Here is a 57671-nt window from a genome sequence, read left to right as displayed (position 1 = left end):
TGAACCGTCTCTCATGGTTTTTATTTTTTATAAAAATATAAACCCATACCATAATGGACAGTTACAAAAGTTACACAATTTATGATTTCGCGATATTTATTTTTAGGTGTTTGTTTGCTGCTTTTCAACTGCAAAAACAAAGATTCTCAATCTGTTACCATAACAGATGTATCCAAAGTACCATTGTCCTATGCTGAAGGATTTGAAATAACGCATCATGAAAATTTCAGCACCTTAACCATTAACAGTCCCTGGCCAAATGCCGAAAAAACGTATCGGTATGCCTTGGTCCATAAAAACATGTTGCCCAAAATCACTTTAAACAATGATGACTTTGATGGTATTATTACTATTCCTGTAAAAAAAATAGTGGTTACTTCCACTACACACATTCCAGCCCTGGAATTATTGGGCGTTGAAAAGAGTTTGGTTGGTTTTCCTGGAACAGATTATATTTCTTCTGAAAAAACGCGCTCCAGGGTTGATAAGGGAAAAGTTAGGGAGTTGGGGAAAAACGAAGGCATCAATACTGAAGTGTTACTTGAAATACAACCAGAAGTGGTTATAGGTTTTGGCATAGATGGAAACAATAAAACTTTAGAAACCATAAAAAAATCTGGGATTCCGGTTATTTACAATGGCGATTGGATAGAACATTCCCCATTGGCAAAAGCAGAATGGATTAAGTTTTTTGGTGTTCTTTTTAACAAAAGACAGAAAGCCGATTCTATTTTCAATACCATTGAAAAAAATTATTTAGAAGCTAAATCCATAGCTTTGGATGCCAAAAGCAAACCAAGTGTGTTAAGTGGTGCCATGCACAAGGACATCTGGTATTTGCCCAATGGCACTAGTACTGAAGCAGAGATATTAAAGGATGCCAACGTTAATTATCTTTGGGCTGACACTAAAGGAAATGGAAGTTTGTCTTTAAATTTTGAGGTGGTTTTTGATAAAGCCAAAAATGCAGATATATGGATCAACCCATCCTATTACACCTCCTACGAAGCTTTGGAAAGTTCCAACCAACATTATACAAAATTCGATGCATATAAAAACAAAAGCATTTATACCTTTGCAAACACAACTGGTAGCACTGGAGGTGTGTTATATTACGAATTAGGGATTGCCAGACCAGATTTGGTTTTAAAAGATATTATTAAAATTTGTCATCCAGATTTGCTAGCAGATTATAAACCTTATTTTTATAAACCATTACATTAATTGCCAAAAACCAATACATACACCTTATCCTTTATAGCATTAATCTTTATATTGATTATTTGCTTTTTTATGAACATTGGTTTAGGGTCCGTTTCCATTCCCATACAAGCTGTTTTTAAAAGCTTTATAGGAACTTTGGACCATGAATCTTGGTCTTATATCATACAAGATTATAGGTTGCCCAAAGCCATTACAGCCATTCTGGTTGGTTCTGGATTGGGCATTTCTGGATTATTGATGCAAACCTTATTCAGAAACCCATTAGCTGGACCCTTTGTTTTGGGCATTAGTTCTGGAGCCAGCCTGGGAGTTGCTTTGGTTATTTTAGGATCAGGAATATTTGGTGGTATGTTTGCCTCGTTGTTAATCTCCAAATGGAGTGTTGTTATTGCTGCTAGTTTGGGAAGTTTTTTAGTGCTGCTTGCTGTTTTGGTGGTTTCCTCCAGAGTAAGGGACACTATGGCCATTTTAATTATAGGACTCATGTTTGGCAGCATAACAGCTGCTATTGTAAGTGTCCTCTCCTATTTTAGTTCTGCTGAACAATTACAGCAATACATTTTTTGGGGCTTTGGCAGTTTGGGCAATCTGTCCTGGAACGAGCTTTTTATTTTTTTAATTGTTTATTGTTTTGGAATGCTTTTAAGTATATTATCCATAAAAGGATTGAACACTTTATTGTTAGGTGAAAATTATGCTAAAAGTTTGGGCTTGAACATTAAAAAAAGTCGTTTCGTAATTATTTTGGCTACCAGTTTGTTGGCAGGAACCATAACGGCTTTTGCTGGACCAATTGCTTTTATTGGTTTGGCCATTCCTCATATTACCAGACAAGTATTCAATACTTCAAACCATAAAATTTTGTTGCCTGCTGTATTTTTGTTTGGAGCCATTATCATGCTTATATGCGATAGCATTGCACAATTACCAACTAGTGATTACACCTTGCCTATCAATGCCATAACCTCTTTAATTGGTGCTCCAGTGGTTATTTGGTTGTTGGTTAGAAAACGTAAAATGATTTTTTAAAAAGTATCGGAAATAGAACAAATAGGAAAGAAAAACAAATCGTGAATTCGTGGCTCATACAAATCAACATATCATTTTAAAAACCGAACAACTTTCCATAGGTTATAAGTCCAAGAAAGTTCCTACTATAATAGCTTCAAATATTCAAATCGAGCTACAAAAAGGTGAGCTAATAGGTTTGGTTGGTGCCAACGGGATTGGTAAATCCACTTTATTACGTACACTTACCAATGTTCAGGAAAGTTTAAAAGGAAACATTTACATTCACAATAAATTACTTTCAAATTATACTTCCGAAGAACTTGCAAAATCCATGAGCTTGGTATTAACAGAGCCTATTGCTTCAAAAAACCTATCTGTTTTTGAATTGGTGGCTTTGGGCAGACATCCATATACCAATTGGGTAGGAAACCTTAACACCAAAGATATGGAAAGCATTCATCAAGCTTTAAGTCTAACCAATATTGAAACCTTAAAACACAAAAAATGTTTTGAACTAAGCGATGGGCAACTTCAAAAAGTCTTGATTGCTCGTGCTTTGGCTCAAGACACAGATTTAATAATATTGGATGAACCAACCACACATCTGGACATGTACCACAAAGCATATATTTTAAAACTACTTCAAAAATTGGTAAAAGAGACCAACAAAACCATTCTCTTTTCATCCCATGAAATAGATCTAGCCATCCAACTTTGTGATAAAATGATTGTGATGACACAAGAAACGGTTATCACAGATGCACCTTGCAACCTTATTTCCAAGGGGGTTTTTAACTCGCTTTTCCCAGAAGACTTAATTGTTTTCAACAAACATACAGGAAGTTTTAGGGTGAAAAAATAACTTATTATTGAACTTTTTAATGTGCCTCATTTAAGATTCTTCGCTTCGCTCTGAATGACAAATTAACTATCTTTGATAAAATTCAATTACAATTCATGAACGACAACATCATTCTCATTATTTCCATCCTGGTTTCTGGAGGCATTGGCGCATACATTGGCCTAACCATTGCAAAACTGAAAAGCAAAGGGGAATTAAGCACTTTGGAAGAACGCCTTAAGCAATTAAATCAAATCATCGAGGACTTAAAACAGCATTCAAGTAAAATTGAAGGGGAACGCAACGACATCCGAAATGAAAAAGACCAATTAAGCTCTGAATTAACCAAACGCAATACAGAATTTGAAAATCTTCAGGAAAAAATAAAAGAACAAAAGGCCGAAGTAGAAAAACTACAGGAAAAATTTTCCAAGGAATTTGAAAATCTTGCCAATAGGATTTTGGACGAAAAATCCAAAAAGTTTACCTCACAAAACAAAGACAACCTAGATGCCATTTTAAAACCTTTGGAAGAAAAAATCAAGCATTTTGAAAAACGCGTAGAAGAAACCAACAAAGAAGACATTACCAGAAGTGCCGATTTACGTAGACAGATTTTAGGTCTAAAAGAGCTTAACGAACAGATGAGCAAAGAGACCAGCAATTTAACCAAAGCCTTAAAAGGAGACACCAAAATGCAAGGAAATTGGGGCGAATTGGTTTTGGAACGTGTGCTGGAACGCAGTGGATTAAAAAAAGACAGCGAATATTTTGTGCAACAAAGCTTTACCACAGAAACAGGAAAGCGTGTCATGCCAGATGTTATCATTTCCTTACCAGGAGACAAGAAATTGATAGTGGACTCCAAAGTGTCCCTAGTGGCTTATGAACGTTATATTAATGAAGTGGAAGATGCCGAAAAAACCACGCACTTAAAAAACCACTTGCTTTCTGTACGAAAACGCGTTAATGAATTGGGCGAAAAAAATTACCATCAAATTTATGAGATGGACAGTCCAGACTTTGTGTTGTTGTTCATACCAATAGAATCGGCCTTTGCCATTGCATCTATGGAGTATCCTGCACTGTATTCGGATGCCTTCGAAAAAAACATCATAATTGTAACACCTACAACATTGTTGGCCGTTTTAAGAACCATTGACAGCATGTGGCAAAACGAAAAACAAAAAGCCAATGCTATAGAAATTGCCACACAAGCAGGTAGACTTTACGATTCTTTTGTTAATTTAACCGAAGAACTTATTAAAGTTGGAAACCAAATTGGCACAGTTCAAAAATCCTACGAGAGTGCCATGGTAAAGCTTACTGGTAAAGGAAACTTAATAAAGCGCGTGGAAACACTAAAAACCTTAGGTGCCAAAGCCAGTAAACAACAAAATGAAAAACTCTTAAAAAGAGCCGAAAACACAGACGATTAAACTGCAAATCCCATGAAAAGATTTTTAATAAAATTTAGTGTCGTACTTATTCTAGCTTTGGCAGGTTATTTTGCCTTTATTTATTTTGCTAGCTATAGCGAAGGGATTCGTGCTGGCGAACTGGTTAAGTTTAGCAGTAAAGGTGTGCTCATAAAAACATGGGAAGGCGAAATAAGTCAAGGCGTTTCCTAAGCACAATTGTTTGAGTTTTCAGTTGAAGATAAAGAAAAAGAGGTCATTCAGGACTTAAAGGATTTACAAGGAAAATACGTAAAACTTCATTACTTTGAACGTTATAGCAAGATTTTCTGGCTTGGAGACACAAAATACTTTATAACTAAAGTGGAAGAAGACAAAGAACGCAGTAACAGACGCTATTAAATGAAAAAAACATACAAACCAGCAGCAAATTCACGTATTTCAATCTCTGAGCTAATGCAACCATCCCATTCCAATTTTAATGGCAAAATTCATGGTGGTTATATTCTTAATTTAATGGATCAAATTGCCTTTGCCTGTGCATCCAAACACTCTGAAGCGTATTGTGTAACTGCTTCTGTTAATACTGTCGATTTTCTCAATCCTATTGAAATTGGTGAATTGGTTACCATGAAAGCATCTGTGAACTATGTTGGCAATACTTCTATGGTTGTGGGCATTCGTGTTATTGCAGAAAACATACGAACAGGAAACGTGAAACATTGCAACTCCTCCTATTTTACCATGGTTGCCAAAAACGACGATAATGAATCTGTGGCTGTTCCTGGTTTAATTTTAAGCAATTCCATAGAAATAAGACGTTTTTTAAAAGCCATTGAACTTATAAAATCTAAAGAAAACAGACACGAAGTGTTTAACTTTAACCATAAAACCTTTGCAGCAGAAAACTACTTACATATCTTGGAACCTTACAAGGTGAAAATTGAACTTTAATTGTTATATCCCTCTGATTTTCAATTGAAATTATTAATTTTCAAGAAATTTATTTGCTTTTTAAACAAAACAAGTTATCTTTATTATCACGTAATAAAAGGATATTTTAAATTATCACATAATTAAAGAATATTTTAAATTATCACATATAAAAAAGCAAGAATGGCAACAAGACCCATGACCAGTGTAATAACAGGAGACATCATTAAATCAAGATCCTTAAACAACCCAAAATTATGGTTGCAAACATTAAAAAATGCTTTAGCGACCATAGAAAAGGACCATTCGTTATGGGAAATTTATAGAGGTGATAGTTTTCAAATAGAAATAAAACAGGTTGAAAAAAGTTTTGAAGCTGCCGTATATATCAAAGCTTGTATAAAAACCATAAAGGGTTTGGATGTCAGGCTTGCCATAGGCCTTGGATCTAAAACGTATAGTGGTGAGTTTGTAACAGAATCTCAAGGAGAAGCATTTCTAAATTCTGGAACAACTTTAGAAACCCTAAAAAAAAGCAAACAAAGCCTTAAAATAAAAACTTCCAATAAAACTTTAGATCAAGAATTAAACTTATATTTTAAATTGGCTGCCATAAGTATGGATCGATGGACAGTCCATCAAGCCGAAATTGTAAAATTGAGTTTAGAACATCCCAATGCCATTCAAGAAGAATTGGGAAAACGTTTGGGCATTAACCAAAATACTATAAGCAGAAGGCAAAAACGTGCTAATTTGGAAGAGGTATTAGAGCTTAACAACATGTATCAACAAAAAATATCTAAGGAATTATGATACTTTTAATTAAACTTTTCTTGGCTCATTTAATTGGCGATTTTGTTTTTCAAACAAAAAAATCAATCAAGAAAAAAGAAAAAAAGAAGCTAAAATCCCCTGTACTATATGCCCATATTGCCATTCATTTCCTCTTATTGGTATTACTTCTTTGGGACCTGTCCTTATGGCCTGTTGTTGTAGGTATTACAATATCCCATTTTATGATAGATGTATTAAAGCTCACATTTCAAAAGAAAAAAACAAAGCGTTTATGGTTTTTTTTAGATCAGTTATTACATATAACAGTAATTTTTGTTGCTTACTTTCTATTTACGGACAACAACTTTCATCTGGCAAATTTTGTAACCAAAAACAGCTTGTTGCTAATAACTTGTGTGCTTTTTTTAACACAACCTGTTTCCATAATAATGATGACCATATTTAGCAAATGGGACATAGAAAAGTTGACAACGGGAAATGAATCCTTAAAGGATGCTGGCAGATATATAGGCATGTTGGAACGTATGTTGGTATTTGTGTTTATTATAACAAATCACTGGGAAGCTGTTGGGTTTTTAATAACCGCAAAATCGGTATTTAGGTTTGGGGATTTAAAAGAAAGCAAACACAGAAAGTTAACAGAATATATTTTGATAGGAACGCTAATTAGCTTTGGAATAGCCATACTTACAGGTATCCTATATCTTTATATCAAATAAAAAAACCATCAAGCACAAACGTGATGGTTTGAGAACGATGTTAAAAAACATCTGTTATTGTTTAACAAACCGTTTGGTTACCACTTGGTTCGCTTGGGAAATCCTAACCAAATAAACACCAGAATGCCATTTAGAGACATTAATGGTATTTTGTAACGTGTTTAAGGAATTTGAATAAACTTTTTTTCCAAGTATGTCCAGTACTTCAATTTTGGCATCATTGCTTAAGGTTTTTAAATTGACGTTTAAACGGGATTTACTTGGGTTAGGATAAATAGAAAACTCGGTTTTTACAACCTCTTGGGTGCCTAAGGTAAAAGACTCTCTTGTAGAACCTCTATTGGCTCCATGCCAACCCATAATATATCCTGTACCAGCTTCAAAAGACCATACCAAATCTATAGAGGAAGCTGATGTTGAAAACACATAATCGTTAGGGTTTCCAGTATTTGGAAGTCTTGTTGCGACCACTTGTCTTTGTCCTCCAGAAGTGGTATTGGAAACAATGGTCCAATCTTGTTCTGCATCCATTACTGGTTCACTACCAACACCTATAAAAGATCTATCGGTTAATTTAAAAGTGCCATCATTTAACCAAATAACCACATCCTTTCCTGCTGTCATGCTCATGGCATCAAATCCCAACCCCAAATATTTATTATCTGGTCCACTTAAGGTTAAGGTAACAAGAGTGCTGCTAACGTCTATTTGTGCTGTATATAAATTAGTTTGGTCGTTAAACAGTTCAATAACACCTGTAGTGTAAGTCTGACTGTATAAAAAGGTACTCATGAAGGTAAAAACACCTATTAAGGCAAAAGTAATGTTTTTCATAGGTAATATTATTTTTTCAAAAGTTCAATGATAGCTTTGTTGTCATCCATTAAGGCATAATCTAAAGCAGTTTTATCACGGCTGTCCCTTAAAGTCCTATCTACATTGGCATCCAATAATAATTCAATAAGGGTTTTATTTTTCAGCAGTACAGCATAATGCAAAGGTGTTGTTTTATTTACATCGGCTATATTGGGGTTGGCACCTTTTTCCAACAGAGCTTTTGTAAGTACCACTTGCTCCTTAAAAACTGCTGCCATTAATGGTGTACCATATTTACTGACACCATTAACATTGTTTACATGATTCAACAAATACAGTGCAACCGCTTCATTTTCATGATAACAAGCTAAGGTTAAAGCAGTAAACCCTTTATCGTTTACGGCATTAATGGTGTCTGAATCTATTTTCATTAAAGTCTGTACATCTGCAACAGAACCAGAGCGAGCAATGTTAAAAATATCGTTTTGTGCAAAGTTTAAAAGAGACGTCAATAAACATCCTATAAATAAAATTTGCCTTCGGTTCATGAAATAGATTTGATTTACATAGCTAATGTAATAATTATTAGCAATATAAAAGATATTTTTTACCGAATAAATCCATTACTTACTTAGATACATCTTGCGTCTAGAGTACAAGTTGTAAAATTCATCGTCCTTCAAGCTTTCAATAAACAAGATACTTTCTCCAGTACTTTTCATTTCTGGACCCAGTTTTTTATTGACGTTGTGAAATTTATTGAATGAGAAAACAGGTTGTTTAATTGCATATCCCTTTAATTGAGGATTGAAGTTAAAATCAGTTACCTTTTTCTCTCCCAACATAACTTTGGTAGCATAATTTACATAAGGTTCTCCATATGCTTTGGAGATAAACGGAACCGTTCTGGATGCTCTAGGGTTGGCTTCAATAATGAATACAATATCATCTTTTATGGCAAACTGAATATTAATTAAACCAACCGTGTTTAAAGCCAGGGCAATCTTTTTGGTATGGTCCTTAATTTGTTGCATTACAAACTCACCTAAGTTAAAAGGAGGCAAAGTGGCATTGCTGTCTCCAGAGTGAATACCGCAAGGCTCTATGTGTTCCATAATCCCTATAATGTAAACATTTTCACCATCGCAAATGGCATCTGCTTCGGCTTCTATGGCTCCATCAAGATAGTGGTCCAGAAGCAATTTATTGTTTGGAATGCTTCGAAGCAAGTCTACCACGTGTTCTTCCAGTTCTTTTTTATTGATTACAATTTTCATGCCTTGGCCTCCCAAAACATAAGATGGCCTTACCAAAATAGGGAAATCCAATTTATCGGCAACAGCAAGGGCTTCTTCAGCAGTTGTGGCAACATCAAACTTTGGGTAAGGAATGTCATTTTCTTTAAGCAGTTTTGAAAAACTCCCTCTATCTTCTGCCAAATCCAAAGATTGATAGGTAGTACCTATAATTTTAATACCATATCTATCCAACTTTTCTGCCAGTTTTAAAGCTGTTTGTCCACCAAGTTGTACAATAACGCCTTCAGGCTTTTCATGTTTGATGATATCGTAAATGTGCTCCCAAAAAACAGGTTCAAAATACAGTTTGTCTGCTGTGTCAAAATCGGTAGAAACTGTTTCAGGATTACAGTTGATCATAATGGTTTCGTATCCACATTCGGCAGCTGCCAAAACACCATGAACACAGCAATAATCGAACTCAATGCCTTGTCCAATTCTATTTGGTCCTGAACCAAGAACCACAATTTTTTTCTTATCGGAAACAATACTTTCATTATGTGGATAAAGTGTTCCATCTGCAGTTTCCATTTCATTTTCAAACGTGGAATAATAATATGGTGTTTGGGCTTTAAACTCTGCAGCACAAGTATCAACCAGTTTATAAACACGTTTTATGCCCAATTCTTCACGTTTTTTATAGACCTGACTTTCCAAACAATTGAGCATGTGAGCAATCTGTCTGTCTCCATACCCTTTTTGTTTGGCTTCAAGTAATAATTCACGATTAAGGGTTTCAATGGAATAATTGGAAATTTCTTTTTCCAGATGATAGAGTTCTTCGTATTGTTTCAAGAACCACATATCTATTTTGGTGATTTCGTGTATTCTGCTTAAAGGGATTCCCATTTGAATGGCATCGTAAATTACAAACACACGATCCCAACTTGCATAGGTTAATTTACTGATGATCTGGTCGTAATTTTTATAGCCTTTTCCATCTGCTCCCAAACCGTTGCGTTTTATTTCCAGTGATTGGGTGGCTTTGTGCAATGCTTCCTGAAAAGAGCGACCTATACCCATTACTTCTCCAACCGATTTCATTTGAAGTCCTAAAGTTCTATCACTTCCTTCAAATTTATCGAAATTCCAACGAGGAATTTTCACTATCACATAGTCTAAAGTGGGTTCAAACAAAGCTGAAGTAGATTTTGTAATCTGGTTGTCCAACTCGTCCAAATGGTAACCAATGGCCAACTTAGCTGCTACTTTTGCAATAGGATATCCTGTAGCTTTACTGGCAAGAGCTGAAGAACGTGACACACGTGGATTAATTTCTATGGCAATGATATTTTCTTCGTCGTCTGGACTCACGGCAAATTGCACATTACAACCTCCTGCAAAATCACCTATACTGCGCATCATATGGATAGCCATATCTCGCATTTTTTGATACGTTCTATCACTTAAAGTCATGGCTGGAGCCACAGTTATGGAATCTCCAGTGTGAATTCCCATAGGATCCATATTTTCTATGGAACAAATAATCACCACATTGTCGTTAGCATCACGCAACAACTCCAGTTCATATTCTTTCCAACCAATCAAGGCTTTATCGATCATGACTTCGTGGATGGGAGAAATTTCCAGACCACGTGTTAACAATTCATCAAACTCTTCTTCTTTATATACAAACGATGCTCCTGCTCCACCAAGTGTGAACGAAGCCCTAATAACCAATGGAAAACCAAATTCCTGAGCAATTTCCTTACCTTGAAGATAAGATGTGGCTGTGGCTTGAGGTGCCATAGGAATACCTATTTTTAACATAAGTTCCCTAAACTTTTCCCTATCTTCTGTAATATTGATGGCATCAATATCAACACCAATAATATCTACATTAAAATCTTTCCAAATGCCTTTTTCGTCTGCTTCTATACATAAATTTAAAGCCGTTTGACCTCCCATAGTAGGTAAAACAGCATCAATTTGAGGGTGTTCCTTTAAAATTTGAATAATGGACTTGGTGGTAAGAGGCAACAAATAAACATGATCTGCCATAGATGGATCGGTCATGATGGTTGCAGGATTGGAATTGATTAAAATAGTTTCAATTCCATCTTCTCTTAACGATCTTAATGCTTGGGTTCCAGAATAATCGAATTCACATGCTTGACCGATGACAATTGGACCAGAACCAATAATTAAAATAGACTTTAGTTTTGAATTTTTAGGCATTTTCTTAGTAATGTATTGTTATAATTGTGTTTGCAAAATTACTGATTTGTAGATATAAAAAAAGGCGTTACCGTAAAGTAACACCTTTTATATATCAACAATTGTTAATCATTATTTTTTATGTCTTGCTTCAGAAGATACAGATAATTTCTTTCTACCTTTTGCTCTTCTACGAGCTAGTACTTTTCTACCATTGGCAGAAGCCATTCTTTCTCTAAAGCCATGTTTGTTCTTTCTCTTTCTCTTTGACGGCTGAAATGTTCTTTTACTCATTACTTATTATCTTTAAAATCTTCTTTATTTTATCTAAATAATCTGTTTTAACCTTTATCTAAAACTGAGCGCAAATATACAAACCCTTTTTTATTTGACAAACCTTATTTTAAAAATATTTTTTCAATAAAAATTTAGTTTCTTTGCACTACAAAATCCATGCTCATAAAATGAACCCTTTTGTTGTTAAAATAACTGTTTGTTTACTGGTTATCTCTAATCTTGTTTTTTCGCAAAATACATTGGAATACAAGCTTAATATTGGTGATAACCTGACCATTACACAAATTTCAACACAACAGATTACCCAAGACTTGAATGGTTCCAAGCATGAAATGTCCAACAATTTAGAATGCGATTTTAATTTAATAGTGACTGCTAAAACAGACAGTTCTTATCTAATAAATTTTAAATTTAAGAGGTTTAAATTAAAAACAACATCCAATATTTATGGTGATTTAATGAATGTGGACACCCATTTGGAAGATAAAAAAGACGATTTAGAGTCTAAAATGTTTTCTGGATTAACAAGTTCTGTCCTAAAAATTGAAATGCTTAAAACAGGTAAAATCCTTAATGTCTCAGGAACTCAGGCCATGATAAAAAAAATGGTTGAAAATGCAGGCATAGAAGACCAGTTTACCAAAGAGCTAACCATAGAGGCCTTAAAAGAAGAGTATGGTAACGAAAGCCTTTCCAGGAGCTTTGAACAGATGACCTACTTTTACCCTAACAAGAAAGTATTGGTTGGCGACCAGTGGACAAACACCTACTCTGGAGCAATAACGGCAAAAAACAATTGGACCTTAAAAGAATTCAACAAAAGCATTGTTTTGGATGCTATGAGCAATATCTCCATGGTTTCAGAAGAGGAATCTCATGTTATGAAGCTTAAAGGCTCTCAAGATACCCATGTGATTGCAAATAAACTTTCTGGTTTTCCAGAACTCATAACGGTTACTTCCACAACCAAAGGAACAACAGTTATGAACCAAATGGAAACTGTGGAAATCCCAACAACTATTATTTCAAAAACAACTTATAAAACTAAAAAACATGTACAATAAAGTATTTAAATTAATTATTGCAGCTTTAATAATTGCTTATGCCATATACCAATTTACAGAAGGTTTCATAGGTAATGGTATTATGTACCTTTTACTATCTACAATTTTTATTTTTCTATATTTTAAGAATGAAATTATATTATTGGCTTTTTTAAGATTGCGTAAACAAGATTTTACTGGTGCCAAAAAATGGTTAAACAGGATAAAAAACCCAGAAACGGCTTTGGTAAAAAAACAGCAAGGTTATTATAATTTCCTTCATGGCATTATGGTGTCTCAAGAAAACATGAACGAAGCCGAAAAATATTTTAAAAAGGCTGTTGCTTTAGGTTTAAGCATGGATCACGATATGGCAATGGCCAAATTAAACTTGGCTGGAATCGCTTTTAGCAAACGTAGAAAAAATGAAGCGCAGTTATTATTGAGTGAAGCACAAAAACTGGATAAAAGGAACATGCTTACTGAGCAAATCAAGATGATGAAAGACAATATGAAAAAAGCGCAAATGCCCAACCAACATTTTGGTGGACACAGACAGCCACGTGCTGGAAAACGAAGATAACAGAGACTAAGGTCCATAAAAAAAGCTTAATCTTTTGGGATTAAGCTTTTTTTTATGTCCAAACCTAGGTGTTAAGATTTTGTTTTATAATATCCCTCTTTAGGGATTTCTATGAAATACTGTTTTCTGGACTTGTTGTTTAGGTGTGGTTCCCGTAACCATGGATTGTGGATTTTTAAAATTTTATAATTTATTCCAAACCCTTTGGCAAAAGACGCAAAATCTGTAACTGCTGTATCAACCTCCACCTTGTAAGTTGGCACTTGAGTATATAAATCCTTCTCTCTAAAGTTAAAACCATACCTATCTGGATGGGACAGGATTTCTTTTAAGGCTACAATTCTAAATAAATACCTACCAGTTTCTTCCCCTAAAAGCAAATCGTAATAATCGGTAACATCTTGCTCTTGCAAACGTTTGGAAACGCCATAATTACCAGCATTGTAGGCAGCAGCTGCCAAAGTCCAAGACCCCAATTGTTCTTTGGATTTTTTTAAATACTCGCAAGCAACTTCAGTAGACTTTTCCAAGTGGTAGCGTTCATCAACATTATCGTTAATTTCCAGGCCATACTCTTTACCAGTGGTTGGCATGATTTGCCAGACACCTCTGGCTCCAGCTGGAGACACCACATTCATCAATCCACTTTCAATAACGGCCAAATATTTAAAATCGTCTGGAACACCATGCTTTTTAAGGATAGGCTCTATAATTGGAAAATATTTATGGGCTCTTTTAAACATCAACAAGCCATTTGATTGCCAATAAGTGTTAACCAACAGTTCCCTATCCATTCGTTCCAAAATATCTGGATCATCCAAAGGGATATCTTCTCCAGCAAAATTTAAATGTTCTGGAATTTGTAGTGCATAAACATTATAGTCGTTAATTAATTTTTTTTCGAAATTTTCGTCTGTAGGTGCATCTTGCAGTGCATATACAAAAATCATCATTAAACTGGTTAACCCTATGAAAGCCAGTGTGTTTTTAACCCATTTCATCTTAAAAAGTTTTTATAAATTTAATAAAATAACAGCAATATTTAAGCCAATTCTTCATCTAAAATTAATTTTGGCAAATTTTTGTTAAACCACTTATATCTATCAATAATCATAATGTGTGTACCTCCTTTTACTGTAATGCATTCACCTAAACATCTATGAGGAAAAACGGCGTCCTTTTCTCCATGGATATGAATGGCCTCTGGCAACGGTTTTTCCTGATCCCAACAAATAACCTGTTTAATGGCCCAATCCAGGTATTGCTTATTGGTAACAGAAAGGTATTTTCTATATAAAGCAACACGCTTTTTTATGGTGTTGCCAAATGTGTATTTAGCCAAAGCATCTATATTATTAACCAAACTGGTTGGCATTATTTTATAGGCTTTGGTCATCCTGGCAAGTTTCATGCGTTTGGAAAACTCGTGCTTTGTTTTCACACTGGAAACCACAATTAGTTTTTTTAACTTGATGTGTTTGCTCATTTCCTGAACCATAATCCCACCAAAGGAAACTCCCACCAACACCACATTATCATGTTCTATAAGTTCCACCATGCGTTTGGCATATTGCGTAATGGACTCATTTTTAGCAGGTATCAACCATTCCAGCATGTGCATCTTAAATTGGTCTTTGGGTAATTTAATGTTTTCAAAAATCAATGGACTGGCAGCCATTCCTGGAACAAAATAAACATGTATGATATCTTGACTCATAAGCTTTTAAGTATGTAAAAAATGAATTTTTACAATATTTTTTCGTAAATTTGCGTTACAAAACTATTGAAAAATAGCACTGACTCCTATAAATTCCATTTAAATAAAAAACTTTCTTATTATGATTGAAGCATCTGAACTTGTGGACAATGACTTTTTACGTCAGTATGAATTGAAAATTGATGATCATTTAGCAAAAATCGAGTATTCGCTACAAGAACGAAAGATATTTTTAACCAAGCTTATCATCCCAGACGAGATTAATTCTGAAGCGTTTCAAAACGACTTTTTAGTTACTGTTTTCCAAGATATTGAAGAGCGCAACCTAAGTGTGGTTCCCACTAGTCCTGAAATTGCCAAATTTGTGAGAAAAAACAGAAAATACAAACGCATGCTTCCTGTTGGCGTTAGAATATAAATTAAAGATATGTAACATCACAAAAAATCCGAAACTTAAAAATTTCGGATTTTTTTATTTTTAGCTTACCATTTCGTTTAAAAACTCCAGCCTTACCAGGCCATCGTCATCAATCTTGGTTAAGGAAACCTCATGAATGGTATTCACCAACTCTGGATTCCAAGGTGCTTTTACTTTTACATAATTACCAGTAAAGCCCTGTATATAACCTTCTTTGTTTTCACTTTCAAACAACACTTTTCTTGTAGTGTCCAATTGGCTTTCATAGAAAGCGCGTCGTTTTTTTGCAGATAACCCCCTTAGCATTTTGCTTCTTTTGGCCCTAACCCTTTTTGGTACAACACCATCCATATTGGCTGCCAAAGTATTGTCCCTTTCAGAATAAGTAAAAACATGTAAATAAGATATATCCAATTCGTTTAAAAAATTGTAGGTCTCCAAGAACAGTTCGTCTGTTTCTCCTGGAAACCCTACAATCACATCCACACCTATGCACGCATGTGGCATGACCTCTTTAATTTTGGCAACACGATCTATATACAGTTCGCGCATATAACGTCTTCGCATGAGTTTTAATATTTTATTGCTGCCACTTTGCAAAGGGATATGAAAATGAGGGACAAATGTGTTGCTTTTGGAAACAAAATCTATGGTTTCGTTTTTTAATAAGTTAGGCTCGATGGAAGAAATACGCAACCTTTCTATACCTTCAACTTTATCAAGTTCCTTTACCAAATCCAGAAAGGTGTGCTCGTGCTTTTTGTTACCAAACTCCCCTTTTCCGTAATCGCCTATGTTAACTCCTGTTAGCACAATTTCTTTAATGTCTTGTTTAGAAATCTCTTTGGCATTGTTAAGCACATTGTTCAAGGTATCACTTCTGGAAATACCTCTGGCCAACGGAATGGTACAATAGGTACATTTATAGTCGCAACCGTCCTGTACTTTTAAAAAGGCACGCGTCCTGTCTCCTATGGAATAACTTCCAACATAAAAGTCGGCCTCTTCAATTTCGCAGGAATGTACTTCACCAAAATCGTTTTTGGACAAGTCGTTTATATAATCTGTAATCTTAAATTTTTCAGTGGCGCCAAGCACCAAATCCACGCCATCTACGTCTGCCAATTCTTGAGGCTTTAACTGCGCATAACAACCAATGGCAGCCACAAAAGCATCTGGATTCAATTTTTGAGCTTGTTTAACAATGGTTTTAAAACGCTTATCTGCATTTTCGGTAACCGAACAGGTATTTATAACATAAATATCGGCTTTGTCATGAAACTCAACCCTATCAAAACCTTCATCTTTAAAATTTCTTGCAATGGTGGACGTTTCCGAAAAATTAAGCTTACAGCCCAAGGTGTAGAATGCGACTTTTTTTCTCATAATCAAATTCACGTTTCCATAAAAATAGAAACCCTTTGGATTTTTTTTTATGACATGACATGCTAATGACATCATGTCTGGATATTAAAAATAATTAAAAATCATCCTCTTGAATAGAAAGAGGGTTGCAAAATTAATGAAAAAGAGCGCTTTAAACAGTTAAAGCGCTCTTTTTTTTAGAAACATGTATTATATATGGGTCTAGTTTTTAATTATTTTTCTGGTTACATCTCCTCTATCTGTTTCAATTTTCATTAAATAAACGCCAGGAGATAAATCAGAAACATCTAATTTTCTTGCGTTTTGAGCTTTTAAAACCACTTGTCCAGTTATTGAATAAACATTCACTTGTTTTACCGTAATGGAATTGTGCAATTGAATGTTTAGCTCATTTTGAACTGGGTTTGGAAATATGGATATGTTATTCTCTAGAGAAAAATCATCTACACTTAATAAACATGTTCCTTCAAAAGTATAAGTTCCATCAATTAGAGGGTCGCCAGATGATAACACCCAGGCTCCGGAAGTATCATTAGTCACAGCATAAGGTAAACCAGCTACAAGAGCTCCTCCTGTGACACCTGTATCTCCATTGTTTACATTACCCATAATGAAACCAACCCAAAACTTGGCTTCAGAGTCTCCAATTAAGTTATCTAATTCTACAGGTGTACTAAAAGTAAAAGTTACATTATAAATAGCAAAAGTGCCTATTGGAGCTTCTGTGACCACTGTAGGCGTAATAGTCTCAGAGACCAATTCAGAACCTGGCAATCCTAAATTATCACTATAAACTTTTACAATTCCTGTTGGATTGAGAGCCGCTAAATTTGCTGTAGCCATTTTAACAGTTATCGTTGTTAAATTAAATTGTGTATATGCATCTACGGCTAGATCAAAGGCAACTATAGGATTTCCTCTTTCAGGATTAGTATAAATAATACTAGTTACAGGAGCAGGATTATTTTGCGAACAAGGTGTTTGAGAATGACCTACCCAAGCAAATAAAACAGTTAATAAAAATAGGATGTAATTTTTTTTCATAATTTTAGAGTTTGAATTTAAAAATAAATATAGCCTTTTTAATAGCCTTTTTAATTTATAAATGAAATTTATATTCATACTTTTCTTACTATTTTTTGCCTGTAACGGTAAAGAAAACCTTTCAACTAACGTATTTCGCTACAACGAACATAAAAACATAGGCTCTTTAGATCCTGCTTTTGCCAAAGACAATGCAGATATTTGGGCCGTAAACCAATTGTTTAATGGTTTGGTTCAAATGGATGAGCATTTAAATGTGCAGCCCTGTATTGCCAAACAATGGCAAATCTCCCAGGATGCACTTACTTATACTTTTTCCCTTAGAAACGATGTTTTTTTTCATAAGCATGATTTGTTTGGGAAAAACGCTACCAGAACGGTCAAGGCCAGTGATTTTGAATATAGTTTTAATCGATTGTTGGATAAACAAATTGCATCTCCTGGAAGTTGGGTCCTCAATAAAGTGGAATCATTCCATGCCATTAACGATACGTTATTTCAAATTACCCTAAAACAACCTTTTCCTGCTTTTTTAGGATTGTTAACCATGAAATACTGTTCCGTAGTCCCAAAAGAAATTGTATCGCATTACAAAAGTGAATTCCGTTCGCATCCTATTGGAACTGGCCCTTTTAAATTTAAGCGTTGGGAAGAAAACATCAAATTGGTGTTCAGAAAAAACAACCATTACTTTGAAACAGATGAAACAGGACAAAAATTACCTTATTTAGAAGCTGTAGCCATTACGTTTTTGCCAGACAAACAAAGTGAGTTTTTACAATTTGCCCAAGGGAATTTAGATTATGTATCTGGTTTGGATGCATCTTATAAAGACGAAATACTAACTGCAAAAGGAGAACTTAGAGAACAATATGCCAACAAAGTGAACATGCTTAGAGGCCCTTATTTAAACACCGAGTATTTAGCTTTTTACATGGACTCCAACGTTCCGGAAATTCAATCTGCACTTTTAAGAAAAGCTGTTAATTTGGGTTTTGACAGAAAAAAAATGATGATATATTTAAGAAATGGGATTGGAATTCCTGCCTATGGAGGCTTCATACCAAAGGGTTTGCCAGGTTTTAACGAGTCCATAGGATTTACATATCAACCGGAAACATCCAAACAACTTATTGAACAATTCAAAGCAGAAACAGGCATTAAAAATCCAGAAATCACCATTACAACAACCAGTAATTATTTAAGCTTTTGTGAATTCATACAAAGGGAATTACAAAAATCCGGTTTAATCGTGCATATAGATGTCATTCCTGCTGCCACTTTAAAAGATGCCAAAGCCAATGGAAAATTAGATTTGTTTCGAGCCAGTTGGGTTGCCGATTATCCAGATGCTGAAAATTACCTATCCCTATATTACAGCAAGAATTTTGCTCCAAATGGGCCAAATTATACCCATTTTAAAAATGAACAATTTGATTTGTGGTATGAACAGTCATTTACTGAAACCAACACCTTAAAAAGAGAAAATCTTTATACAAAAATGGATAGTTTGGTTATGAGCAAAACTCCTATAGTGCCCTTATTTTATGATGAAGTAGTTAGGTTTACACGACAAAACGTAGAAGGCTTGGGAATCAACCCCATAAATTTATTGGATTTAAAATATGTAAAGAAAAATTAAGTCATCTTTTCATTGTCTCCCACTGCATCTTTCTCAAATACAATTCCCATAGTTATAAGATATATGGAACTACCATAAGCCAACATAACTAAAAAGTCCTGATATGGGATGTTTTGTTTAAAGGTCTTTATGGCCATGATGCTCTCACTAACCAAAAATAACAGAACCCCAAAAAATACATAATAATAACTTCTTGAAGAATATACACCCTTTCTTAAAAAGGCGAATTGAAATATCACCAAGGTAAAAAAGAAACTAAATATGGCTGCTGAAAAAAACACGTTTAAATCTTGATACACAAAACCAACCAAAAGAAAAATATAAGCAAACAGTAGTATTGAAAAAGGAATTAACCTAACAACATTAAAATCTTCTTTATGGATGAATTTAAGACTAAAAAACAACTTTCCGAGCGTAAAAAAAAGCAAACTCGCAGCTAATGAAACCTGATTGAGATGGTTAATGATTAAAATATCACCAATTAAAAAGGAGGTCAACGCCAAAAACACCCATAACTGCCCTCTTTTATTATGGGTTTCTTTGTTATGATAATAATATAACAGCAAAAGAGGAATTAAAAAGGGTTTGGAAAAATACCTATATTCAATAGGTCCATAAAGTTTTACTAGAATATCTATAGCAAGCACCAAAAAATATATGAATGTAAACTGCGTAAAGTTCTTAAATTTAAGGCTAAACATATAAAACTATGAAAATGTAATTGCCGACAAAAGTAATTAAACTCTCGATAAAATGCGTTTTTTTTCTGCAAATTACTTATAATTGGAGCCTATGGATTTACTAAACCCCTAAAAACAGTTTAATCAATAACTTTATGGTAGTTCCGTCTAAACTTTTTAGTGTCTTCAAAAACATGCTCCAGAATAGCTGCATCGACCTCTGTGAACTCTATATCCCTTCTGGACATAACCACTTTGGCCACCTCAAAAGCTTTTTTGGTTAAATAGGTTGTGAAACCGGAACTTCCTCCCCATGAAAAACTTGGAACAAAATTTCTTGGAAACCCACTCCCAAAAATATTGGCACTTACACCAACTACGGTTCCAGTATTGAACATGGTATTGATGCCACATTTGCTGTGATCTCCCATCATTAAACCACAAAACTGCAAGCCTGTTTTAGCAAAACTCTCGGTTTGATAATCCCAAAGCCTTACTTCTGCATAATTGTTTTTTAAATTGGAATTATTGGTGTCTGCTCCAAGATTGCACCATTCTCCCAAAACCGAATTTCCCAAAAACCCATCGTGACCTTTGTTGGAATAGCCAAAAATCACCGAATTATTGATCTCTCCTCCTACTTTACTAAAAGGTCCAACCGTTGTAGGACCATAAATCTTAGCAGACATTTTAACCGTCGCTCCTTCACATAAAGCAAAAGGCCCTCGTATCATGCTGCCTTCCATGATTTCGGCATTCTTACCAATGTAAATTGGGCCATTTTCGGCATTAAGGGAGCACAAAGGCAATTTGGCACCTTCTTCTATAAAAATATCAGATCTGTTAAAAGCGACTGTCATTTCTGGAATGGGTTGAGATTGCCTGCCTTTGGTGAGCAGTTCAAAATCTTCCTGGATGGCTTCGCCATTTTTTGAGAAAATATCCCAAGTATGTTCTATTTTTAAAACATCGTCAACATATTCTATGGCTTCGTACGCATCAAAGTCAATATCGTCTTGCGTATCTTTGGTATAAAAAGCTATAACATCCTCATTATGGAAAATGGCCTGATTGGCTTCTAGGTTTTTAACCATTTCTGCCAAGGTCTGGTTGGGCAAAAAAGACGCATTGATCATGATGTTTTCATCCATTTCCACCATAGGGAATTTGTCAGAAAGATAATCTTCGGTTACCGTTGTAGTTGTAAAATCCAAATATGCCTCCCATTTTTCCCTAATGGTTAAAATACCAATTCTAATATCTGCAACTGGACGAGTAAAGGTAAAAGGCAATAAATTATTGCGCGAAGGACCATCAAAAAGAATATAGTTCATGAGAAGATAAAATTAAGATTATGGAAATAAATCTAGCTGATTCCATTCAAAAGTAACGTAAAAATAGAAAACAAAAAAAGCCTTAGAGATAAATCTTAAGGCTTTTAAAATATATTGAGACTAGGTTTATTTTTTAAACTTAGCGTATTTGTTTTTAAATTTATCGATACGTCCAGCAGTATCCACCAATTTAGATTTTCCTGTGTAGAAAGGATGAGATGTTCTAGAAATTTCCATTTTTACCAATGGGTATTCAACACCATCAACTTCAATGGTTTCGTTGGTTTTCGCAGTAGATTTTGTTAAAAACACATCGTCGTTAGACATATCTTTAAAGGCTACTATTCTATAATTTTCTGGATGTATATCTTTTTTCATCGCTTAAAGCTTTAATTTCTTTCACAAATTTTGAGGTGCAAATTTAAGAATTTTTTGTAAATGAACAATACTTTTAATTTTATTTTTTGAAGATTTATTGTTTTTAGAAAATTAGCTGTAACGTTTTACTATATTTGTTTACTAACTAACTATAAAATAATAAACTTACAACTAATATGGAAACTTCAATTAAATCTAATGGAATTAACTATGGCCTTTATTTAGGAGGCGCTTTATCCTTACTAACTGTTATTGCTTATGCTGTAAACCTAGACTTATTTACAAAATGGTGGTATGGTATTGGATTAATGATTTTGGTTATAGTTTTTGGAATTATTTCTTCCATGAGCTCAAAAAAATTATTGGGAGGTTTTATTAATTTTAAAGGTGCCTTTTCATCCTATTTTATAACTGTAGCCATTGGAATTGTTATTAGCGCTTTGGTTAGTTATATTGTTTTTAACGTTATTGACCCTGAAGCGGCTACGCTCTTACAGGAAAAAATATTGGATTCTCAAGTAGAAATGATGCGTGGTTTTAACGCTCCTGAAGATGCAATAGCCCAAGTTGTAGAACAAATGGAGAAAGAAGACAACATGTTTGCTTTATCTAAAGTACTGCAGTCTATAGCTTTCCAACTTATTGGGTTTAGTGTGGTTGGTCTTATTGTAGCCTTGGTAGTGAAGAAAGATAACCCAGAAGCTTAATTAAATTCATTATTTTTGAGCTTTCAATCTCGACATTTTTTATATGAATATATCAGTAGTCATACCACTACTTAACGAACAAGAATCTTTAAACGAATTATACCATTGGATTGCAAACGTCATGCAATCCAATGGTTTTTCTTATGAAATCATATTCATAGACGATGGCAGCACAGATAATTCCTGGGCTACCATACAACAATTGGCAGAAAAAGACAGCCATGTTAAAGGCATTCGGTTTTTAAAGAATTTTGGAAAATCGCAAGCTTTACATGCTGGCTTTGATAAAGCACAAGGAGATGTTGTCATTACCATGGATGCAGACCTTCAGGACAATCCTGAAGAAATTCCAGAGCTGTACCACATGATAGTTAACGATAAGTACGATATGGTTTCCGGTTGGAAAAAGAAACGCTACGACTCTGTGATTTCTAAAAACCTACCTTCCAAGCTTTTTAATTATGCAGCAAGGAAAACCTCTGGGGTCAAACTTCACGATTTTAATTGTGGTTTAAAATCTTATCACAAAAATGTGGTAAAAAATATTGATGTTAATGGCGAAATGCACAGATACATTCCCGTTTTGGCAAAGAATGCAGGTTTTACCAACATTGGAGAAAAAGTGGTGCAACATCAGGCAAGAAAGTATGGTGTGACCAAATTTGGCATGGATAGGTTTATTCATGGTTTTCTGGATTTAATCACCATTTGGTTTTTATCGCGCTTTGGTAGAAGACCCATGCACCTATTTGGAGCCTTGGGAGTTTTAATGTTTGCTATTGGTTTTGCTTTCGCCATCTATCTCGGAATTGATAAGCTGTACCTAAACCCTTATGGCAGATTAATAACTCAACGTCCTCAGTTTTATATTGCCTTAGTGACCATGATTATAGGTACACAATTTTTTGTAGCTGGTTTTTTAGGGGAAATCATTCTTAGGACCAAGCAGGACAAAAAACGCTATTTAATTAAAGATGAATTAAATATTTAAGCGTTCCGGATTTTTTAATTTGTATTGCCCCATTATCTTTTTTGAAATCCTTATTTTTGCATGACATTTTTTTTTGAATATGATTTACATGGAACCTGAATTATTAGAAAGAGTAAACACTTGGCTAACACCAACTTTTGATAACGACACGCAAGACTACATAAAAAACTTAATAGCCACCAACCCAAAATTGCTTAAAGAAAGCTTCTATAAAAACCTAGAATTTGGTACTGGAGGTATGCGTGGCATTATGGGCATTGGCACCAACAGGATAAACAAATATACTTTAGGGAAAAACACACAAGGGCTTAGCAATTACCTACACAAATCGTTTCCTAATGAACCCCTTAAAGTGGCCATTGCCTTCGATTGCAGACACAACAGTAAAACCCTTGCAAATATTGTTGCCAATGTGTTTTCAGCCAACAACATTCAGGTCTATATTTTTGAGGATTTACGTCCAACACCAGAACTCTCATTCGCTTTAAAACATTTAGGTTGCCATTGTGGCATTGTACTTACTGCATCTCACAATCCGCCTGAATACAATGGTTACAAAGTATATTGGCAAGATGGAGGCCAATTGGTACCACCTCAAGATGCCGAAATAATAACCGAAATAAACAACTTGGATTATTCTGAAATTAAATTTGAAGCCAACAAGGCTTTAATTCAAGTTGTTGGAAAAGAAGTTGACGATGTATTTATAAAGGCATCCATAAAAAACGGAAGTTTTAATACAGCGCAACAAGCTAAAAACCAGTTAAATATTGTATTTACTTCTTTACATGGCACTTCCATTACCATCATACCAGATACCCTAAAACAAGCTGGATACAAAAACCTCCATATAGTTGAAGAACAAGCTGAACCAAATGGCGATTTCCCTACGGTTGAATCTCCAAACCCAGAAGAACCCGAAGCTTTAAAAATGGCTCTGGAATTGGCAGACAAAGTACAAGGAGACTTGGTAATTGGTACAGATCCAGATAGTGACAGAATTGGTGTTGCTGTTAGGGATTTTAATGGAAAAATGACCTTACTGAATGGAAACCAAGCCATGTTACTGATGACGGATTTCTTGTTAAAACAATGGCAAACAGAAGGAAAAATAAAAGGTAAGGAATTTATTGGCTCCACCATTGTTTCCACACCCATGATGAGCGTGTTGGCAAAGGCATACAATGTGGAATGTAAAATAGGCTTGACAGGATTTAAATGGATTGCCAAAATGATCAAAGACTTCCCTGAACTTGATTTTATTGGTGGAGGCGAAGAAAGTTTTGGATTTATGGTTGGTGATTTTGTAAGGGATAAAGATGCTGTAACCTCAACCTTACTTGCCTGCGAAATTGCAGCTCAGGCAAAAGCCAAAGGCAGTTCCATGTACCAAGAATTGATTCAATTGTATGTAACTCATGGTTTTTATAAAGAACGATTGATATCCATCACTAAAAAAGGAATTGAAGGTGCCCAGGAAATCAAACAAATGATGATTGACTTCAGGAACAAACCACTTTCGGTAATAAATAATTCCAAAGTCATTAAAATAGAAGACTATCAAAGTTCCATTGCCTTAAACCCAATTTCCGGAAAAGAAGCACCTATTTCTGTACCAAAATCCAACGTGTTGATTTATTATACTGAAGATGGGAGCCAAATAGCTTTAAGACCTAGTGGAACAGAACCAAAAATCAAATTCTATATTAGCGTTAACACCACATTGGACTCTGTGTCTGATTTTGAAGCTAAGGAACAACAATTGGAAACCAAGATCAACGCTATCATTAAGGATATGCACCTTATTTAAATGAAGAAAATAATAAATCAACTTTGGCCTTTTATCAAAACCTTTAAAAAACACGTTTTTTTAAATGTCTTTTTTAATTTATTATATGCTTTGTTTAGTGCACTTGCATTTATTTCGCTTATTCCCATGTTAAATGTTTTATTCGATAAAACAGCTGTAGTTAGGGAAGCTCCGGTTTGGAATGGCATTAAAGGCATTAAAACCTATGGCGAGCAGCTTTTAAATTATAAAGTGAGCAATTATTTGGAAAACGGCAATGCACAAATGGCTTTGGTGATTGTTATTTCATTGGTTATTTCAACCTTTCTTCTTAAAAATTTATTCGGTTATTTATCCATGCAACACATGATGTATCTTAAAAATGGTGTCTTGAACAACCTAAGAAAAGATATGTACAAAAAAATTATAGAACTTCCCTTAAGTTTTTATTCAAAAAGACAAAAAGGAGATGTCATGGCCAGGATTTTGGGTGATATCAACGAAATGCAAAACTCCTTTTTTATTGTTTTGGAACTTATAGTTAGGGAACCTGCAACCATTATCTTCTCTTTAATTTTCATGTTTACCTTCAGTTGGAAACTAACGCTTTTTGTATTGCTTTTTATTCCAGTTGCTGGGCTTTTAATTTCAAGATTGGGAAAAAGCCTAAAAAGCAATTCTTTAAAAGCACAGCAAGAATCTGGAAAATTAATCTCCATTGTTGAAGAATCCTTAACAGGGCTAAAGATTGTAAAAAGTTATAATGCAGAGACCATTTTTAAAAACAACTTTACCAATTCTGCCAATAAAATTCTTAAATTATCAAATAAAATTGGATTGAAAAACAATCTTGCTGGACCTGTTAGCGAAGTTTTGGGCATCACTACCATTGCAGTATTATTATGGTATGGTGGTCAATTGGTACTTGTTGAAAAAGTAATTGAGGGTACAGATTTTTTAGCATTCATGGGATTGGCATATGCCATTTTAACACCTGCTAAAGCCATAAGCAAAGCATCTTACAGGGTTAAAAACGGTATTGCAGCAGCAGATCGCGTGTTTGAAATTTTACATGAGCAAGATACCATGTCCGATTTGCCAAATGCCACTGTTCTTCAAGACTTCCAAAATGAATTATCTGTTAACAACATCTCTTTTAAGTACGATAACGAGTTGGTTTTGAAAAACTTTAGCCTAAAAGTCCCTAAAGGAAAAACCGTAGCTCTTGTTGGCCAATCGGGAAGTGGAAAAAGTACCATAGCAAACTTGGTCACCAGATTTTACGACATTAATGAGGGTAGCATAACCATAGATGGAACAGATATTAAAAATGTAACAAAAAATTCTCTAAGGAACCTTATGGGATTGGTCACGCAAGACTCCATACTTTTTAACGATACCATAAAAAATAACATCTTAATTGGAAAACCAGATGCTACCGACGAAGAGATTATGGAGGCTTTAAAAATTGCCAATGCCTGGGAGTTTGTAAAAGACTTACCAAACGGCATAGAAACCAATGTTGGAGATGCCGGAAATAATTTTTCTGGAGGTCAAAAACAGCGTTTAAGCATAGCAAGAGCTGTATTAAAAAACCCTCCTATCATGATTCTGGACGAAGCCACTTCTGCCCTGGATACTGAAAGTGAGCGTTTGGTTCAAATAGCTTTAGAGAACATGATGAAGAACAGAACCTCTATTGTTATTGCCCATAGATTATCCACTATACAAAATGCCGACGAAATTATAGTGATGCAAAAAGGGGAAATTGTAGAACAAGGAGCCCACCAGGAATTATTGGCAAAAAATGGCATGTACAAAAAACTGGTAGAAATGCAGAGTTTTGAGCAATAATTTCATTAAGTTAAGGCAATTCAAAGGGATTACGAACCTTAACTTAAAAAAATTACAATTTGATCTTGTACAATTTCGTTATTAAAACAGCACATAAAACAGCTCTAGAATCTAGATGCTAAAATTTCTTGTTAAAAAACCATTCATAAAAATATAACAAACATAAAAATATTAGGGCTAAGTGGTTTACACAAAAAAAAAAGGACAATACTTTCATATTGTCCTTTTTTGCTATTGTTAGACTTGGGGAGAAACTAACAATTAAGTAGGTTGATTGATGTAAACATAATACAAAAATTTTAAGAAAACAAATAAAAAATGTTTTTCGTCGTAGTAATGATGCCGTTTATCGATGTTTTACAAATTAACCTTTTGATTAACAATAATTTAACTTTTTGGTAAATTTTAAAATTAAACTTTCATTACTTTGTAAGGTCTAATATTAAAATTATCAGGTGACAGACGAATCTAAATTATTAGAACAGCTTCAATCCAACCAGCATAAAGACAGTGCTTTTAAAGAACTCATCACTCTTTATAAAGAACGCTTGTATTGGCATATTCGTCATATAGTTAAATCTCATGACGACGCAGACGATGTACTTCAAAACACTTTTATAAAAATCTATAAAAATATTCATAACTTTAAAGGAGATAGCAAACTTTTTTCTTGGATGTACAGAATTGCCACCAACGAGTCCTTGACCTTTATAAAACAAAGGGCTAAACAATTACAAATGTCCAACGAAGACATAAAACAATTGGCCATAGACAACCTAAAAGCTGATGTTTATTTTGAAGGAGACGACATACAATACAAATTGCAGCAGGCCATTGCCACCTTGCCGGAAAAACAGCAATTGGTTTTTAACATGAAATATTTTCAGGATATAAAATATAAAGACATGGCACAAATATTGGATACCAGTGAAGGTGCCTTGAAAGCATCTTACCACATTGCCATAAAAAAACTGGAAGACTATTTAACTAACAATTAAACTTTTACAACAAAAAACAGTCTAACTGTTAAAATGAAAAAGAAAAAGATACATACCATTAAAAAAACAGGGTTTAAAACCCCTCCAGATTATTTCACAAATTTGGAAGATTCCCTATGGTCTCAAATTCAACTGTCCGAAAAAATAAACAAAACAAGTTTTAAAACTCCTGTAAATTATTTTGAAACCCTTGAAGACAAAATTATCAGTCAAGTTTCAGTAAAACAAGAAAGCAAAGTCATCACGTTGTTCTCAAAAAGAAACATGATAGCCATAAGTGGTGTAGCTGCAGCTGTAATATTGCTTTTTAATTTGAACCTCTTTAACAAGAACCTTAGTTTTGACACTATAGAAACCGAAGTTTTAGAAAATTATGTGTCCAATCAAGAGTTTGAAACCATGGATTTGGAAACTGAAATCATAGAAGACATAGATATTTCCTCTTTTATTTTAGAAGAATCCATAAGCGATGCATCTTTAGAAAATTATTTATACAACACATCAGATTTAGAAGATTTTATTTCTGAATAACAACATATTGGATATGAAAAAAACAATTCTTTTAATAGTCTTTGTTAGTTTGGCCATAAACCTGCATGCCCAGGACAAACACGAAAAAATAAAAGCCCTTAAAACTGCTTACATAACAGAACAATTGAATTTAACTAAAGCCGAAGCCGAAAAATTTTGGCCTATTTACAATAATTTTGAAGAAGAGAAAAGAGCCCTTAAAAAAGAGGCTCATGAAAGCAGAAAAAAAGTGGATATAGAAAGCTTGACCGAAGCGCAAGCAAAAGACATGCTGGAAGACATGAAGGCTTTAAACAATAGAAGAAACGAGATATACAACAGTTTGATTATTGATTTACAAAAAGTTATTTCTGCAAAAAAAATTGTTCAGTTAAAAAAAGCTGAAGACGATTTCAACAAAAAAATGTTTGAGGAATATAGAAAACGACATCATTCTGACAGGAAGGAAGGACATTAAACAAAAAAGAAGCCAATGGCTTCTTTTTTTATTTAAACATTAATTTACTTATGCGTTTTTGGCCAGCAGCATAGGCCACACTATCGTTTAAAAACCGAAGCGTGTAAAACCCTTCCTTACTTATGCTTTTCCATGAATCACCTCCATCCTTACTGTAATCTATGCCCTTAAAACCTACAGTCACCAATTCTTTTCCGTTTCCATTTGGAACATACTGTACGCAACTTCTATAACCTGGTTCTTTTCCAGAAGCTATAAGCGTCCAGGTGTTTCCTCCATCGTTGGTGATAATTTTATTGGCTGTATTGCTCTCCGGATTGGTATAATCTCCACCAATGGCAAATCCATTCTTGTTGTCATAAAAAGCCATGGAATAAATGCCCTCTGTTTCTTTGGCATTAATAACAGGTGTTTGTACAACGCTCCAAGACTTACCTTTGTCTTCAGAAAAATAAACCCTTCCAGCTGTTGTGGCAATCCAAGTATTATTGCCTTTAACTGCAATGTTGGTGTTGCTGGCTGCAAACGCACCTTCAGCTTCCTTAGCTTTTGGCAACACATCGCAAGAAAGCTTATGCCATGTGTTCCCTCCATCCCTTGTAATTATGATGCTTAAACAAGCCTCTGTAGTATCTCCAATGGCAATACCTTCCTGATCGTTCCAAAAAATCATAGAATCATAAAAAACCTTTGGATGCTCTTCAAAATAAACCAATTCCATAGTCCCTTGATCTCCAGTTTTAAACAACATGGCTGGATTTCCCACACTTAACATAAAAAAATCAGAAGAGGTATGCGCAACAGATCTAAATTCCAGTTGTAAAGTATCATAAACCTGCTTTGAAATTTGCCAACTTTCTTTCTTTGGATTATAAAGTCCATAGGCACCATTATTGGCTGCAAATGTCAAACTGCCATCATTTAAAATATCTATGGATCGAATACTTAGCAAAGAATCCTCCAATATGGTTTCTATTTCAACAGTATTAAAATCCCTTGGGATAAAAGTCGCTTCATCTTTACAGGAAACCATAAAACCACAAATCAAAACCAAACAAATAATACTCCTCATTTTAAAAATTTTTCAGGAAAGATAAGCCTATTCATCTAAATAATAAAAACATTCGAAAATTCATCTCTTTTAACGTAACTTTGCAAGCTTATAAAATTGAAATGAGATTACACAGAAATTTATGCTTTGCCGTTATTGATGGATTGACCCTAATCTTCAATGAAGACAAATATGCAGATAAAGTTATCCAACAACTATTAAAACGTGACAAACGTTGGGGAGCAAGAGATCGCGCTTTTGTAGCCGAAACCACTTACGACATAGTAAGATGGAAACGCTTATACGCTGAAATTGCTGAAGTGAAGGAACCATTCGACAGAGACAACCTGTGGCGTATTTTTGCAGTCTGGGCCACCTTAAGAGGCATTAAACTTCCTGATTGGAAATATTTTGAAAACACGCCAACCCGTAAAATAAAAGGACGTTTCGACGAACTCTCCAAAATTAGAAAATACAAGGAGTCCATTCCAGATTGGTTAGATGAACTTGGCGAAAAAGAGCTAGGCAAAGCCGTTTGGACCAAAGAAATTGCAGCTTTAAACGAACAAGCTGACGTTATTTTAAGAGTCAATACCCTTAAAACAACCAAAGAAAAACTACAATCCGAATTATTTGATTTAGATATTGAAACCGAATTTATTAAAGACTATCCCCATGCACTAAAACTTAAGGAACGTGCCAATGTCTTTACTACAGAAGCTTTCCAAAATGGCCTTTTTGAAGTCCAGGATGCTTCTTCACAATTAGTGGCCGAATTCCTGAATGTGCAACCAGGTATGCGCGTGGTAGATGCTTGTGCAGGAGCTGGTGGCAAAGCATTGCACTTGGCGTCGCTTATGGAAAACAAAGGCCAAATTATAGCCATGGACATCTACGATAACAAATTAAAGGAATTAAAACGTAGAGCCAAACGCAATGGAGCTCACAACATAGAACCAAGACATATAGATTCCACTAAAGTTATAAAAAAACTATACGATAAAGCAGATCGCGTACTTATAGATGCACCTTGCTCCGGACTTGGTATTTTACGCAGAAATCCAGATGCCAAATGGAAACTGCAACCAGAGTTTCTGGAAAACATAAAAAAAACACAACAAGAAATATTACAACAATACTCCAGAATGGTAAAACCTGCAGGACAAATGGTTTATGCTACTTGTTCTATCCTTCCTTCAGAAAACAAAAAGCAAGTGGAGACTTTTTTAACATCTGAAATGGGAAAAGATTTTACCTTTGTAAAAGACAAAAGCATCTTGTCCCACAAAACGGGTTATGATGGATTTTACATGGCCTTATTAGAAAAGAAAAACAAATAAAAAAGAATGAAACATTTTTACACCTTACTATTATTACTGGTTTCAGTAACTACTTTCGCTCAAATTCCAGCTGGTTATTATAGCACTGCAACAGGAAGCGGTTACACCTTAAAAACACAATTAAAAAATATAATCACCAATGGCCATAGTCCTAAAACCTACGATCAATTATTTGATTTGGCAACAGGTTACAGAGCAACAGATGTCGATGATTTTTATGAAAACGATGGATCTGTAATGGATATGTACTCCGAGAATCCAACCTCAACAGATCCTTATAATTACAGCTATTATGCCAACCCAAGTGACAAGTGTGGAAACTACAACAGCGAAATGGATTGCTATAACGGCGAACATTTAATGCCTCAAAGTGTCTATGGAAGTGCCATGCCAATGGTTGGAGACATACATCAAGTAATCCCAACCGATGGTTATGTAAACAATGGACGAGGCAGTTTGGCTTTTGGTGAAACAAATTCAGCCACTACAACCTATATGAATGGTTCTAAAAGAGGCCCTAGCAGTATCTCTGGCTATTCGGGAACTGTTTTTGAACCTATAGACGAATTTAAAGGAGATATTGCAAGATGCCTGTTGTATTTTGCTGTAAGATATGAAGACCAAGTGGATTCATGGAGCCACCCTATGTTAAATGGCACTAACGATCAAGTTTATGAGGATTGGTTTATTGCCTTACTTTTGGATTGGCACAATAATGATGCCGTTAACCAAAGGGAATTGAACAGAAACAACGCAGCATACATTCATCAAGGAAACAGAAACCCTTTTATAGACAATCCTAGTTATGCCAATATGATCTGGAACCCAACTCCAGATACCGAAGCACCTACAGATCCAATAAACTTGGTAGCTTTTAATCCTCAACCTCATTCGATAGAACTTTCTTGGACTGCCTCAACAGACAATATTGGAGTTATTGCTTACGATATTTATATTGATGATGTTTATACTAATTTTACAACAAATCAAACATCAATTACAGTTTTAAATTTAGGAGTAAATACAACTTATTGTTTTAAAGTAAAAGCTAGAGATGCTGCTGGGAATGAGTCTGGATTTAGCAATGAAGCCTGCGAAACAACTCAAGAAGAAAATGGCTCAGGTCTATACTGTATAAATGAAACTTTTAACGATATCCCAGCAAATTCAAGTTCATATTCAGATAGAACGTGGACTGGAGATCAAGGATATACTTGGAATGCTACGGATGCTCGTACAGACCAAACTCTAAACGGAAGAGCTATTACTATTCGTAATGGTATGCTAAACACTAATCCTGATTTTGAATTTATTGAAAGTGTAACCATAACGACACAAAGAGTTTTTGGAGGAGATTCTGGAACTTTTGATTTGGTTATAAACGGAAATATTATTGCAACAATCCCTTATAGTGACACAGCTCAAACTACTACAATTCCTTGCAATATTTCTCAAGTAACATCATTTGTTATCAATAACAATACTAATCCTTCAAATCGTGTAATGTTCGATGATTTGAAATGGACTTGTGGGCTTTTAAGCAATGAAGAATTCAGTCAAGAGACTTTCAACATCTATCCAAACCCTGTTTCAAATCAATTAAATATTCAATTGAATAGTACAGAAAAAACTCAAATAGAAATTTATAACATTCTAGGGAAAAGAGTGCTAACTAAAACAATACATCAGTCTCAAAGCATTCAGCTTGACAATTTAAATTCAGGTGTATATATTTTAAAACTCACACAAGGAAATACAACCATAAGCAAGAAGCTTATTAAAAAATAAATACAAAAGCGACTATAACCAGTCGCTTTTTTTTTGGTTAATAACCACGTGAATAACTCAAAATTTTCAAGAATGTAAATAGCAATTATTACGCTGAAAAAAAGTAAATTTGCACTTTAAAAGAAAACAACCTGTCTGCCAAATAAGCAGGCACAACCTAACTCATACATAATGATTCATTTCTTCGGAAACCAAAACAGCAAAGTTTTTGCTGTTCAAGCAACAAAAGAATTATCAACTGAAACCATCTCTAAATTGGTATGGTTATTTGGCAACCAGCCAAAAATAGAACAAGCATCTCTCGATGCTTTTTTTGTTGGTCCTCGTGCTGCCATGATCACACCTTGGAGTACCAATGCTGTTGAAATCACCCAAAATATGGGAATAGCAGGCATTACAAGAATTGAAGAATTTCAAGCTGTAAATGCAGACTTCAAAGATTTTGACCCAATGATTTCAGAGAAATATCAAGGCTTGAATCAAGAAACGTTTACCATTAACATTCAGCCTGAGCCTATTCTGGAAATTGAAGATATTGCAGCCTATAACCAACAAGAAGGTTTGGCCTTAAGTGATGAGGAAATAGACTACTTAAATGGTGTTTCAAAAAAAATTGGGAGACCCTTAACAGATTCTGAAGTCTTTGGGTTCTCTCAAGTGAATTCTGAACACTGTCGCCATAAAATCTTTAATGGCACTTTTGTAATAGATGGTAAAGAAAAACCTACCTCTCTTTTCAAACTAATAAAAGAAACCTCAAAACAACATCCAAACGATATTGTTTCAGCCTATAAAGACAACGTAGCCTTTATTAAAGGGCCAAAGGTGGAGCAATTTGCTCCTAAAACAGCAGATAAACCAGACTATTACCAAGTGAAAGAATTTGATTCTGTCATTTCCCTAAAAGCTGAAACCCATAATTTCCCTACAACTGTTGAGCCATTTAATGGTGCTGCAACAGGTTCTGGTGGTGAAATTCGCGATAGATTGGCTGGAGGAAAAGGCTCGTTGCCACTTGCTGGAACTGCTGTGTATATGACAGCGTATTCCAGACTGGAAGAAACCCGCCCTTGGGAACAAAACATGCAAGCACGACCTTGGTTGTACCAAACACCAATGGATATTTTAATAAAAGCAAGCAATGGTGCTTCAGATTTTGGAAACAAATTTGGTCAACCTTTAATTTGTGGCTCTGTGTTAACTTTTGAGCATGACGAAAACAGCGATGCCGTTCAGAGTGCCAACGAAGAATATAAACTACGAAAACTTGGTTACGATAAAGTGATCATGCAAGCAGGTGGTATTGGATATGGTAAAGCAGACCAAGCTTTAAAAGACACACCTAAAGAAGGTGACAAAATCGTGATTCTAGGTGGTGAAAATTACCGAATTGGAATGGGTGGAGCTGCTGTATCTTCAGCAGATACAGGAGAATTTGCTTCTGGTATTGAACTGAATGCTGTGCAACGTTCCAATCCAGAAATGCAAAAGCGCGCTGCCAATGCCATTCGTGGCATGGTGGAAAGCGATGAAAATCATATTGTGTCCATTCACGACCATGGAGCTGGTGGACATTTAAATTGTCTTTCAGAATTGGTTGAAGACACTGGTGGGAAAATCGATTTGGATAAGTTACCTGTTGGCGACCCAACTCTTTCGGCTAAAGAAATAATTGGAAACGAATCTCAAGAACGCATGGGATTGGTCATAGCCGAAAAACATTTAGAAACACTAAACCGAATTGCAGAACGTGAACGTTCACCTATGTACACTGTTGGTAATGTGACGGGAAACCATCGGTTTACGTTTGAGTCTAAAACCAAAGGCGATAAACCTATGGATTTGGCTCTTGAAGATATGTTTGGTAGTTCTCCAAAAACCATCATGACAGACAAAACGGTTCATAGAATATATAAAGACCTGAGCTATAATTCCAAAAATATTCTGGACTACCTGGATCAAGTATTGCAGCTGGAAGCTGTTGCTTGTAAAGATTGGTTAACCAATAAAGTAGACCGTTGCGTTGGTGGTAAAGTAGCCAAACAGCAATGTGCAGGCCCTTTACAACTTCCTTTAAACAATTGTGGTGTAATGGCCTTAGATTACAATGGGAAAGAAGGCATTGCAACCTCTGTTGGCCATGCACCTATATCTGGTTTGATTTCACCTACAGCTGGAAGTAGAAATGCCATTGCTGAAGCCTTAACAAATGTGGTTTGGGCACCTTTAAAAGACGGATTGAAAAGTGTATCCTTATCTGCCAATTGGATGTGGCCTTGTAAAAATGAAGGTGAAGATGCGCGTTTATACGAAGCTGTAGAAGCTGTATCACAATTTGCTATCGAGTTGGGCATAAACGTTCCTACTGGAAAGGATTCGCTTTCCATGAAACAAAAATATCCTAATGAAGAGGTTATTTCCCCAGGGACAGTCATTATTTCTGCTGCTGCAAATTGCAACGATATCCATAAGGTAGTTGAACCTGTATTCCAAAAAACCGAAACCTCTGGAACTGGCACTATTTATTATATCAATCTATCTCAAGACCAATTTAAATTGGGAGGTAGTTCGTTTGCGCAAGTGCTCAATAAAATTGGAAATGACACTCCATCCATAAAAGATGCGCAACAATTTAAAAACACATTCAATACCATACAACAGTTAATAAAAGAGGATAAAATTGTTGCTGGACATGATGTGGCTTCTGGTGGTTTAATTACAACCTTACTGGAAATGTGTTTTGCCGATGTGAATCTGGGAGCCGAATTAGACCTGACGGAATTAGCAGAAAAAGACTCTGTAAAACTTTTATTTGCTGAAAATTCTGGAATTGTCTTCCAAGCTACAGATAATTCGGTGGAGCAGGTATTAACAAATGCCAATATTGAATTCTTTAACATAGGAAAAGTCACAAATTCTGATGTTTTAAGCATCATTAACCACCAAGAGGTGTTTACACTTACTGTCTCTAGATTACGTGACGTTTGGTACAAAACCTCCTACCTACTGGACCAAAAACAAACGGCAAACAACTTGGCTCAAGACCGATTTGACAACTATAAAAAACAGCCTTTACAGTATAAATTCCCGAAGCATTTTACTGGAAAATTATCAGACGTCATTGCGAGTGAAACGAAGCAATCTGATTCAGAAAAGGAGATTGCCACGTCACGAGCTCCTCGCAAAGACAGGCCAAAAGCTGCTATTCTACGTGAAAAAGGATCTAATTCAGAGCGCGAAATGGCCAATGCCATGTACTTAGCTGGTTTTGACGTGAAAGACGTGCACATGACCGATTTAATTTCTGGCCGTGAAACCTTGGAAGATATTCAGTTTATTGGTGCTGTTGGTGGTTTTTCAAATTCTGATGTTTTAGGTTCTGCCAAAGGTTGGGCAGGCGCTTTTATGTACAACGAAAAAGCCAATACTGCCCTCAAAAATTTCTTTGAAAGAGAAGACACACTTTCGGTTGGTATTTGTAACGGTTGCCAGTTAATGATGGAACTAGACCTTATTAATCCAGAGCATGAGCAGCATGGTAAAATGGTGCATAATGATTCTCATAAACACGAGAGCTCATTTACGTCTGTGAAAATTCAAGAGAATAACTCTATTATGCTTTCAACCTTAGCAGGTAGCACACTAGGTGTTTGGATTTCTCATGGTGAAGGAAAATTCAACCTTCCTTATGCTGAAGATCAGTACAATATTGTAGCAAAGTATGGTTATGCTGAATATCCTCATAATCCAAATGGTTCAGATTTTAATACAGCTATGATGACTGATAAAACTGGAAGGCATTTGGTGACTATGCCACATATTGAGCGTTCAACATTTCAATGGAACTGGGCCAACTACCCTAACGGGCGTAAAGACGAAGTCTCTCCTTGGTTGGAGGCCTTTGTGAATGCTAGAAAATGGCTGGAAAACAAAAAATAGAATATTTAAATAATTATAAATCAAGGAGCTTTCATTTTTTAAGCTCCTTTTTTTATGGCAACAATTAAATATCACTTTTTTTTCATAATTTGCAAGTCTTCAAATTCCATAAACAGATGACTCAAATTACCAGACTTTTCGATTTTCCGTATCACCAATTAAAAACTTACAATTTAGAAAAAGCTTTTACTTCAAAAAGCAACGGAAATTGGGAGTCCATATCCTCAAAGGAATATGTAAATCAAGCAAACGCTATCAGTAGAGGCTTGTTACGTTTGGGAGTGAAGCCTAACGATAAAATTGCTGTTATTTCAACCACCAACAGAACCGAATGGAATGTCTTGGATATTGGTGTATTACAGGTTGGTGCTCAAAATGTACCTATTTACCCTACCATTTCCAAGGAGGACTACGAATACATTTTAAATCACTCAGAGGCAAGTTATTGTTTTGTTTCTGATGCTGAAATTTTAGAAAAACTTAACCCCATTAAAAGTCAAACAAAACTAAAAGCCATTTATACTTTTGATGAAGTTGATGGAGAAAAAAACTGGAAAGAAGTTTTGGAATTAGGAAAGGACGACAGCAACCAAAAAGACGTTGAAACCAGGAAAAGTGCAGTAACAACCGACGATTTGGCAACCTTAATTTACACTTCCGGAACAACAGGTAGACCTAAAGGGGTCATGCTTACCCATAAAAATATCGTGTCCAACGTATTGGATAGTGAAAAACGTGTCCCTTTTGATTATGGGCATTCAAAATCGTTGAGTTTTCTACCAGTTTGTCATGTATTTGAACGCATGATCCTGTATCTATATCAATATTGTGGTGTTGAAATATATTTTGCAGAATCCATAGAAAAAATGAGTGACAACCTAAAAGAAGTCCAACCTCATGTCATGACAGCTGTACCACGTTTATATGAAAAAGTGTACGATAAAATAATCGCTAAAGGAGCAGATCTTAGCGGCATTAAAAAAGCCTTGTTCTTTTGGGCTGTGGAATTGGGCCTTAAGTACGAACCTTATGGATCCAATGGTTGGTGGTACGAAACACAACTTAAATTAGCTAGAAAACTCATTTTCAGCAAATGGAAAGAGGGTTTAGGTGGTCAGTTGGACCTTATGGTCTCTGGAAGCGCAGCATTACAACCTAGATTAACCAGGATTTTCGCAGCAGCCGAAATGCCAATTATGGAAGGTTACGGCTTAACCGAAACCTCACCTGTAATCTCTGTGAACGATCAAAGGGATGGTGGTTTTAGAATTGGAACCGTTGGTCGCATAATAGATAATGTAGACGTTAAAATTGCTGAGGATGGCGAAATTTTGGTAAAAGGACCTAATGTCATGAAAGGTTACTACAAAGAACCTGAAAAAACTGCCGAAGTTATGACAGGCGACTATTTCCATACTGGAGACATAGGTGAAATTGATAGTGATGGCTTCCTGAAAATAACAGACAGAAAAAAAGAAATGTTTAAAACTTCTGGCGGAAAATACGTAGCTCCTGCCCTATTGGAGAACCAGTTTAAACAATCCCGTTTTATAGAACAAATTATGGTGATTGGTGAAGGCGAAAAAATGCCTGCAGCATTAATCCAAGTCAATTACGAATTTATTGAAGAATGGGCAAAAAGACATCATATTACATTTAAATCTAAAGAAGATATAGCCTCTAACCAAAAACTAAGGGAAAGAATTCAAGAAGAAATAGATGAGGCCAATAAAAAGTTTGGTCATTGGGAACAAATCAAAAAATTTGAAATAACACCAAATGCTTGGACCATTGAAGATGGTCACTTAACACCTACCATGAAAATGAAACGAAAGGTTATTAAAGAAATCTACAAAGACCTCATCGAGAAAATATATCGCTCTTAAATCACAAACTCCTTTATTTGATAAAGGAGTTTTTTTTAACCCATTTCCTATTAAAATTTTTTAAATTTATTATGCATGCATAATAAATTTTACTTATCTTTGGATTTCATAAACACTAAATATGAAAGATAAAACCATTGATTATATTCTAAGAACCACATGGTTAGCTGTCCAAAAAATGTACAATGAAGAAGCTGCAAAATTTGATAGCACCATGGCCACTGGCTTTACTTTATTAAGTATAGACCCAGAAAGTGGAACCCCTTCAACATCCTTAGGTCCAAAAATGGGTATGGAGGCAACCAGTTTGTCCAGAATATTAAAAACTATGGAAACCAGAGGTTTAATTGAAAGAAAACCCAATCCTGAAGATGGTCGTGGTGTCTTGATTTACTTAACCGATTTTGGAAAAGAAAAAAGGGCCTACTCCAAAGACAGGGTGTTAAAATTCAACGAAGCCATCAAGAAAAATATTCCTTTGGAAAAATTAATGGCGTTTTATGAAGTAGCAGAAACCATAAACGATTTAATTTCAAATAAAAAAATATATACCAACGAGGTTAACAACATCAAGTATTAATAGATAAATCATTTAAAATAAAATGAGTACAAGACGTATTAAAAAAATAGCCATTATAGGTTCCGGAATCATGGGAAGTGGTATTGCATGTCATTTTGCCAATATTGGTGTGGATGTGCTATTGCTGGACATTGTTCCTAGAGAACTTACCGATGCTGAAAAAGCTAAAGGTCTCACTTTAGAAGATAAAGCTGTAAGAAACAGGATTGTAAACAATTCCTTAACGGCTTCTTTAAAATCAAAGCCCTCTCCTATTTACCATCAATCTTTTGCAAACAGGATTACTACTGGTAATTTAGAAGACGATATTGCAAAGGTAAAAGATGTAGATTGGATCATGGAAGTGGTTGTAGAGCGTCTTGACATTAAAAAACAAGTTTTTGAAAAACTTGAAAAACATAGAACGCCTGGAACTTTAATTACGTCTAATACCTCTGGAATCCCTATTAAGTTTATGAGTGAAGGACGAAGCGACGATTTCCAGAAACATTTTTGTGGCACACACTTTTTCAATCCAGCGCGTTACTTAAAGTTATTTGAAATCATTCCTAGTCCCAAAACATCTCAAGAAGTTTTGGATTTCTTAAATGAATATGGTGAAAAATTCCTGGGCAAAACCTCTGTGGTTGCCAAAGATACACCTGCTTTTATAGGAAACAGAATTGGTATTTTCGGCATTCAAAGTTTGTTCCATCAAGTCAAGGAAATGGATTTAACGGTTGAAGAAGTCGATAAATTGACTGGTCCAGTGATTGGTCGTCCAAAATCGGCAACCTTTAGAACGGTTGATGTGGTTGGTTTGGATACTTTGGTTCATGTGGCAAACGGCATTTATGAAAATTGTCCTAATGACGAAGCTCATGAGCTGTTTAAACTGCCTGATTTCATCAATACCATGATGGAAAACAAATGGCTGGGAAGCAAAACTGGCCAAGGATTTTATAAAAAAGAAGGAAAGGAAATAAAGACTTTAGATTTAAACACCCTTCAATATAGAGATAAAAAATCGGCAAAATTTGCCACCTTAGAGCTGACAAAAACTGTCGATAAAGTTATTGACCGTTTTCCAATTCTAGTTTCTGGAAAAGATAAAGCTGGAGAATTCTACAGAAAGAATTTTACTGCCATGTTTGCTTATGTATCCAATAGAATCCCAGAAATTTCAGATGAATTATATAAAATAGACGACGCGATGAAAGCTGGATTTGGCTGGGAACATGGTCCTTTCCAAATTTGGGATGCCATTGGTGTGGAAAAAGGCATCGAACTCATGAAAGCCGAAGGTTTGGAGCCTAATGCCTGGGTAAAAAACATGCTCGCAACAGGCAACAAAAGCTTCTATACAGTTAAAGATGGAGCAACCTATTTTTATAACATTCCAACCAAGTCTCAAGAAAAAATTCCTGGTCAAGATGCCTTCATTATTTTGGATAACATTAGAAAATCAAACGAGGTCTTTAAAAACTCGGGAGTCGTTATCGAAGATTTGGGAGATGGTATTTTAAACTGTGAATTCCAGAGTAAAATGAACACCATTGGTGGTGACGTACTCGCTGGATTGAATAAAGCAGTGGATTTAGCTGAAAAAGATTTCCAAGGCTTGGTCATTGGTAATCAAGCTGCAAATTTCTCTGTTGGAGCCAACATTGGAATGATTTTCATGATGGCTGCCGAACAAGAATACGACGAGCTTAACATGGCCATCAAATACTTCCAAGATACCATGATGCGTATGCGTTATTCAGCAATTCCAACTGTAGCTGCTCCTCATGGAATGGCGCTAGGTGGAGGCTGTGAACTTTCCATGCATGCAGATAAAGTGGTTGCAGCTGCCGAAACTTACATCGGACTTGTAGAGTTTGGTGTTGGTGTGATTCCTGGTGGTGGAGGTTCTAAAGAAATGGCTTTAAGAGCTTCTGATACATTTAGAAAAGGTGATGTAGAATTAAATGTGTTGCAGGAGTATTTCTTAACCATCGGAATGGCTAAAGTAGCCACTTCGGCATACGAAGCTTTCGATTTAGGCATTCTTCAAAAAGGAAAAGATGTGGTAGTCGTTAATAAAGACAGACAAATTGCAACTGCCAAAGCTTATGCAAAATTAATGGCAGAAGCTGGTTATACGCAACCTGTAAAACGTACAGACGTTAAGGTACTTGGGAAGCAAGCCTTAGGAATGTTTTTAGTAGGAACAGATTCTATGGAAGACAGTAATTACATAAGTGAACACGACCAAAAAATAGCTAATAAATTAGCTTACGTAATGGCTGGAGGCGATTTATCGGAACCAACCTTGGTAAGTGAACAATATTTATTGGATTTAGAACGTGAAGCATTCTTATCACTTTGTACTGAAAGAAAAACTTTAGAACGCATTCAGCACATGTTGAAAACTGGAAAACCACTGCGTAACTAGTTGTAAAAGTACTAAGTATTTGGTACAAAGAATTAAGTACTGAGTACAAAGACAAGGAATTAAAAAAATATAATTTAAATGAATTTTTTAAGTCTTAATACTTAATACGAACTTCTTAATACTGGAAATCATGCACAGATTTGAAGAATTGAAAATATGGCAAAAAGCAATGAATATTACAGAAAATTGTTATAGAACTACTAAAAATTTTCCTGTAGAAGAAAAATACGGGTTGACATCTCAATTAAGAAGAAGTGCAGTTTCTATTCCTTCAAATATTGCTGAAGGTGCTGGACGAAATACTAATGGGGAATTCATGCAGTTTTTAGGAATTGCCAACGGTTCTTCATATGAATTATTAACACAACTTTATTTATCCAAACGATTAAATTTAATTACAGAAGAAAAAGTAAGACCAATAATCAGTGAAATTCTAGAGGTTACCAAAATGAACTATTCTCTTCAACAATCACTTAAACAGTCTTAATACTTGATACTAAAATCTTAATACTATTATGAGCAAACAAGCTTACATTGTAAAAGCATACAGAACAGCCGTAGGTAAAGCACCAAAAGGCGTGTTCCGTTTTAAAAGAACAGATGAGTTGGCAGCAGAAACCATCAAGCACATGATGAAAGAATTGCCAAATTTAGACAAGAAGCGCATCGACGACGTGATTGTTGGAAACGCCATGCCAGAAGGTTCACAAGGATTGAACATGGCACGCTTTATTTCATTAATAGGCTTAGAAAGCGTGGATGTTCCAGGTGTTACCGTTAACCGTTTTTGTGCATCTGGTATTGAAACAATAGCTATGGCTTCGGCTAAAATTCAAGCTGGAATGGCAGATTGCATCATTGCTGGTGGCGCAGAAAGCATGAGTGCCGTACCAATGACAGGCTTTAAGCCAGAACTGAATTACGATACCGTAAAAGCAGGTCACGAAGATTATTATTGGGGCATGGGAAATACAGCAGAAGCAGTTGCAAAACAATTCAAGGTCTCTCGTGAAGATCAGGATGAATTCGCATACCACTCACATATGAAAGCATTAAAAGCTCAAGCTGAAAATCGTTTTCAAGATCAAATCGTACCTATAGAAGTAGAACAAACTTATATAGACGAAAACGGGAAAAAAGCTACCAAATCTTATACAGTAACCAAAGACGAAGGACCAAGAAAAGGAACCAATCTTGAAGCTTTGGCAAAATTACGTCCTGTATTTGCTGCCAATGGTAGCGTGACTGCAGGAAACTCCTCTCAAATGAGTGATGGTGCAGCTTTTGTTATGATTATGAGCGAAGAGATGGTTAAGGAATTGGGATTGGAACCTATAGCAAGATTGGTAAATTATGCTGCTGCTGGTGTTGAGCCTCGCATCATGGGAATTGGTCCTGTAAAAGCCATTCCAAAAGCTTTAAAATTAGCAGGATTAAAACAAGACGACTTAGCACTTATAGAATTAAACGAAGCCTTTGCTTCACAATCCATAGCGGTAATTCGCGAATTAAATCTAAATCCGGATATCATTAATGTAAATGGTGGAGCGATAGCACTTGGTCATCCTCTAGGATGTACAGGAGCCAAACTTTCAGTGCAATTATTTGACGAGATGAGAAAGCGTAATATGACTGGTAAATATGGAGCTGTAACCATGTGTGTAGGAACAGGACAAGGTGCTTGTGGAATATTTGAGTTTCTTTCCTGAGTAGAAAATAGAATATAGAAAAAAGAAAAAAGACTGATGTGTGCTAAGAATAGACATAATTATAAGAATCTGAAAATTTGGAAACTTGGATTAGAAATTACTAACGATATATCAGACTTATTACTAAATTTTCCGAAGCATGAAAGATTTGATCTTAGTTCACAAATAAGCAGATGTTCTATATCAATGCCTAGTAATATTGCCGAAGGATCTGCAAGAACAGATAAATCTTTCAGTCATTTCCTAGATATTGCTTTAGGCTCTTCTTTCGAATTAGGCACACAACTATTAGTAGCAAAACACAGAAATTATATAAATAACGAAACATTAAAAATACTTGAAGAAAAAATAGAAGAATTCCAACGAATGACAATGGGATTCCAAAATGGGCTAAATTGAGTCTATTCTCTATTATCTATCTTCTTTAATCTAAAATTACATTATGGAAACAAAAGATAAAGAATTATTAAGAGGTGGTCAATTCTTGGTGAAAGAAACAAAATGTGAAGACGTTTTTACTCCTGAAGATTTTTCAGAAGAACAAAAAATGATGAAAGAAGCCGTTATGGAATTCAATGAACGCGAGATCATTGCCCATAAGGCAAGATTTGAAGCTAAAGACTTTGCATTTACAGAAGAAGTGATGCGTAAAGCTGGAGAACTTGGCTTTTTAGGTGTTGCTGTTCCAGAAGCATATGGAGGTCTGGACATGGGATTTGTGTCTACCTTATTGGTTTGCGATTACATATCCAGTGGAACTGGCTCCTTTAGTACTGCTTTTGGTGCGCATACAGGAATTGGAACCATGCCAATTACGCTTTATGGAACCGAAGAACAAAAACAAAAATATGTGCCAAAATTAGCCACAGGCGAATGGTTTGGAGCTTATTGCTTAACAGAACCTGGAGCTGGTAGTGATGCCAATTCTGGAAAGACAACGGCAACCTTATCAGAAGATGGTAAATCATACAAAATCAACGGACAAAAAATGTGGATTTCGAACGCAGGATTTTGCCGTTTAATGATTGTGTTTGCAAGAATTGAAAACGATAAAAACATTACTGGATTTATTGTGGAATATGATAAAGACAATCCTAATGGAATCACTTTGGGCGAAGAAGAACACAAACTGGGTATTCGTGCCTCTTCAACACGTCAGGTATTCTTTAACGATACCGTTGTTCCAGTTGAAAACATGTTAGCTGGTCGTGGTGAAGGATTTAAAATTGCCATGAACGCCCTTAACGTTGGCCGAATAAAATTAGCTGGTGCTTGTTTGGATTCTCAACGTCGTATTTTAACAACCGCTGTTCAATACGCAAACGAGCGTAAACAATTTAATACACCTATTGCAGATTTTGGGGCAATAAAATACAAGTTGGCCGAAATGGCTGCAAGTGCTTATGCAGGAGAATCCGCAACATACAGAGCTGCAAAAAATATTGAAGATAGAATTGCTTTAAGGGTAGCCGCTGGAAATTCGCATCAAGAAGCAGAACTTAAAGGTGTTGAAGAATATGCCATAGAATGCTCCATTTTAAAAGTAGCTGTTTCTGAAGATGTACAAAATTGTGCAGACGAAGGCATCCAAATATTTGGTGGTATGGGATTCTCTGAAGAAACGCCTATGGAAGCTGCCTGGAGAGATGCCAGAATCGCTAGAATTTATGAAGGTACCAATGAAATAAACAGAATGCTATCGGTAGGTATGCTTGTTAAAAAAGCCATGAAAGGCCATGTGGATTTATTGGGTCCTGCAACAAAAGTTCAGGAAGAATTAATGGGAATCCCATCTTTTGAAACACCTGATTATTCTGAGTTGTTTTCTGAAGAAAAAGAGATGATTGCCAAGCTTAAAAAAGTATTCTTAATGGTTGCTGGAGCTGCAGTTCAAAAATTTGGCCCAGATTTAGAAGAACATCAACAATTATTGATAGCTGCTTCTGATATCTTGATTGAAATCTATATGGCTGAATCTGCCATATTAAGAACAGAGAAAAATGCGAAACGTTTTGGTGAAGATGCACAAGCTGTACAAATTGCCATGGCTAAATTATACTTATACAATGCTGTCTCTATTGTTGAAAAAAACGGAAAAGAAAGTATTATTTCTTTTGCTGAAGGAGACGAGCAACGCATGTTGCTTATGGGATTAAAACGTTTTGTGAAATACACTAATTATCCAGATATCGTTGATTTAAGAATTGCTATTGCAGAAAAAGTAAAAGCTGAAAATAAATATTGCTTTTAAATTAAGTTTGGTTAGAAGGAAAAAAGTCGTTTCAATTTGAAACGGCTTTTTTTATTTTCATTAATTTAGTGCAAAATTATCCACATGAAGAATACATTCCTAAGTTTTGTATGCATATTCTTGGTTTCTATTACAAACCAAGCTCAAGAACTCCTTTCAGAAAAAAACAGTTTTACCCATCAAGACACCTTACGTGGTTCCATAACCCCAGAACGTGCATGGTGGGATTTAACCTATTACCATTTAGATGTAAAAATAGCTCCAGAAACCAAATCCATTTCTGGTAAAAACACCATTCAATACACCGTTTTGGAACCTTACAAGGTCATGCAAATAGATTTGCAAGCACCTCTAAAAATTACCAAAGTGGTCCAAAATGGTAAAGAATTGGACGTGAAACATAATGGGAATGCGCATTTTATAAGCTTAATAGACCAGCAACAAAAAGGAAGCATACAATCTTTAGACGTATATTACGAAGGCAAACCAAGAGAAGCCAAAAAAGCGCCTTGGGATGGAGGGTTTACTTGGGAAGAAGACAAAAATGGCTTTCCATTTATAGCCACATCCTGTCAAGGTCTGGGAGCCAGTGTTTGGTGGCCCAACAAAGACCATATGTACGACGAGGTGGACAGCATGTTGATTAGTGTTAACGTTCCTAAAAACCTAACAAATATTTCCAACGGCAGATTAAGAAACATTGAAAAACATAGCGATAATACAGTAACCTCCCATTGGTTTGTTAGCAATCCCATAAACAACTATGGTGTAAATGTAAACATTGGGGATTACGAGCATTTTTCTGAAATATATGAAGGTGAAAAGGGTCCTTTAACCATGGATTATTATGTTTTAAGGGATAATTTGGTAAGGGCTAAGAATCATTTTAAAGATGCACCCAAAATGATGAAAGCTTTTGAACATTGGTTTGGTCCCTACCCTTTCTACGAAGATGGCTTTAAACTTGTTGAAGTTCCATATTTAGGGATGGAGCACCAAAGTTCCGTGACTTATGGCAATCAATACAAAAAAGGATATTTGGGCAACGATGTTTCAGGCTCTGGTTGGGGATTGAAATTCGATTTTATCATCATTCACGAGTCTGGTCACGAATGGTTTGCCAATAACATTACCTATAAGGACATTGCTGATATGTGGATCCATGAGAGTTTTACATCGTATTCCGAAAACCTGTTTGTAGACTACTATTATGGGAAAGAAGCCTCTTCCGAATATGTTATAGGAGTTAGAAAAAACATCAAGAACGACAAACCCATCATTGGGCCATATAATGTAAACAAAGAAGGCTCTGGAGACATGTATTACAAAGGCGCCAACATGTTGCATACTTTGAGACAGCTTATTGAAGACGATGAAAAATGGCGAGACATATTACGTGGTTTAAACAAAACCTTTTACCATCAAACAGTCACCACCCAACAAATAGAGAATTATATTAGCGAACAAAGTGGCATTGATTTAACTGCTTTTTTTAATCAGTACTTGAGGGACACTCGCATTCCAACCTTGGAATACTCCATTGATAACAACCAGTTAAGATACCGTTGGATCAATATAGTAGAGGGTTTTGACATGCCAATTCAAGTGACATTGGACAATAACAAGCAATGGATATACCCAACTGCTGAATGGAAAACCATGCCTATTGAAGATCACACTATGGAAGTGGATTTAGATTTTTATGTGGAAGTGAAAAAAGTGGAAAATTAAGATTATTCCACACGCTTTAAACCTTCTATATCTTCAATTTTTATTTGCTTTCCTGTAGTGGATATCAAACCTTCTTTTTTAAATTGAGATAAAACCCTTATGGCAGATTCTGTTGCAGTTCCAACCACACTGGCATAATCTTCACGGGAAAGGACCACGTTTAATATGCCATCTTTATTAACGCCAAAACTGTTGTGTATATATAAAAGTGCTTCGGCTAAACGTTGCTTAACCGATTTTTGAGCCATGTTTACAATAACATTGTCCGATTCTTTTAAATCGTGAGCCATTTGTTTTAGCATGTCCATGGAAAAATCGGAATTGTTTTTAAGATTGCTGAATATTTCGGCTTTTGGGATAAAGCACACTTCCATGTTGTTTAAAGCTACAGCACTTAAATTTACAGACTCATCACTGATTAAGGACCGTTGCCCAAGCAAATCGCCTTTTACAACCAACTTTACAATTTGGTCTTTTCCGTTGGCACTTAACTTGGTTAGTTTGCAAATTCCATCCTTAACACAGTAAACCCCTTTTAAGGTTTCACCTTCTTCAAAAATAACTTCCCCTTTTTTGATAAACCTGGATGTTTTGCATCCAGATATGTTCATCAACTCCTCTTTTGATAACGACTTTAAAGAATTAAACTCCCTTATAATACACTGTTCGCACTTACTCATACCCATTTTTTAAAGTTTTGTAAAATTAATCAAAACATGACAAATATCATATCTAAATTCTTACTATCTTTTAACCTTTGTATCGGGTTTAAAAGAGCAAATTATTTATGGAGCATCAGTCATGTTTCCACTGTGGTGATTCTTGTGGCAATCATGTCATTACATTTCAGGAAAAATCTTTCTGTTGTAATGGTTGTAAGACCGTATATGAAATTTTCTCAGAAAACGATTTAACTTGTTATTACGATTTACAGAGTGCTCCTGGAGCCATTCCTAAAGAAATTCAAGGGAAATACGATTTTCTGGAACAACAAAACATTATAGACAAGTTGTTGGAGTTTAATGATGGCAACACGCAAATTGTTACCCTGTACATTCCTCATATTCATTGCAGTTCCTGTATATGGATCCTGGAAAACCTCAACAAACTAAATCCTGGCATCTCTTCCTCTCAAGTAAATTTTGGAAAGAAAAATGTTCGAATTACTTATAATTCCAATCTATGTTCCTTAAAAGACGTAGTTATCTTGGTAAGTTCCATTGGATATGAGCCCTACATAAGCTTGGAGGATTTTAAAACCGGAAAAAGCAATGTAAACAGATCTTTAATCTACAAATTGGGAGTGGCTGGCTTTGCTTTTGGGAATGTGATGTTTTTATCGTTTCCAGAATATTTTGAAGTTGGCGAATACTGGCTGGAACAATACAAGTATTTGTTTCGTTGGCTAATGTTTGCCTTTTCTGTTCCGGTTATTTTTTATTCGGCACAAGACTATTTTATATCGGCCTATAAAGGCCTTCGTTCTAAAATCTTAAATATAGATGTCCCAATTGCACTTGGAGCAGCTGTTCTGTTTTTAAGAAGCACCATTGAAATTATTTTCGATTATGGTTCCGGTTTTTTTGACAGTTTAACAGGGTTGATATTTTTCTTGCTCCTAGGGAAGTTTTTTCAACAAAAAACCTATGCCTTCTTATCTTTTGAACGCGATTACAAATCGTATTTCCCTATTGCTGTAACCAAAATCTCTAAAGATGGCAAAGAAATCCCTATTCAGGTTTACGATATTAAAAAAGGCGACAGGTTACTGATAAGGAATGAAGAATTGATTCCTGTAGATGGTATTTTAATTAGTGGCAAGGCTTCCATAGATTACAGTTTTGTTACAGGTGAATCGGAAACCGTCTCCAAAAAGTCTGGAGATAAACTGTTTGCTGGAGGCAAACAAACCTCTGGAGTTATAGAAATGGACGTGTTAAAAACAGTGGAACAAAGTTATTTAACGCAGCTTTGGAGCAACGATGTGTTCAGCAAAAATAAAGAAGATGGTTTTACAACCCTTACCAATGCCATAAGCAAAAAGTTTACTTTTGCCGTATTAAGCATTGCTTTTATAGCCACTGCGTATTGGTTGTATGTAGACTCCTCTAAAGCTATAAACGTTTTTACTGCTGTTTTAATTATTGCTTGTCCTTGTGCCATAGCACTCTCTGCGCCTTTTACTTTTGGAAATTTGTTGCGCATTTTTGGTAAACTTAAGTTTTATGTGAAAAATGCTTCGGTTATTGAGCAACTGGCCGAAATAAACACCATTATTTTTGATAAAACCGGAACCATAACTACCAATAAAAAAAGTCATGCAACCTATCAAGGAGATGCACTTACAGCTTCGGAAGAAATGCTTTTAAAAAACACACTTCGTGGATCAAATCATCCATTAAGCAGAACTTTATATGATATTTTAGATGAACACAACATCATTACCTTAAATCATTTTGAAGAACATTTGGGGAAAGGCATTGAAGCTTCACATAACAACAACAATATAAAAATTGGTTCAGCCAGTTTTGTTGGAAACACTTCAGACACCACAGTCCTGAATACTTCGGTACATATAAGCACCAATAATGTTTACAAAGGTAAATTTACTTTTTACAACAATTACAGGAAGGGATTGTCAAAGCTTTTCAATAAGTTAAAAAAAGAGTATGATTTGGTAATTTTATCAGGAGATAATGAAGGAGAGCAAGAAAATCTAAAAAAATTGTTACCTTCGAAGACGAAGCTAATATTTAATCAAAAACCAAACGACAAGTTGGAGTATATTAAATATCATCAAACCGAAGGTGCCAAAGTTCTCATGATTGGAGATGGGCTTAATGATGCTGGAGCTTTAGCTCAAAGCAATGTTGGTATTTCCATTTCTGAAAACGTGAATGTGTTTTCACCAGCATGTGATGCCATTTTGGATGCTTCAAAGTTCAATCAGTTATTTAAATATATAAAAGCGTCAAAAAGCGCTATTAAGATTATAAAATGGAGTTTTGTTTTATCTTTTTGCTATAACGTAATAGGGCTTTATTTTGCAGTAACAGGACAATTGGCACCAGTTATTGCTGCTATTTTAATGCCTTTAAGTTCCATTAGCATTGTAGTTTTTACTACCATTGCAACAAATTTATTGGGCAGAAAGTTAGAATGATTACAAATAAAATGAACATGACAATTATCATGTTTTTAAAACAGTCTCAACATTATTTTTGAGGCATAACTTCAATAGGTATGAGTGTTATTTACATATTACTAAGTATCAGTATTATAGTTGCCATATTCTTTTTTATTGCATTTATCTTGGCAGTAAGAAGTGGACAGTTTGATGATGGTTACACGCCATCTGTAAGGATGCTTTTTGAAGATGAACTAGTAAAAGAACAAACAAAATCAACAAATAAAGAACCAAAAAAGACTAATTAAACTATTATGGAAGTACAACAATTCTATTACGATAATAAAATCGTTAAAAATTTCCTTTATGCAACCATGCTTTGGGGAGTTGTGGGTATGTTGGTAGGATTACTATTGGCATTTATGTTTTTATTCCCAAATCTAACCGACGGTATTTCGTGGTTAAGCTTTGGCCGTTTAAGACCTTTACACACAAATGCTGTAATTTTTGCCTTTGTAGGAAACGCCATTTTTGCTGGAGTATATTATTCCACACAGCGTTTGCTTAAAGCCAGAATGTATAGCGATGTTTTAAGTAAAATTAACTTTTGGGGCTGGCAATTAATTATTGTTGGAGCAGCTATCACGCTTCCTCTAGGATTTACCACTTCAAAGGAATATGCTGAATTGGAATGGCCTTTTGATATTGCCATTGCTGTGGTTTGGGTGGTTTTTGGAGCCAATTTAATTGGAACCATGATTAAAAGAAGACAAAGACACCTTTATGTAGCTATTTGGTTTTATATAGCCACATTTGTAACAGTTGCTGTACTTCATATTTTCAATAGTTTAGAGCTTCCTGTTTCAGCATTTAAAAGTTACTCGGTGTATGCTGGTGTTCAAGATGCCTTGGTACAATGGTGGTATGGTCACAACGCAGTGGCATTCTTCCTGACCACGCCTTTCTTAGGTTTAATGTATTATTTTGTACCTAAAGCAGCTAACAGACCTGTATATTCCTATAGACTTTCTATTGTTCACTTCTGGTCCTTAATATTTATTTACATTTGGGCTGGACCTCACCATTTATTATACACAGCTTTACCAGAATGGGCACAAAACCTTGGAGTTGCCTTTTCTGTGATGTTATTAATGCCTTCTTGGGGTGGTATGATCAACGGATTGTTAACCTTACGTGGAGCTTGGGACAAAGTACGTACAGATCCTGTTTTAAAATTCATGGTTGTGGCCATTACGGGTTATGGTATGGCAACTTTTGAAGGACCTATGCTGTCCCTTAAAAACGTAAATGCCATTGGACACTTTACAGACTGGATTATTGCCCACGTACACGTTGGTGCTTTGGCTTGGAACGGATTTTTAACCTTCGGGATGATTTATTGGTTAATACCTAGATTGGTAAAAACCAAATTATATTCTACGGCTTTGGCCAATTTCCATTTCTGGATTGGGACTTTGGGTATCATTATGTATGCCTTACCACTGTATGTAGCAGGTTTTACACAAGCAAGTATGTGGAAACAATTTAATCCAGATGGTACCTTGGTTTACGGAAACTTTTTAGAAACCGTTTCCGAAATCATGCCAATGTACTGGATGAGAGCCATTGGTGGTACTTTATTCTTAACAGGTATGTTAATCATGGTTTACAACATCATTGTTACCATTAAAAAAGGTAGTGCAGTTACCGATGAGTTGGCTGAAGCACCTGCATTACAAAACGTATCAAAAAGTCGTACAGCTGGTGAAGGATGGCACACTTGGTTAGAGCGTAAACCTATAAAATTAACCATTTATGCTACCATAGCAATTTTAATAGGTGGTATTGTGCAAATTGTTCCAACCATTATGGTAAAATCGAACATTCCTACAATTACAAGTGTAAAGCCTTATACGCCGTTGGAATTGGAAGGACGTGACATTTACATTCGTGAAGGTTGTGTTGGATGTCACTCACAAATGGTTCGTCCGTTTAGAAGTGAAGTGGAGCGTTATGGTGAGTACTCCAAAGCTGGAGAATATGTTTACGACCATCCATTCCTTTGGGGAAGTAAACGTACAGGACCAGATTTACACCGTGTAGGTGGTAAGTATTCAGACAACTGGCACTTAAACCATATGTACGATCCACAAAGTACATCGTCAGGTTCCATCATGCCAGCATACCAATGGTTGGTAAAGAACGAACTTGATAAATCGCACACGGAAACCAAAATGAGAACCATGGTAAAACTAGGGGTTCCATACACAGAAGAAGAGATTGCCAATGCCCAACAACACATGTTGGAACAAGGTACTCAAATAGAAAAGAACCTGTATTCCGATCCAGATTTTGCTGAAACCTATGAAGCAGACAAACAAGCTGGTGGTGAAGATTTTATAGAAATGCGTAATCGAGAAATTGTAGCACTTATTGCTTACTTACAACGATTGGGTACAGATATTAAAGTTCAGGATTTAGACGAGGTATCAACCACAGAAAACTAAGAAACCATGTTAAAATACGTAAAAAACCATATGGAAACAATAGCTGGAGTTGAGATCTTCCCTATTATTTCTTTACTGATATTTTTTATCTTCTTTGTGGTTCTGTTTTGGTGGGTTTTTACTGCCAAAAAAGATTACATAAACGAAGTAAGCAACATACCATTAGATAACCAAAAAGACAATACATTATGAGACATTTAATCCCTTCATGGGTAAGAGTACCCTTAGTATTCTTTATCATTTTCGGACTAGTAGAATACTTTGTTAGTTCTGGTAAACAACCTGCATTTATAGAGTATCCCATGGTACTGTTATTTTTGGTTTTTGTTCTATTTGTATTAATTGCAATTGAAGCCATAGTAAATTCCTTAGAGAACATTCTATATCAAAGTTTAGACGAAGCAGGTAAAGCAAGATATGACGCCAAAAAACCACAAAGCTCTAAACTGATGGCTTGGATCAATTCGGTGTATCAAAAGTCTTTAGGTTCCAAACCAGTGACTGAAGAACACGAAATTATCCTGGAACACAATTATGATGGCATCAAGGAGTTGGATAACGACCTTCCACCTTGGTGGTTATATGCCTTCTACGCCTCTATTGTCTTTGCTGCTGTATATTTGGTAAGGTTCCACATTTTTGATGGAGAAAACCAATACGATGAATTGGAAACGGAATATGCCGAAGCTAAAATAGCTCTTGAAGAATACAAAAAAACAGCTAAAGATTTAGTGGATTTCAATACGGTGGAAGTATTAACAAGTGCTTCCGATTTAAGTGCCGGTAAAGCTATTTATGAAGAAAACTGTGTGGCCTGTCATATGTCAGATGGTGGTGGAGGTATTGGACCCAACCTAACGGATGAGCACTGGATTTTAGGTGGAGGCATTAAAAACGTGTTTAAAACAATTTCTGAAGGTGGTAGAAACGGAAAAGGGATGATTGCCTGGAAACAAAGTTTAAAACCATCGGAAATTGCTCAAGTATCCAGTTATGTTTTACAATTTCAAGGGACAACTCCTGCCAAGCCTAAAGAGGCAGAAGGAGATGTCTGGAAAGAGTAAAAAAAATTATAAAAACAACATTGGAGTCAAGAATTAAGACCACATCTTCCAACCAACCTGTCTTAATTCTTGATTCATTAATCTCAAATCATGGAAACTCCAGAAAACGAATCATTTAGAGACTCCATAGGCACGCTAACTGAAGATGGAAAACGTGCTTGGGTATATCCTAAAAAACCAAGTGGAAGATTTTACGAATATCGCAAGATAGTTAGCTATATTCTCTTACTGTTTTTAATTGCTGCGCCATTTATTAAGGTTAATGGCAACCAGTTTTTAATGTTCAATATTTTAGAACGACGCTTTAATATCTTTGGCTTTCCTTTCTGGCCACAAGATTTTCATTTATTTGTAATTTCCATGATTATAGGAGTTATTTTTATAGCTCTTTTTACCGTAAGTTTTGGTAGGATTTTCTGTGGATGGATCTGTCCACAAACCATTTTTATGGAAATGGTTTTCCGTAGAATAGAATACTGGATAGATGGAGATAGAAACAAACAACGAAAACTGGACAAACAACCTTGGAATGCCGAGAAAATTAGAAAACGTGTATTAAAATGGTCCATTTTTGTTGTTATTTCATTTTTAATTGCCAATGTCTTTTTGGCTTACTTGATAGGTAGCGATAAACTGATACAGTATATTAAAGATGGCCCACTGGAGCATACAGGTACCTTATTCCCTTTAATTATTTTTACGGCTGTTTTTTACTTTGTATTTGCTTGGTTTAGAGAACAGGTATGTATTATTGCTTGTCCTTATGGCAGATTGCAAGGTGTGCTATTGGACAACAAATCGATAGTGGTTGCTTACGACCACAAACGTGGTGAAGGTGAAAACGGCAGAAAGAAATTTAGAAAAGGGGAAGACAGGGAAGCCTTGGGACATGGTGATTGTATAGATTGTTTGCAATGTGTACATGTTTGCCCTACCGGAATAGATATTAGAAATGGGACCCAATTGGAATGTGTTAACTGTACAGCTTGTATAGATGAGTGCGACCACATTATGGAGAGCATTAATTTGCCTAAAGGCCTTATTAGGTATGCCAGTGAAGATGAAATTGAAAAGAAAGAAAAATTCAAGTTAACAGCCAGAATGAAAGGTTATATTGCTGTTCTTGTTATTTTAATTGGTGTTCTTTTTGGCATGCTCTTGCTAAGAAATGATGTTGAAGCGACCGTTTTAAGGTTGCCAGGACAGCTTTATGAACATAAAGAAGGCGATATTATAAGTAACGTATTTACCTATAAGCTTATTAATAAAACCACCAAAACCATAGAAAACGTAAGTTTTAAACTTAGAAAATACAAAGGGGAAATTAAATTGGTTTCCAACTCTAACACGTTTACGGTCCCAGAACAAGGGATGGCCGAAGGGACTTTGTTTATAGAGATTGATAAAAAAGACCTAGAGGATGATAAAAACAAATTGGTGATAGAGGTTTATAGTGACGACAAATTGATAGAAACCACAACCGTAAACTTTTTGGCTCCTAGAAGTTATCATTAGTTGGTAGTTTTTAGTTGTTGGTTTTTAGTTGGTGATGATTTTATAAGATGAAGGCTATTCAATCTCGGAAAATTATTTGTTTACTTGCTTATTGCTAAGGGGTTTAAAAGGAAAGATATAATACATTTTGATATGAAAATAAATTGGGGAACAGGTATTGTTATTGCTTTTATATGCTTTATTAGCTTTATCATGTATTTTATTATTAGTATGAATACCAATAGTAAATACGATCATGATTTGGTGATAGAGGAATACTATAAAGCAGAATTGGGCTTTCAGGATGAAATAAATAAGGAGAAAAATTCCAAAAACCTTTCTGAAAACCTAAGTTGGAGTAAAACTGAAGAGGGTTTGCTAATTTCTTTTCCGGAAAATTTAGATTCTGACAAGATTTCTGGGACTGTTTATCTATACAGAACTTCCAATAAAAAGCTGGATTTTGATATGCCTATTGCTATTGATAAGCATGGCATGCTTATTCCTAAGGACAACATGCTGGAAGGCAGATGGAATTTAAAAATAGATTGGACCTATCAAGATGATGCCTTTCTGTATAAAAAAGAAATCATGTATTAAATTTGGGTTACCTAGCTGCAGTTGAAGGGTGCTTTTGGTATCTTTTTAAAAAATAGGTTTAGACTGCGCTTTACCTGACACACATATATTAATTGTAAAAACATGCTTTGGTCTGCACTTGTACTGGGTCTTTTAGGTAGTTTCCACTGTGTTGGTATGTGTGGTCCCATTGCCTTTATGCTGCCAGTGGACAGGAGTCATTCTTTAAAAAAGGTCCTTCAAATAAGTACTTATCATTTTGGGAGGTTGCTTGCTTATAGTTTTATAGGCCTTGTTTTTGGACTTGTGGGCAAAGGGCTTTATCTTTTTGGAGTACAACAACAATTATCCATTGTTATTGGTGTTTTAATGATTGTGGTTGTTTTGATTCCTACACAAACATTCAATGCTTATAATTTTTCCAAGCCTATTTATAGGGTGATTTCCAGGGTGAAAACGGGTTTGGGACAGGCCATGAAAAAGAAAACGGCCGATACGTTTTTAACCATTGGGTTTTTAAACGGGTTTTTGCCTTGTGGTTTGGTTTATTTGGCTGTTTTTGGGTCTTTGGCCACTGCCAACGCCTTACAGGGTAGCTTGTACATGTTTTTGTTTGGTTTGGGGACCATTCCTTTAATGACCACTGCCATTTATTTGGGGAAATTTTTAAATGCCAACATCAAACAGCGTATACAAAAGGCTATTCCTGTGTTTGTGGTTGTTATTGGATTGTTGTTTATAGTAAGAGGGTTGGGACTTGGTATCCCCTACCTCTCTCCTGCTCCTGTTGTGGAGATGGTTGAAGGTGACATGGATTGTGACTGATGTTTTATAGCTGTTGTGGGTTTTGGTTTTGTAAACGGCCTTAAGAACCTGAGCACGCTTTATGTTAAGGCTTTAACGCAGATGCTGGGGAGGGTGTATTAATGGGCTGTGGTGCTTTATTACTCTAGGAACATGGTCGATAACTCCAGGAACATGGTCCATCACTGGAGTGTACCGCTCAATCACTGAAGTGTACCACTCAATCACTGAAGTGTACCACTCAATCACTGGAGTGTACCACTCAATCACTGGAGTGTACCACTCAATCACTGGAGTGTACCACTCAATCACTGGAGTGTACCGCTCAATCACTGGAGTGTACC

The 57671-nt window shown here is 35.5% G+C and carries 51 protein-coding genes and 1 pseudogene; 38 read left to right on the top strand and 14 right to left on the bottom strand.

The features are described 5' to 3' along the window. The first annotated feature begins 81 nt into the window (after positions 1 to 81). The 8 genes and pseudogenes from D778_RS09090 (at position 82) to D778_RS09055 (ending at position 6941) form a co-directional block, all read left to right on the top strand. Positions 82 to 1224 carry an ABC transporter substrate-binding protein gene (locus D778_RS09090; protein WP_007649910.1) on the top strand — a complete coding sequence of 381 codons (1143 nt, stop codon included), beginning with the start codon at positions 82 to 84 and terminating at the stop codon, positions 1222 to 1224. Then, positions 1225 to 2253 carry a FecCD family ABC transporter permease gene (locus tag D778_RS09085; RefSeq protein ID WP_007649898.1) on the top strand — a complete coding sequence of 343 codons (1029 nt, stop codon included), beginning with the start codon at positions 1225 to 1227 and terminating at the stop codon, positions 2251 to 2253. Between the two features lie 49 nt (positions 2254 to 2302). Next, positions 2303 to 3097, top strand: a complete 795-nt coding sequence (locus D778_RS09080; RefSeq protein ID WP_007649896.1) for an ABC transporter ATP-binding protein — start codon at positions 2303 to 2305, stop codon at positions 3095 to 3097. A 95-nt stretch (positions 3098 to 3192) separates the two neighbouring features. Then, positions 3193 to 4515 (top strand): DNA recombination protein RmuC, encoded by a 1323-nt coding sequence (locus D778_RS09075; protein ID WP_007649895.1) that lies wholly within the window; start codon positions 3193 to 3195, stop codon positions 4513 to 4515. Between the two features lie 12 nt (positions 4516 to 4527). Next, positions 4528 to 4896, top strand: a pseudogene (locus tag D778_RS09070) (6-phosphogluconate dehydrogenase). Further along, complete coding sequence (locus D778_RS09065; protein ID WP_007649887.1) at positions 4897 to 5448, top strand: acyl-CoA thioesterase; 552 nt, start codon at positions 4897 to 4899, stop codon at positions 5446 to 5448. It begins immediately after the preceding pseudogene. 162 nt (positions 5449 to 5610) lie between these two features. Further along, positions 5611 to 6240 (top strand): SatD family protein, encoded by a 630-nt coding sequence (locus tag D778_RS09060; protein WP_007649885.1) that lies wholly within the window; start codon positions 5611 to 5613, stop codon positions 6238 to 6240. After that, positions 6237 to 6941 (top strand): DUF3307 domain-containing protein, encoded by a 705-nt coding sequence (locus D778_RS09055; RefSeq protein WP_040492011.1) that lies wholly within the window; start codon positions 6237 to 6239, stop codon positions 6939 to 6941. Before D778_RS09060 ends, D778_RS09055 begins: the two co-directional genes overlap by 4 nt. A 54-nt stretch (positions 6942 to 6995) precedes the next feature. Here D778_RS09055 and D778_RS09050 read toward each other — a convergent pair whose 3' ends face one another. From D778_RS09050 to rpmH, 4 genes are all read right to left on the bottom strand, one after another. Further along, a complete protein-coding gene (locus D778_RS09050) occupies positions 6996 to 7775 on the bottom strand; it encodes a T9SS type A sorting domain-containing protein (RefSeq protein ID WP_007649881.1) in 780 nt (259 codons plus the stop codon). A gap of 8 nt (positions 7776 to 7783) precedes the next feature. After that, positions 7784 to 8305, bottom strand: a complete 522-nt coding sequence (locus D778_RS09045) for an ankyrin repeat domain-containing protein (protein ID WP_007649878.1) — start codon at positions 8303 to 8305, stop codon at positions 7784 to 7786. 75 nt (positions 8306 to 8380) lie between these two features. Next, positions 8381 to 11233: a carbamoyl-phosphate synthase large subunit gene (carB, locus tag D778_RS09040; protein ID WP_007649875.1), complete on the bottom strand. Its 2853-nt coding sequence runs from the start codon at positions 11231 to 11233 to the stop codon at positions 8381 to 8383. Positions 11234 to 11344: 111 nt separating this feature from the next. Then, positions 11345 to 11506 (bottom strand): 50S ribosomal protein L34, encoded by a 162-nt coding sequence (rpmH, locus tag D778_RS09035; RefSeq protein ID WP_040492009.1) that lies wholly within the window; start codon positions 11504 to 11506, stop codon positions 11345 to 11347. A 170-nt stretch (positions 11507 to 11676) separates the two neighbouring features. Here rpmH and D778_RS09030 point away from each other — a divergent pair, with 170 nt between their 5' ends. Next, positions 11677 to 12573: a DUF6263 family protein gene (locus D778_RS09030; RefSeq protein ID WP_040492007.1), complete on the top strand. Its 897-nt coding sequence runs from the start codon at positions 11677 to 11679 to the stop codon at positions 12571 to 12573. Beyond that, positions 12563 to 13135, top strand: coding sequence for a tetratricopeptide repeat protein (locus D778_RS09025; RefSeq protein WP_007649871.1), 573 nt, complete (start codon positions 12563 to 12565; stop codon positions 13133 to 13135). Before D778_RS09030 ends, D778_RS09025 begins: the two co-directional genes overlap by 11 nt. Before the next feature lie 71 nt (positions 13136 to 13206). Here the strand turns inward: D778_RS09025 and D778_RS09020 are convergent, their stop codons facing one another. Next, a complete protein-coding gene (locus D778_RS09020; RefSeq protein ID WP_007649869.1) occupies positions 13207 to 14136 on the bottom strand; it encodes a lytic transglycosylase domain-containing protein in 930 nt (309 codons plus the stop codon). Between the two features lie 41 nt (positions 14137 to 14177). Beyond that, positions 14178 to 14852, bottom strand: coding sequence for an alpha/beta fold hydrolase (locus D778_RS09015; RefSeq protein WP_007649867.1), 675 nt, complete (start codon positions 14850 to 14852; stop codon positions 14178 to 14180). A gap of 121 nt (positions 14853 to 14973) precedes the next feature. Between D778_RS09015 and D778_RS09010 the strand changes: the two genes are divergently transcribed. Continuing rightward, the gene (locus D778_RS09010) at positions 14974 to 15270 is read left to right on the top strand and encodes an N-acetyltransferase (RefSeq protein ID WP_007649865.1); all 297 of its coding nucleotides are present in this window, start codon (positions 14974 to 14976) and stop codon (positions 15268 to 15270) included. 60 nt (positions 15271 to 15330) lie between these two features. Here D778_RS09010 and mtaB read toward each other — a convergent pair whose 3' ends face one another. Beyond that, complete coding sequence (gene mtaB / locus D778_RS09005; protein WP_007649864.1) at positions 15331 to 16656, bottom strand: tRNA (N(6)-L-threonylcarbamoyladenosine(37)-C(2))-methylthiotransferase MtaB; 1326 nt, start codon at positions 16654 to 16656, stop codon at positions 15331 to 15333. 201 nt (positions 16657 to 16857) lie between these two features. Continuing rightward, the gene (locus D778_RS09000) at positions 16858 to 17700 is read right to left on the bottom strand and encodes a T9SS type A sorting domain-containing protein (protein ID WP_007649863.1); all 843 of its coding nucleotides are present in this window, start codon (positions 17698 to 17700) and stop codon (positions 16858 to 16860) included. Positions 17701 to 17761: 61 nt separating this feature from the next. On the opposite strand from D778_RS09000, the gene D778_RS08995 reads away from it, so the two are divergent. Continuing rightward, a complete protein-coding gene (locus D778_RS08995) occupies positions 17762 to 19342 on the top strand; it encodes an ABC transporter substrate-binding protein (protein ID WP_007649862.1) in 1581 nt (526 codons plus the stop codon). Here D778_RS08995 and D778_RS08990 read toward each other — a convergent pair. From D778_RS08990 to D778_RS08980, 3 genes are all read right to left on the bottom strand, one after another. Beyond that, a complete protein-coding gene (locus D778_RS08990) occupies positions 19339 to 20043 on the bottom strand; it encodes a lysoplasmalogenase family protein (protein WP_007649861.1) in 705 nt (234 codons plus the stop codon). The two genes, D778_RS08995 and D778_RS08990, sit on opposite strands and share 4 nt — an antisense overlap. 119 nt (positions 20044 to 20162) lie before the next feature. Then, on the bottom strand, positions 20163 to 21356 hold the full coding sequence (locus D778_RS08985; protein ID WP_007649860.1) for a GlmU family protein: 1194 nt from the start codon (positions 21354 to 21356) through the stop codon (positions 20163 to 20165). Between the two features lie 126 nt (positions 21357 to 21482). Then, complete coding sequence (locus tag D778_RS08980; RefSeq protein ID WP_007649859.1) at positions 21483 to 21734, bottom strand: type B 50S ribosomal protein L31; 252 nt, start codon at positions 21732 to 21734, stop codon at positions 21483 to 21485. Between the two features lie 176 nt (positions 21735 to 21910). On the opposite strand from D778_RS08980, the gene D778_RS08975 reads away from it, so the two are divergent. From D778_RS08975 to D778_RS08945, 7 genes are all read left to right on the top strand, one after another. After that, a complete protein-coding gene (locus D778_RS08975; protein ID WP_007649858.1) occupies positions 21911 to 22441 on the top strand; it encodes a DUF4199 domain-containing protein in 531 nt (176 codons plus the stop codon). 43 nt (positions 22442 to 22484) lie between these two features. Beyond that, positions 22485 to 23432, top strand: a complete 948-nt coding sequence (locus tag D778_RS08970; RefSeq protein ID WP_040492003.1) for a glycosyltransferase family 2 protein — start codon at positions 22485 to 22487, stop codon at positions 23430 to 23432. 79 nt (positions 23433 to 23511) lie between these two features. Then, on the top strand, positions 23512 to 25242 hold the full coding sequence (locus D778_RS08965) for a phospho-sugar mutase (RefSeq protein WP_202898527.1): 1731 nt from the start codon (positions 23512 to 23514) through the stop codon (positions 25240 to 25242). After that, positions 25243 to 27075 carry an ABC transporter ATP-binding protein gene (locus D778_RS08960; RefSeq protein WP_007649855.1) on the top strand — a complete coding sequence of 611 codons (1833 nt, stop codon included), beginning with the start codon at positions 25243 to 25245 and terminating at the stop codon, positions 27073 to 27075. Positions 27076 to 27530: 455 nt separating this feature from the next. Continuing rightward, positions 27531 to 28073: an RNA polymerase sigma factor gene (locus D778_RS08955; protein ID WP_007649854.1), complete on the top strand. Its 543-nt coding sequence runs from the start codon at positions 27531 to 27533 to the stop codon at positions 28071 to 28073. Positions 28074 to 28106: 33 nt separating this feature from the next. Continuing rightward, complete coding sequence (locus D778_RS08950) at positions 28107 to 28604, top strand: hypothetical protein (RefSeq protein ID WP_007649853.1); 498 nt, start codon at positions 28107 to 28109, stop codon at positions 28602 to 28604. 13 nt (positions 28605 to 28617) lie between these two features. After that, positions 28618 to 29061: a Spy/CpxP family protein refolding chaperone gene (locus tag D778_RS08945; protein WP_007649852.1), complete on the top strand. Its 444-nt coding sequence runs from the start codon at positions 28618 to 28620 to the stop codon at positions 29059 to 29061. Between the two features lie 28 nt (positions 29062 to 29089). Here the strand turns inward: D778_RS08945 and D778_RS08940 are convergent, their stop codons facing one another. After that, entirely contained in the window at positions 29090 to 30133 is a 1044-nt protein-coding gene (locus D778_RS08940) for a WD40/YVTN/BNR-like repeat-containing protein (RefSeq protein ID WP_007649851.1), read from the bottom strand. A gap of 101 nt (positions 30134 to 30234) precedes the next feature. Between D778_RS08940 and D778_RS08935 the strand changes: the two genes are divergently transcribed. The 11 genes from D778_RS08935 (at position 30235) to D778_RS08885 (ending at position 47752) form a co-directional block, all read left to right on the top strand. Then, positions 30235 to 31452 (top strand): RsmB/NOP family class I SAM-dependent RNA methyltransferase, encoded by a 1218-nt coding sequence (locus D778_RS08935; RefSeq protein WP_040491980.1) that lies wholly within the window; start codon positions 30235 to 30237, stop codon positions 31450 to 31452. A gap of 6 nt (positions 31453 to 31458) precedes the next feature. After that, positions 31459 to 33240: an endonuclease gene (locus D778_RS08930; RefSeq protein ID WP_007649846.1), complete on the top strand. Its 1782-nt coding sequence runs from the start codon at positions 31459 to 31461 to the stop codon at positions 33238 to 33240. Between the two features lie 171 nt (positions 33241 to 33411). Continuing rightward, a complete protein-coding gene (gene purL / locus D778_RS08925; protein ID WP_007649845.1) occupies positions 33412 to 37179 on the top strand; it encodes a phosphoribosylformylglycinamidine synthase in 3768 nt (1255 codons plus the stop codon). A gap of 116 nt (positions 37180 to 37295) precedes the next feature. Further along, the gene (locus D778_RS08920) at positions 37296 to 39065 is read left to right on the top strand and encodes an AMP-dependent synthetase/ligase (protein WP_007649844.1); all 1770 of its coding nucleotides are present in this window, start codon (positions 37296 to 37298) and stop codon (positions 39063 to 39065) included. A gap of 121 nt (positions 39066 to 39186) precedes the next feature. Beyond that, positions 39187 to 39645: a MarR family winged helix-turn-helix transcriptional regulator gene (locus D778_RS08915; RefSeq protein ID WP_007649843.1), complete on the top strand. Its 459-nt coding sequence runs from the start codon at positions 39187 to 39189 to the stop codon at positions 39643 to 39645. A 22-nt stretch (positions 39646 to 39667) separates the two neighbouring features. After that, entirely contained in the window at positions 39668 to 42061 is a 2394-nt protein-coding gene (locus D778_RS08910) for a 3-hydroxyacyl-CoA dehydrogenase/enoyl-CoA hydratase family protein (RefSeq protein WP_007649842.1), read from the top strand. A gap of 130 nt (positions 42062 to 42191) precedes the next feature. After that, complete coding sequence (locus D778_RS08905) at positions 42192 to 42548, top strand: four helix bundle protein (RefSeq protein WP_007649841.1); 357 nt, start codon at positions 42192 to 42194, stop codon at positions 42546 to 42548. Positions 42549 to 42576: 28 nt separating this feature from the next. Further along, positions 42577 to 43770 carry an acetyl-CoA C-acyltransferase gene (locus tag D778_RS08900; protein WP_007649840.1) on the top strand — a complete coding sequence of 398 codons (1194 nt, stop codon included), beginning with the start codon at positions 42577 to 42579 and terminating at the stop codon, positions 43768 to 43770. 36 nt (positions 43771 to 43806) lie between these two features. Next, positions 43807 to 44169 carry a four helix bundle protein gene (locus D778_RS08895; protein ID WP_040491978.1) on the top strand — a complete coding sequence of 121 codons (363 nt, stop codon included), beginning with the start codon at positions 43807 to 43809 and terminating at the stop codon, positions 44167 to 44169. Between the two features lie 43 nt (positions 44170 to 44212). Continuing rightward, entirely contained in the window at positions 44213 to 46021 is a 1809-nt protein-coding gene (locus tag D778_RS08890) for an acyl-CoA dehydrogenase family protein (RefSeq protein ID WP_007649838.1), read from the top strand. 84 nt (positions 46022 to 46105) lie between these two features. Further along, a complete protein-coding gene (locus D778_RS08885; protein ID WP_040491976.1) occupies positions 46106 to 47752 on the top strand; it encodes a M1 family metallopeptidase in 1647 nt (548 codons plus the stop codon). A gap of 2 nt (positions 47753 to 47754) precedes the next feature. Here the strand turns inward: D778_RS08885 and D778_RS08880 are convergent, their stop codons facing one another. Beyond that, on the bottom strand, positions 47755 to 48432 hold the full coding sequence (locus D778_RS08880; protein ID WP_040492035.1) for a Crp/Fnr family transcriptional regulator: 678 nt from the start codon (positions 48430 to 48432) through the stop codon (positions 47755 to 47757). A gap of 107 nt (positions 48433 to 48539) precedes the next feature. Here D778_RS08880 and D778_RS08875 point away from each other — a divergent pair, with 107 nt between their 5' ends. From D778_RS08875 to D778_RS08840, 8 genes are all read left to right on the top strand, one after another. After that, positions 48540 to 50915 (top strand): heavy metal translocating P-type ATPase, encoded by a 2376-nt coding sequence (locus D778_RS08875; protein WP_007649832.1) that lies wholly within the window; start codon positions 48540 to 48542, stop codon positions 50913 to 50915. Positions 50916 to 50995: 80 nt separating this feature from the next. Next, positions 50996 to 51187 carry a cbb3-type cytochrome oxidase assembly protein CcoS gene (gene ccoS, locus D778_RS08870; protein WP_007649830.1) on the top strand — a complete coding sequence of 64 codons (192 nt, stop codon included), beginning with the start codon at positions 50996 to 50998 and terminating at the stop codon, positions 51185 to 51187. A 6-nt stretch (positions 51188 to 51193) separates the two neighbouring features. Next, positions 51194 to 53386, top strand: a complete 2193-nt coding sequence (ccoN, locus tag D778_RS08865; RefSeq protein WP_007649828.1) for a cytochrome-c oxidase, cbb3-type subunit I — start codon at positions 51194 to 51196, stop codon at positions 53384 to 53386. A gap of 6 nt (positions 53387 to 53392) precedes the next feature. Further along, positions 53393 to 53578 carry a hypothetical protein gene (locus tag D778_RS08860; RefSeq protein WP_007649826.1) on the top strand — a complete coding sequence of 62 codons (186 nt, stop codon included), beginning with the start codon at positions 53393 to 53395 and terminating at the stop codon, positions 53576 to 53578. After that, the gene (locus D778_RS08855; protein WP_040491974.1) at positions 53575 to 54450 is read left to right on the top strand and encodes a cbb3-type cytochrome c oxidase N-terminal domain-containing protein; all 876 of its coding nucleotides are present in this window, start codon (positions 53575 to 53577) and stop codon (positions 54448 to 54450) included. Before D778_RS08860 ends, D778_RS08855 begins: the two co-directional genes overlap by 4 nt. A gap of 90 nt (positions 54451 to 54540) precedes the next feature. Next, positions 54541 to 55965, top strand: a complete 1425-nt coding sequence (ccoG, locus tag D778_RS08850) for a cytochrome c oxidase accessory protein CcoG (RefSeq protein ID WP_007649822.1) — start codon at positions 54541 to 54543, stop codon at positions 55963 to 55965. A gap of 132 nt (positions 55966 to 56097) precedes the next feature. Next, positions 56098 to 56544, top strand: coding sequence for a FixH family protein (locus tag D778_RS08845; RefSeq protein ID WP_007649819.1), 447 nt, complete (start codon positions 56098 to 56100; stop codon positions 56542 to 56544). Between the two features lie 102 nt (positions 56545 to 56646). Continuing rightward, a complete protein-coding gene (locus tag D778_RS08840; protein ID WP_040491972.1) occupies positions 56647 to 57348 on the top strand; it encodes a sulfite exporter TauE/SafE family protein in 702 nt (233 codons plus the stop codon). 72 nt (positions 57349 to 57420) lie between these two features. Here the strand turns inward: D778_RS08840 and D778_RS14795 are convergent. Then, positions 57421 to 57671 (bottom strand): hypothetical protein (locus tag D778_RS14795; RefSeq protein WP_040491969.1); only part of this gene is annotated, 251 nt, incomplete at its 5' end.

The organism is Xanthomarina gelatinilytica (genome assembly GCF_000348685.1).
GTDB classification, from domain to species: domain Bacteria; phylum Bacteroidota; class Bacteroidia; order Flavobacteriales; family Flavobacteriaceae; genus Xanthomarina; species Xanthomarina gelatinilytica.
This window is presented reverse-complemented; position numbering and strand designations above follow the sequence as displayed.

Bases quoted from the DNA above. Each gene is read 5' to 3' on its own strand.
- rpmH (WP_040492009.1), bottom strand. From the start codon at position 11,506: ATGAGTAAAAGAACATTTCAGCCGTCAAAGAGAAAGAGAAAGAACAAA.
- D778_RS08860 (WP_007649826.1), top strand. From the start codon at position 53,393: ATGTTAAAATACGTAAAAAACCATATGGAAACAATAGCTGGAGTTGAG.
- D778_RS09075 (WP_007649895.1), top strand. From the start codon at position 3,193: ATGAACGACAACATCATTCTCATTATTTCCATCCTGGTTTCTGGAGGC.
- mtaB (WP_007649864.1), bottom strand. From the start codon at position 16,656: ATGAGAAAAAAAGTCGCATTCTACACCTTGGGCTGTAAGCTTAATTTT.
- D778_RS09010 (WP_007649865.1), top strand. From the start codon at position 14,974: ATGATTGAAGCATCTGAACTTGTGGACAATGACTTTTTACGTCAGTAT.
- D778_RS09065 (WP_007649887.1), top strand. From the start codon at position 4,897: ATGAAAAAAACATACAAACCAGCAGCAAATTCACGTATTTCAATCTCT.
- D778_RS08975 (WP_007649858.1), top strand. From the start codon at position 21,911: ATGGAAACTTCAATTAAATCTAATGGAATTAACTATGGCCTTTATTTA.
- D778_RS08920 (WP_007649844.1), top strand. From the start codon at position 37,296: ATGACTCAAATTACCAGACTTTTCGATTTTCCGTATCACCAATTAAAA.
- D778_RS09000 (WP_007649863.1), bottom strand. From the start codon at position 17,700: ATGAAAAAAAATTACATCCTATTTTTATTAACTGTTTTATTTGCTTGG.
- D778_RS08910 (WP_007649842.1), top strand. From the start codon at position 39,668: ATGAGTACAAGACGTATTAAAAAAATAGCCATTATAGGTTCCGGAATC.
- D778_RS08905 (WP_007649841.1), top strand. From the start codon at position 42,192: ATGCACAGATTTGAAGAATTGAAAATATGGCAAAAAGCAATGAATATT.
- D778_RS08890 (WP_007649838.1), top strand. From the start codon at position 44,213: ATGGAAACAAAAGATAAAGAATTATTAAGAGGTGGTCAATTCTTGGTG.
- D778_RS08880 (WP_040492035.1), bottom strand. From the start codon at position 48,432: ATGAGTAAGTGCGAACAGTGTATTATAAGGGAGTTTAATTCTTTAAAG.
- D778_RS08840 (WP_040491972.1), top strand. From the start codon at position 56,647: ATGCTTTGGTCTGCACTTGTACTGGGTCTTTTAGGTAGTTTCCACTGT.
- D778_RS08945 (WP_007649852.1), top strand. From the start codon at position 28,618: ATGAAAAAAACAATTCTTTTAATAGTCTTTGTTAGTTTGGCCATAAAC.
- carB (WP_007649875.1), bottom strand. From the start codon at position 11,233: ATGCCTAAAAATTCAAAACTAAAGTCTATTTTAATTATTGGTTCTGGT.
- D778_RS08845 (WP_007649819.1), top strand. From the start codon at position 56,098: ATGAAAATAAATTGGGGAACAGGTATTGTTATTGCTTTTATATGCTTT.
- D778_RS08980 (WP_007649859.1), bottom strand. From the start codon at position 21,734: ATGAAAAAAGATATACATCCAGAAAATTATAGAATAGTAGCCTTTAAA.
- ccoG (WP_007649822.1), top strand. From the start codon at position 54,541: ATGGAAACTCCAGAAAACGAATCATTTAGAGACTCCATAGGCACGCTA.
- D778_RS09020 (WP_007649869.1), bottom strand. From the start codon at position 14,136: ATGAAATGGGTTAAAAACACACTGGCTTTCATAGGGTTAACCAGTTTA.
- D778_RS09030 (WP_040492007.1), top strand. From the start codon at position 11,677: ATGAACCCTTTTGTTGTTAAAATAACTGTTTGTTTACTGGTTATCTCT.
- D778_RS09050 (WP_007649881.1), bottom strand. From the start codon at position 7,775: ATGAAAAACATTACTTTTGCCTTAATAGGTGTTTTTACCTTCATGAGT.
- purL (WP_007649845.1), top strand. From the start codon at position 33,412: ATGATTCATTTCTTCGGAAACCAAAACAGCAAAGTTTTTGCTGTTCAA.
- D778_RS08875 (WP_007649832.1), top strand. From the start codon at position 48,540: ATGGAGCATCAGTCATGTTTCCACTGTGGTGATTCTTGTGGCAATCAT.
- D778_RS09060 (WP_007649885.1), top strand. From the start codon at position 5,611: ATGGCAACAAGACCCATGACCAGTGTAATAACAGGAGACATCATTAAA.
- D778_RS08960 (WP_007649855.1), top strand. From the start codon at position 25,243: ATGAAGAAAATAATAAATCAACTTTGGCCTTTTATCAAAACCTTTAAA.
- D778_RS08950 (WP_007649853.1), top strand. From the start codon at position 28,107: ATGAAAAAGAAAAAGATACATACCATTAAAAAAACAGGGTTTAAAACC.
- D778_RS08900 (WP_007649840.1), top strand. From the start codon at position 42,577: ATGAGCAAACAAGCTTACATTGTAAAAGCATACAGAACAGCCGTAGGT.
- D778_RS08970 (WP_040492003.1), top strand. From the start codon at position 22,485: ATGAATATATCAGTAGTCATACCACTACTTAACGAACAAGAATCTTTA.
- D778_RS08935 (WP_040491980.1), top strand. From the start codon at position 30,235: ATGAGATTACACAGAAATTTATGCTTTGCCGTTATTGATGGATTGACC.
- D778_RS09090 (WP_007649910.1), top strand. From the start codon at position 82: ATGATTTCGCGATATTTATTTTTAGGTGTTTGTTTGCTGCTTTTCAAC.
- D778_RS08855 (WP_040491974.1), top strand. From the start codon at position 53,575: ATGAGACATTTAATCCCTTCATGGGTAAGAGTACCCTTAGTATTCTTT.
- D778_RS08940 (WP_007649851.1), bottom strand. From the start codon at position 30,133: ATGAGGAGTATTATTTGTTTGGTTTTGATTTGTGGTTTTATGGTTTCC.
- D778_RS08930 (WP_007649846.1), top strand. From the start codon at position 31,459: ATGAAACATTTTTACACCTTACTATTATTACTGGTTTCAGTAACTACT.
- ccoS (WP_007649830.1), top strand. From the start codon at position 50,996: ATGAGTGTTATTTACATATTACTAAGTATCAGTATTATAGTTGCCATA.
- D778_RS08985 (WP_007649860.1), bottom strand. From the start codon at position 21,356: ATGAACTATATTCTTTTTGATGGTCCTTCGCGCAATAATTTATTGCCT.
- D778_RS09025 (WP_007649871.1), top strand. From the start codon at position 12,563: ATGTACAATAAAGTATTTAAATTAATTATTGCAGCTTTAATAATTGCT.
- D778_RS09055 (WP_040492011.1), top strand. From the start codon at position 6,237: ATGATACTTTTAATTAAACTTTTCTTGGCTCATTTAATTGGCGATTTT.
- D778_RS09045 (WP_007649878.1), bottom strand. From the start codon at position 8,305: ATGAACCGAAGGCAAATTTTATTTATAGGATGTTTATTGACGTCTCTT.
- D778_RS08995 (WP_007649862.1), top strand. From the start codon at position 17,762: ATGAAATTTATATTCATACTTTTCTTACTATTTTTTGCCTGTAACGGT.
- D778_RS08895 (WP_040491978.1), top strand. From the start codon at position 43,807: ATGTGTGCTAAGAATAGACATAATTATAAGAATCTGAAAATTTGGAAA.
- D778_RS09015 (WP_007649867.1), bottom strand. From the start codon at position 14,852: ATGAGTCAAGATATCATACATGTTTATTTTGTTCCAGGAATGGCTGCC.
- D778_RS08915 (WP_007649843.1), top strand. From the start codon at position 39,187: ATGAAAGATAAAACCATTGATTATATTCTAAGAACCACATGGTTAGCT.
- ccoN (WP_007649828.1), top strand. From the start codon at position 51,194: ATGGAAGTACAACAATTCTATTACGATAATAAAATCGTTAAAAATTTC.
- D778_RS08965 (WP_202898527.1), top strand. From the start codon at position 23,512: ATGATTTACATGGAACCTGAATTATTAGAAAGAGTAAACACTTGGCTA.
- D778_RS08990 (WP_007649861.1), bottom strand. From the start codon at position 20,043: ATGTTTAGCCTTAAATTTAAGAACTTTACGCAGTTTACATTCATATAT.
- D778_RS08885 (WP_040491976.1), top strand. From the start codon at position 46,106: ATGAAGAATACATTCCTAAGTTTTGTATGCATATTCTTGGTTTCTATT.